At 64.0% G+C, this 54,883-nt stretch carries 58 protein-coding genes (2 of these 58 running past the window's edge); 26 read left to right on the forward strand and 32 right to left on the reverse strand.

What is annotated here, in order from left to right; translation table 11 throughout:
• Together XI06_RS24385 and XI06_RS24390 are read left to right on the forward strand one after the other, a co-directional pair.
• A protein-coding gene (locus XI06_RS24385) for a protein-L-isoaspartate(D-aspartate) O-methyltransferase (RefSeq protein WP_237862177.1) crosses the window boundary here: on the forward strand, window positions 1–312 show its 3' end. 339 nt of this gene lie to the left of the window's left edge; 312 of the gene's 651 nt are visible here — the last part of the coding sequence; the start codon falls outside the window, past its left edge; the stop codon is at window positions 310–312.
• A 109-nt stretch (window positions 313–421) separates the two neighbouring features.
• On the forward strand, window positions 422–1,819 hold the full coding sequence (locus XI06_RS24390; RefSeq protein WP_237862179.1) for a LysM peptidoglycan-binding domain-containing M23 family metallopeptidase: 1,398 nt from the start codon (window positions 422–424) through the stop codon (window positions 1,817–1,819).
• Window positions 1,820–1,972: 153 nt separating this feature from the next.
• On the opposite strand, the gene XI06_RS24395 is transcribed toward XI06_RS24390, so the two are convergent.
• Window positions 1,973–2,965 (reverse strand): ATP-binding protein, encoded by a 993-nt coding sequence (locus XI06_RS24395; RefSeq protein ID WP_237862181.1) that lies wholly within the window; start codon window positions 2,963–2,965, stop codon window positions 1,973–1,975.
• A 179-nt stretch (window positions 2,966–3,144) separates the two neighbouring features.
• On the opposite strand from XI06_RS24395, the gene yajC reads away from it, so the two are divergent.
• Genes yajC through XI06_RS24425 form a run of 6 tightly spaced genes read left to right on the forward strand, consistent with a single transcriptional unit; the run spans window position 3,145 to window position 8,797 of the window.
• Window positions 3,145–3,513 (forward strand): preprotein translocase subunit YajC, encoded by a 369-nt coding sequence (gene yajC / locus XI06_RS24400; protein WP_057755761.1) that lies wholly within the window; start codon window positions 3,145–3,147, stop codon window positions 3,511–3,513.
• Between the two features lie 49 nt (window positions 3,514–3,562).
• A complete protein-coding gene (gene secD, locus XI06_RS24405; protein WP_237862183.1) occupies window positions 3,563–5,161 on the forward strand; it encodes a protein translocase subunit SecD in 1,599 nt (532 codons plus the stop codon).
• Between the two features lie 16 nt (window positions 5,162–5,177).
• Window positions 5,178–6,203 carry a protein translocase subunit SecF gene (gene secF / locus XI06_RS24410; RefSeq protein WP_237862185.1) on the forward strand — a complete coding sequence of 342 codons (1,026 nt, stop codon included), beginning with the start codon at window positions 5,178–5,180 and terminating at the stop codon, window positions 6,201–6,203.
• Window positions 6,204–6,263: 60 nt separating this feature from the next.
• Window positions 6,264–6,647 carry an Mth938-like domain-containing protein gene (locus tag XI06_RS24415; RefSeq protein ID WP_237862187.1) on the forward strand — a complete coding sequence of 128 codons (384 nt, stop codon included), beginning with the start codon at window positions 6,264–6,266 and terminating at the stop codon, window positions 6,645–6,647.
• Window positions 6,644–7,507 carry a phytoene/squalene synthase family protein gene (locus tag XI06_RS24420; protein WP_237862189.1) on the forward strand — a complete coding sequence of 288 codons (864 nt, stop codon included), beginning with the start codon at window positions 6,644–6,646 and terminating at the stop codon, window positions 7,505–7,507. The genes XI06_RS24415 and XI06_RS24420 overlap by 4 nt, the downstream gene beginning before the upstream one ends.
• Window positions 7,508–7,552: 45 nt before the next feature.
• Complete coding sequence (locus XI06_RS24425) at window positions 7,553–8,797, forward strand: threonine ammonia-lyase (protein ID WP_237862191.1); 1,245 nt, start codon at window positions 7,553–7,555, stop codon at window positions 8,795–8,797.
• 7 nt (window positions 8,798–8,804) lie between these two features.
• On the opposite strand, the gene XI06_RS24430 is transcribed toward XI06_RS24425, so the two are convergent.
• The 6 genes from XI06_RS24430 to XI06_RS24455 all read right to left on the reverse strand — a co-directional run bounded on the left by XI06_RS24430 (window position 8,805) and on the right by XI06_RS24455 (window position 13,549).
• Window positions 8,805–9,983 carry an aminotransferase class V-fold PLP-dependent enzyme gene (locus XI06_RS24430; RefSeq protein WP_237862193.1) on the reverse strand — a complete coding sequence of 393 codons (1,179 nt, stop codon included), beginning with the start codon at window positions 9,981–9,983 and terminating at the stop codon, window positions 8,805–8,807.
• A 95-nt stretch (window positions 9,984–10,078) separates the two neighbouring features.
• Window positions 10,079–10,663, reverse strand: a complete 585-nt coding sequence (locus tag XI06_RS24435) for a CAP domain-containing protein (RefSeq protein WP_237862195.1) — start codon at window positions 10,661–10,663, stop codon at window positions 10,079–10,081.
• Window positions 10,664–10,740: 77 nt separating this feature from the next.
• A complete protein-coding gene (locus XI06_RS24440) occupies window positions 10,741–11,835 on the reverse strand; it encodes a serine/threonine protein kinase (protein ID WP_237862197.1) in 1,095 nt (364 codons plus the stop codon).
• 7 nt (window positions 11,836–11,842) lie between these two features.
• Entirely contained in the window at window positions 11,843–13,270 is a 1,428-nt protein-coding gene (trmFO, locus tag XI06_RS24445) for a methylenetetrahydrofolate--tRNA-(uracil(54)-C(5))-methyltransferase (FADH(2)-oxidizing) TrmFO (protein ID WP_237868800.1), read from the reverse strand.
• Window positions 13,267–13,422 carry a hypothetical protein gene (locus tag XI06_RS24450; protein WP_237862200.1) on the reverse strand — a complete coding sequence of 52 codons (156 nt, stop codon included), beginning with the start codon at window positions 13,420–13,422 and terminating at the stop codon, window positions 13,267–13,269. The genes trmFO and XI06_RS24450 overlap by 4 nt, the downstream gene beginning before the upstream one ends.
• Window positions 13,397–13,549 carry a DUF1127 domain-containing protein gene (locus XI06_RS24455; RefSeq protein ID WP_007590701.1) on the reverse strand — a complete coding sequence of 51 codons (153 nt, stop codon included), beginning with the start codon at window positions 13,547–13,549 and terminating at the stop codon, window positions 13,397–13,399. The genes XI06_RS24450 and XI06_RS24455 overlap by 26 nt, the downstream gene beginning before the upstream one ends.
• Before the next feature lie 711 nt (window positions 13,550–14,260).
• On the opposite strand from XI06_RS24455, the gene XI06_RS24460 reads away from it, so the two are divergent.
• Window positions 14,261–14,524, forward strand: coding sequence for a hypothetical protein (locus XI06_RS24460; protein ID WP_237862202.1), 264 nt, complete (start codon window positions 14,261–14,263; stop codon window positions 14,522–14,524).
• Window positions 14,525–14,601: 77 nt separating this feature from the next.
• Here the strand turns inward: XI06_RS24460 and XI06_RS24465 are convergent, their stop codons facing one another.
• Window positions 14,602–15,426, reverse strand: coding sequence for a lytic murein transglycosylase (locus tag XI06_RS24465; RefSeq protein WP_237862204.1), 825 nt, complete (start codon window positions 15,424–15,426; stop codon window positions 14,602–14,604).
• Window positions 15,427–15,569: 143 nt separating this feature from the next.
• Window positions 15,570–16,472 (reverse strand): DUF2189 domain-containing protein, encoded by a 903-nt coding sequence (locus tag XI06_RS24470; protein WP_237862206.1) that lies wholly within the window; start codon window positions 16,470–16,472, stop codon window positions 15,570–15,572.
• Window positions 16,473–16,805: 333 nt separating this feature from the next.
• On the opposite strand from XI06_RS24470, the gene XI06_RS24475 reads away from it, so the two are divergent.
• Window positions 16,806–17,225 carry a DUF3597 domain-containing protein gene (locus tag XI06_RS24475; RefSeq protein WP_237862207.1) on the forward strand — a complete coding sequence of 140 codons (420 nt, stop codon included), beginning with the start codon at window positions 16,806–16,808 and terminating at the stop codon, window positions 17,223–17,225.
• Between the two features lie 66 nt (window positions 17,226–17,291).
• On the opposite strand, the gene XI06_RS24480 is transcribed toward XI06_RS24475, so the two are convergent.
• A complete protein-coding gene (locus tag XI06_RS24480; RefSeq protein WP_237862567.1) occupies window positions 17,292–17,567 on the reverse strand; it encodes a GNAT family N-acetyltransferase in 276 nt (91 codons plus the stop codon).
• Between the two features lie 104 nt (window positions 17,568–17,671).
• Between XI06_RS24480 and XI06_RS24485 the strand changes: the two genes are divergently transcribed.
• Window positions 17,672–18,607: a tetratricopeptide repeat protein gene (locus XI06_RS24485; protein WP_271606678.1), complete on the forward strand. Its 936-nt coding sequence runs from the start codon at window positions 17,672–17,674 to the stop codon at window positions 18,605–18,607.
• Window positions 18,608–18,620: 13 nt separating this feature from the next.
• Here XI06_RS24485 and XI06_RS24490 read toward each other — a convergent pair whose 3' ends face one another.
• From XI06_RS24490 to XI06_RS24500, 3 genes are all read right to left on the reverse strand, one after another.
• Window positions 18,621–18,896, reverse strand: coding sequence for a GNAT family N-acetyltransferase (locus XI06_RS24490; protein WP_237862211.1), 276 nt, complete (start codon window positions 18,894–18,896; stop codon window positions 18,621–18,623).
• Between the two features lie 11 nt (window positions 18,897–18,907).
• Entirely contained in the window at window positions 18,908–19,420 is a 513-nt protein-coding gene (locus tag XI06_RS24495) for a DUF3828 domain-containing protein (RefSeq protein ID WP_237862213.1), read from the reverse strand.
• Between the two features lie 91 nt (window positions 19,421–19,511).
• On the reverse strand, window positions 19,512–19,820 hold the full coding sequence (locus XI06_RS24500; RefSeq protein WP_237862215.1) for a hypothetical protein: 309 nt from the start codon (window positions 19,818–19,820) through the stop codon (window positions 19,512–19,514).
• A gap of 93 nt (window positions 19,821–19,913) precedes the next feature.
• Here XI06_RS24500 and XI06_RS24505 point away from each other — a divergent pair, with 93 nt between their 5' ends.
• From XI06_RS24505 to XI06_RS24515, 3 genes are all read left to right on the forward strand, one after another.
• Window positions 19,914–20,411 (forward strand): hypothetical protein, encoded by a 498-nt coding sequence (locus XI06_RS24505; protein ID WP_237862217.1) that lies wholly within the window; start codon window positions 19,914–19,916, stop codon window positions 20,409–20,411.
• A gap of 105 nt (window positions 20,412–20,516) precedes the next feature.
• Window positions 20,517–22,124: an acyl-CoA synthetase gene (locus tag XI06_RS24510; protein WP_237862219.1), complete on the forward strand. Its 1,608-nt coding sequence runs from the start codon at window positions 20,517–20,519 to the stop codon at window positions 22,122–22,124.
• A 9-nt stretch (window positions 22,125–22,133) separates the two neighbouring features.
• Window positions 22,134–22,994, forward strand: coding sequence for a PCC domain-containing protein (locus XI06_RS24515; protein ID WP_237862221.1), 861 nt, complete (start codon window positions 22,134–22,136; stop codon window positions 22,992–22,994).
• 33 nt (window positions 22,995–23,027) lie between these two features.
• On the opposite strand, the gene XI06_RS24520 is transcribed toward XI06_RS24515, so the two are convergent.
• The 3 genes from XI06_RS24520 to XI06_RS24530 form a co-directional block, all read right to left on the reverse strand.
• Entirely contained in the window at window positions 23,028–25,097 is a 2,070-nt protein-coding gene (locus XI06_RS24520) for a DUF1217 domain-containing protein (RefSeq protein WP_237868801.1), read from the reverse strand.
• Window positions 25,098–25,965: 868 nt separating this feature from the next.
• On the reverse strand, window positions 25,966–26,616 hold the full coding sequence (locus tag XI06_RS24525; protein ID WP_237862225.1) for an HAD-IA family hydrolase: 651 nt from the start codon (window positions 26,614–26,616) through the stop codon (window positions 25,966–25,968).
• A gap of 162 nt (window positions 26,617–26,778) precedes the next feature.
• A complete protein-coding gene (locus XI06_RS24530) occupies window positions 26,779–27,111 on the reverse strand; it encodes a hypothetical protein (RefSeq protein ID WP_237862227.1) in 333 nt (110 codons plus the stop codon).
• Between the two features lie 73 nt (window positions 27,112–27,184).
• Between XI06_RS24530 and XI06_RS24535 the strand changes: the two genes are divergently transcribed.
• The gene (locus XI06_RS24535) at window positions 27,185–27,721 is read left to right on the forward strand and encodes an RNA 2'-phosphotransferase (protein ID WP_237862228.1); all 537 of its coding nucleotides are present in this window, start codon (window positions 27,185–27,187) and stop codon (window positions 27,719–27,721) included.
• Window positions 27,722–27,727: 6 nt separating this feature from the next.
• Here XI06_RS24535 and XI06_RS24540 read toward each other — a convergent pair whose 3' ends face one another.
• From XI06_RS24540 to XI06_RS24555, 4 genes are all read right to left on the reverse strand, one after another.
• A complete protein-coding gene (locus XI06_RS24540; RefSeq protein WP_237862230.1) occupies window positions 27,728–28,291 on the reverse strand; it encodes a DinB family protein in 564 nt (187 codons plus the stop codon).
• Window positions 28,292–28,336: 45 nt separating this feature from the next.
• The gene (uvrA, locus tag XI06_RS24545; RefSeq protein WP_237862231.1) at window positions 28,337–31,312 is read right to left on the reverse strand and encodes an excinuclease ABC subunit UvrA; all 2,976 of its coding nucleotides are present in this window, start codon (window positions 31,310–31,312) and stop codon (window positions 28,337–28,339) included.
• Window positions 31,313–31,591: 279 nt separating this feature from the next.
• Window positions 31,592–32,266 (reverse strand): outer membrane protein, encoded by a 675-nt coding sequence (locus tag XI06_RS24550; protein WP_237862233.1) that lies wholly within the window; start codon window positions 32,264–32,266, stop codon window positions 31,592–31,594.
• A 236-nt stretch (window positions 32,267–32,502) separates the two neighbouring features.
• Window positions 32,503–33,267, reverse strand: coding sequence for an outer membrane protein (locus tag XI06_RS24555; protein WP_237862235.1), 765 nt, complete (start codon window positions 33,265–33,267; stop codon window positions 32,503–32,505).
• Window positions 33,268–33,689: 422 nt separating this feature from the next.
• On the opposite strand from XI06_RS24555, the gene XI06_RS24560 reads away from it, so the two are divergent.
• The 3 genes from XI06_RS24560 (at window position 33,690) to gyrA (ending at window position 37,687) form a co-directional block, all read left to right on the forward strand.
• A complete protein-coding gene (locus XI06_RS24560) occupies window positions 33,690–34,187 on the forward strand; it encodes a single-stranded DNA-binding protein (RefSeq protein ID WP_092234768.1) in 498 nt (165 codons plus the stop codon).
• Between the two features lie 188 nt (window positions 34,188–34,375).
• Complete coding sequence (locus XI06_RS24565) at window positions 34,376–34,774, forward strand: DUF2306 domain-containing protein (RefSeq protein ID WP_237862237.1); 399 nt, start codon at window positions 34,376–34,378, stop codon at window positions 34,772–34,774.
• Window positions 34,775–34,942: 168 nt separating this feature from the next.
• Window positions 34,943–37,687: a DNA gyrase subunit A gene (gyrA, locus tag XI06_RS24570; RefSeq protein WP_237862239.1), complete on the forward strand. Its 2,745-nt coding sequence runs from the start codon at window positions 34,943–34,945 to the stop codon at window positions 37,685–37,687.
• A gap of 106 nt (window positions 37,688–37,793) precedes the next feature.
• Here gyrA and XI06_RS24575 read toward each other — a convergent pair whose 3' ends face one another.
• Both XI06_RS24575 and XI06_RS24580 read right to left on the reverse strand, forming a co-directional pair.
• A complete protein-coding gene (locus XI06_RS24575; protein ID WP_237862568.1) occupies window positions 37,794–39,647 on the reverse strand; it encodes a potassium transporter Kup in 1,854 nt (617 codons plus the stop codon).
• A 203-nt stretch (window positions 39,648–39,850) separates the two neighbouring features.
• Complete coding sequence (locus XI06_RS24580; protein WP_237862241.1) at window positions 39,851–40,108, reverse strand: hypothetical protein; 258 nt, start codon at window positions 40,106–40,108, stop codon at window positions 39,851–39,853.
• A 258-nt stretch (window positions 40,109–40,366) separates the two neighbouring features.
• On the opposite strand from XI06_RS24580, the gene coaD reads away from it, so the two are divergent.
• Genes coaD through queA form a run of 5 tightly spaced genes read left to right on the forward strand, consistent with a single transcriptional unit; the run spans window position 40,367 to window position 43,497 of the window.
• On the forward strand, window positions 40,367–40,861 hold the full coding sequence (coaD, locus tag XI06_RS24585) for a pantetheine-phosphate adenylyltransferase (RefSeq protein ID WP_237862243.1): 495 nt from the start codon (window positions 40,367–40,369) through the stop codon (window positions 40,859–40,861).
• Between the two features lie 40 nt (window positions 40,862–40,901).
• Complete coding sequence (locus XI06_RS24590; protein WP_237868804.1) at window positions 40,902–41,477, forward strand: peptidylprolyl isomerase; 576 nt, start codon at window positions 40,902–40,904, stop codon at window positions 41,475–41,477.
• A gap of 8 nt (window positions 41,478–41,485) precedes the next feature.
• Complete coding sequence (locus XI06_RS24595) at window positions 41,486–41,911, forward strand: hypothetical protein (protein WP_237868805.1); 426 nt, start codon at window positions 41,486–41,488, stop codon at window positions 41,909–41,911.
• Window positions 41,908–42,372, forward strand: a complete 465-nt coding sequence (locus XI06_RS24600) for a peptidylprolyl isomerase (RefSeq protein ID WP_128951691.1) — start codon at window positions 41,908–41,910, stop codon at window positions 42,370–42,372. The genes XI06_RS24595 and XI06_RS24600 overlap by 4 nt, the downstream gene beginning before the upstream one ends.
• 51 nt (window positions 42,373–42,423) lie before the next feature.
• Window positions 42,424–43,497: a tRNA preQ1(34) S-adenosylmethionine ribosyltransferase-isomerase QueA gene (gene queA, locus XI06_RS24605; RefSeq protein WP_237868806.1), complete on the forward strand. Its 1,074-nt coding sequence runs from the start codon at window positions 42,424–42,426 to the stop codon at window positions 43,495–43,497.
• 169 nt (window positions 43,498–43,666) lie between these two features.
• Here the strand turns inward: queA and XI06_RS24610 are convergent, their stop codons facing one another.
• The 4 genes from XI06_RS24610 to XI06_RS24625 form a co-directional block, all read right to left on the reverse strand.
• Window positions 43,667–44,704 (reverse strand): aspartate-semialdehyde dehydrogenase, encoded by a 1,038-nt coding sequence (locus XI06_RS24610; protein ID WP_237868807.1) that lies wholly within the window; start codon window positions 44,702–44,704, stop codon window positions 43,667–43,669.
• A gap of 215 nt (window positions 44,705–44,919) precedes the next feature.
• Window positions 44,920–45,525: a PepSY domain-containing protein gene (locus XI06_RS24615; protein ID WP_237862248.1), complete on the reverse strand. Its 606-nt coding sequence runs from the start codon at window positions 45,523–45,525 to the stop codon at window positions 44,920–44,922.
• A gap of 268 nt (window positions 45,526–45,793) precedes the next feature.
• Window positions 45,794–46,540, reverse strand: a complete 747-nt coding sequence (locus XI06_RS24620; protein WP_237869976.1) for a TetR/AcrR family transcriptional regulator — start codon at window positions 46,538–46,540, stop codon at window positions 45,794–45,796.
• 150 nt (window positions 46,541–46,690) lie between these two features.
• On the reverse strand, window positions 46,691–47,833 hold the full coding sequence (locus tag XI06_RS24625; protein ID WP_237868808.1) for a patatin-like phospholipase family protein: 1,143 nt from the start codon (window positions 47,831–47,833) through the stop codon (window positions 46,691–46,693).
• Window positions 47,834–48,057: 224 nt separating this feature from the next.
• Here XI06_RS24625 and tgt point away from each other — a divergent pair, with 224 nt between their 5' ends.
• Window positions 48,058–49,206, forward strand: a complete 1,149-nt coding sequence (gene tgt, locus XI06_RS24630) for a tRNA guanosine(34) transglycosylase Tgt (RefSeq protein WP_237862250.1) — start codon at window positions 48,058–48,060, stop codon at window positions 49,204–49,206.
• A gap of 12 nt (window positions 49,207–49,218) precedes the next feature.
• Here the strand turns inward: tgt and XI06_RS24635 are convergent, their stop codons facing one another.
• From XI06_RS24635 to XI06_RS24655, 5 genes are all read right to left on the reverse strand, one after another.
• Window positions 49,219–49,437 (reverse strand): hypothetical protein, encoded by a 219-nt coding sequence (locus tag XI06_RS24635; RefSeq protein WP_237862251.1) that lies wholly within the window; start codon window positions 49,435–49,437, stop codon window positions 49,219–49,221.
• Window positions 49,438–49,643: 206 nt separating this feature from the next.
• Complete coding sequence (locus XI06_RS24640; RefSeq protein ID WP_237868809.1) at window positions 49,644–51,152, reverse strand: YncE family protein; 1,509 nt, start codon at window positions 51,150–51,152, stop codon at window positions 49,644–49,646.
• Window positions 51,153–51,164: 12 nt separating this feature from the next.
• A complete protein-coding gene (locus XI06_RS24645) occupies window positions 51,165–51,578 on the reverse strand; it encodes a DUF305 domain-containing protein (protein WP_333909361.1) in 414 nt (137 codons plus the stop codon).
• Between the two features lie 15 nt (window positions 51,579–51,593).
• Entirely contained in the window at window positions 51,594–52,133 is a 540-nt protein-coding gene (locus XI06_RS24650; protein ID WP_237862254.1) for an ester cyclase, read from the reverse strand.
• A 44-nt stretch (window positions 52,134–52,177) separates the two neighbouring features.
• Complete coding sequence (locus XI06_RS24655; protein WP_237862255.1) at window positions 52,178–52,387, reverse strand: hypothetical protein; 210 nt, start codon at window positions 52,385–52,387, stop codon at window positions 52,178–52,180.
• Between XI06_RS24655 and cysK the strand changes: the two genes are divergently transcribed.
• Both cysK and XI06_RS24665 read left to right on the forward strand, forming a co-directional pair.
• Window positions 52,386–53,357, forward strand: a complete 972-nt coding sequence (cysK, locus tag XI06_RS24660; RefSeq protein ID WP_237862256.1) for a cysteine synthase A — start codon at window positions 52,386–52,388, stop codon at window positions 53,355–53,357. The genes XI06_RS24655 and cysK overlap by 2 nt on opposite strands.
• Window positions 53,358–53,360: 3 nt before the next feature.
• Window positions 53,361–53,600: a BrnA antitoxin family protein gene (locus tag XI06_RS24665; protein WP_194475792.1), complete on the forward strand. Its 240-nt coding sequence runs from the start codon at window positions 53,361–53,363 to the stop codon at window positions 53,598–53,600.
• Window positions 53,601–53,836: 236 nt separating this feature from the next.
• Here XI06_RS24665 and XI06_RS24670 read toward each other — a convergent pair whose 3' ends face one another.
• Window positions 53,837–54,883, reverse strand: partial view of a caspase family protein gene (locus XI06_RS24670; protein ID WP_237862257.1) — the 3' portion only. It continues 369 nt past the right edge of the window; 1,047 of the gene's 1,416 nt are visible here — the last part of the coding sequence; the start codon falls outside the window, past its right edge; the stop codon is at window positions 53,837–53,839.

Consider the following 54,883-nt stretch of genomic DNA (forward strand, 5'->3'; position numbering starts at 1 on the left):
GCGGACGCGGCACGCGCCAGGCTCGAAAAGCTCGGCTGTCACAATGTTGAGGTGATGCTCGGCGACGGCTTGAACCTACCGCCGAACATCGGTCCGTTCGACCGCATCATCGTCACCGCCGCGGTGGAGCAGATTCCGGAGAACCTGATCGAGCGGCTCGAGGTTGGTGGCATCCTGATCGCGCCGGTCGGCCCGCACCAGGGCGTGCAGACGCTGACGCGGCTCAGCCGCAGCGAGACCGGGATCCAACGCAAGGAACTCGTGGAGGTGCGTTTCGTGCCGGCACTGCCGGGCGTGGCGCGGGAGCTGTAAAACTCCGGATCAGCAGTGCATCCAACATCTTATTGGGAGGGTTAAGCCGTTATTTACTTGGCGCGTGTTTACTTAAAACACCAGTTCTGTTGCGTACGAGTGAGTAACCATGTCTGTTGTCGCCGAGTTGCTTTACTCGCGCCGCGTACCGCAGGTCGCGGTGCTGGCGCTGATTTCCTTCAGTTTCGCAGGGTGCAGTGCCGACATGTCGTCGCGGCTGTCCCAGTCGAACTTCTCCAATCCCTTCTCCTCCGAGCAGACCGGTTCGGTGCAGCAGGCCCCGCCGCCGCAGCGAGACCTGCCGCAATATGCGCGGCCGCAGACCCAGCCGGGCTACTATCAGTCCCAGGCGCTGCCGCCGCCGGCAGTGGCTGCGCCGCAATCCTATCCCGTTGCAGCGGGTGGCGGCGTCTCTGGAGGCGGGCGGGGGCTCGGCTCCTACACGCCGCCGGCCCAGCCGCGTCTCGAAACCACCGGCACCGTGCCGCAGCGCTCCGTCGTGGCTGCGCAGCCGGCTGGCGGTACCAAGATCATCGTGGGTACCAGCGACACGCTCGATGTGCTCGCCAAGCGCTATCATGTGACGCCGCAGGCGATCCTTGCCGCCAACGGCTACAAGGGCCCGCGCGCACTTTCGCCAGGCCAGCAGATCGTCATCCCGCATCCGGGGGCTGCGGTTGCTGCACAAGTGCCGGTCACCGCGCCGGTTGCCGCGGCGCCTGCGATCGCGCCGAAGCCGGTTGCAGCCGTCGCTACTCCGCCCAGCTTCCACTTCGTCAATCACGGCGACACGCTCGCCAGCATCGCGCGCAAGAACCACATCTCCGCGGCCGAGCTTGCTCGCGCCAATGGTCTCGAGCCGTCCGCGAAGCTCAAGCTCGGCACCAAGCTGACTGTACCGGGCGCCAAGACCGCGGCGGTTGCCGCTCCGCTTGCTCCGGCGCCCGTCGGTGCGGCGCCCGTCGCGGCTGCGTTGCAGCCAGTTGCGGCCGCTCCGGCGCCTGCCACCAAGATGGCCGCTGTTGCTCAACCGGCGCAGAGCGCGCGTCTGGCCCAGGCCACCGCCAATATCGAAGAGAAGCCCGCGGCCGAGGCGCCCGCGAAGGCGGCCGAGACCACCAGCTCGTTGCCGACCTTCCGCTGGCCGGTGCGCGGCAAGGTGATCACGAGCTACGGCGCCAAGACCAACGGCAAGTCCAATGACGGCATCAATGTCGCGGTGCCCGAGGGTACGCCGGTCAAGGCGGCTGAAGACGGTGTCGTCGCCTATTCCGGCAACGAGCTGAAAGGTTACGGCAATCTGGTCCTGGTTCGGCACTCCAACGGCTACGTTACCGCATATGCCCATGCGAGTGAGCTGCTGGTGAAGCGCGGCGATACTATCAAGCGCGGTCAGGTCATTGCCAAGTCGGGTCAATCAGGGGAGGTGGCGTCGCCGCAGCTCCACTTCGAGATCCGTAAGGGATCGAGCCCGGTTGACCCGCTTCAATTCCTCAACGGGGCCTGAGGCCGACGTCGCCTCCGCAATAGAGGTGTCGTCGCCCGGCTCGACCGGGCGACCCGGTACGCCGCGGCCTCTCGATCGATCACAATCGCCACTGGAATACTGGATCGCCCGCTTTCGCGGGCGATGACAGTTTCGAGTGTAGGGATAGCCTGGCTATTTTGTCGTCAGCTTAACACCGAGCCGGCCGGCCAGCTCCTGCACGAACTGCCAGGCGACGCGGCCCGAGCGCGAGCCGCGCGTGGTTGACCATTCCAGCGCTTCACGCTCCAGCGCCTCGTCGTCGACCTTGACGCCGAAATGGCTGCAATAGCCGCTTACCATGGCGAGATATTCGTCCTGGCTGCAGCGGTGGAAGCCGAGCCAGAGGCCGAAGCGATCCGACAGCGAAACCTTCTCCTCGACCGCTTCGCCCGGATTGATCGCGGTCGAACGTTCGTTCTCGATCATGTCGCGCGCGAGCAGATGGCGGCGGTTCGAGGTCGCGTAGAGGATGACGTTCTCGGGTCGGCCCTCGATGCCGCCTTCGAGCAGGGCCTTGAGCGATTTGTAGGACGCGTCATTGCCGTCGAAGGAGAGGTCATCGATGAACACGATGAAGTTGAAGTCGGCGTCGCGAAGCTTCCCCATCAGCATCGGCAGCGTTTCGATGTCCTCGCGATGGATCTCGATCAGCTTGAGCTTGTCGGAGGCTTTGCGGTCCGCGTTGATGCTGGCGTGGGCAGCCTTCACGAGCGACGACTTGCCCATGCCGCGCGCGCCCCAGAGCAGCGCATTGTTGGCGGGCAGGCCGTTGGCGAAGCGCTCGGTGTTCTCCATCAGGATGTCGCGCATCCGGTCGACGCCCTTGAGCAGGAACAGCTCGACGCGGCTGACCCGCGGCACCGCGGCCAGGCGGCCGTCGGGGTGCCAGACATAGGCGTCCGCCCGGTCGAACGACTCACGCTCCACGGTCGGCTTGCCCTGGGCGACGAGGTGGGCCGCGATGGTCTCCAGCGCGCGGACAATGCGTTCCTGGGTAAGGTCGGGGGAGGCCTTTGGAGCAGCCTTTGAGACCGCATTGGGGCGTTTTGCCGCGACCTGGGCGCGCTTCGTGGCAGGGATACGGGGGCCTTTGCCGGCCGGGCTTTTGCTGAGGTTTTTGGGCATGTCCGAAGTTCCTGAGAATGCAGCCTTATCGGGCCTGACGGCGCGCCGCAAGGTAGCCAAATCGCCGGTCTGGCAGCGTTGCAATTGGGGCGGTGGTCGCTATAGTCCGCGCGAATTTGACCGAGCCGGTCGCCGTCAAGGCCTGACCGGCTTCCCCCGTTTCCACGAGGATCGTCCGAATGCTGATTACCCCTGCGTATGCCCAGGCCGCGGGCGCCGGTGACACCAACAGCATGTTGATGTCGCTGCTGCCGTTCGCCCTGATCTTCGTGATCATGTACTTCCTGATTCTGCGTCCGCAGCAGAAGAAGGTGAAGGACCACGCCGAGCTGGTGAAGAACATCCGCCGCGGCGACACCGTCGTGACGTCGGGCGGCCTCGTCGGCAAGGTCACCAAGGTGGTCGATGACGACCAGATCGAGTTCGAAATTTCCGACGGTGTGCGCGTGCGCCAGATGCGCTCGATGATCTCGGGGGTGCGCGCCAAGGGCGAGCCGGCCAAGGACAGCGCGAAGGAAAGCGCCAAGGACGACGCCGGGGCGAAGTGAGCGCTTTCCTGCGAGCATCTCAAATCTCCTGATCTGACAGGTCCAGTCGATGTTGTATTTCACGCGGTGGAGGGCGCTCGGGATCATCCTGACGGCGCTGATCGTGTGCCTCTTTGCGGTTCCGAACTTCTTCTCCGAAGCGCAGGTCAAGACCTGGCCCGCCTGGGCGCAGCGGCGCCTTGTGTTGGGTCTCGACTTGCAGGGCGGCTCCTCGCTGCAGCTCGAGGTCGATTCCAGCTATGTGAAGAAGGAAAAGCTCGACCAGATTCGCGACGACGTTCGTCGCGTTCTGCGCGAGGCCAAGATCGTTTACACCGGTCTCGTCACGAAGGGCGATGCGGTCGAGGTGCGCGTCAAGGACGCGGATCTCCAGACGACGCTCGCCAAGTTGCGTGAGCTTGCGCAGCCGATTGGCGGCCTCATGGGGTCCAGCGGCCAGCGCGACATTGAAGTCGCCGACGCCGGTGGTGGATTGATCCGCCTCGGTATTCCGGAGCCCGCGATGATCGAGCGCTTGCGCAAGACCATCGAGCAGTCGATCCAGATCGTCGAGAAGCGCGTCAACGAACTCGGCACCGTCGAACCCATCATCCAGCGTCAGGGGAACGACCGCATCCTGGTGCAGGTGCCGGGTTTGCAGGATCCCACCCATTTGAAGGAGCTGCTGGGCAAGACCGCGAAGATGGAATTCCGCATGGTCGATCCCTCGGTGCCGCTGGACCAGGCCCAGCAGGGCGGGTTGCCGCCGGACACTGAGTTCCTGCCGGCCGCCACGCCGCCGCCGGCCGGCTATGTGGTCAAGAAGCAGGTGCTGGTTGCGGGCGGCGACCTGACCGACGCCCAAGCGACCTTCGACCAGCGCACCAATGAGCCTGTCGTCAGCTTCAAGTTCAATACCTCGGGCGCGCGCAAGTTCGCGCAGGCCACGCAGGAGAATGTCGGGCTGCCCTTCGCGATCATCCTCGATAATAAGGTGATCTCGGCGCCGGTCATTCGCGAGCCGATCACCGGCGGCCAGGGCCAGATCTCCGGCAGTTTCACCGTGCAATCGGCCAACGACCTCGCGATCCTGTTGCGCGCCGGCGCGCTGCCGGCGCCGCTCACGGTGGTGGAGGAACGCACCGTCGGTCCGGGCCTCGGCCAGGACTCGATCGAGAAGGGCGAGCTTGCGGCCTATGTCGGCTCGATCATGGTCGTCGTGTTCATGCTGTTGACGTACCGGCTGTTTGGCGTGTTCGCCAATATCGCCGTCTGTATCAACGTCGCAATGATCTTCGGCCTGTTGTCGCTGCTAAGCGCCACGCTGACCCTGCCAGGCATCGCCGGCATCGTGCTCACCGTCGGCATCGCGGTCGACTCCAACGTGCTGATCTATGAGCGCATCCGCGAGGAGCTGCGCGGCGGGAGAAGCCCGATCTCTGCGATCGATGCAGGCTTCAAGCGGGCGCTTGCGACCATTCTCGATTCCAACATCACGACCTTCATTGCCGCTGCCGTGCTGTTCATGATCGGCACCGGACCGGTGCGCGGCTTCGCTGTAACGCTCGGTATCGGCATCATCACCACTGTGTTCACCGCCTTCACCATGACCCGTCTGATCGTGGCGTGGTGGGTGCAGTGGAAGCGGCCGAAGACTGTGCCGATTTGATCATTCGAGGCCGGCTGTGACCACTACTCAACTCGTACTCATCTCTCTCGGCGTGCTGATTGCCGTGCTGACCGTGGTCAGCGTGCTCGGCCTGCTGCCGTCGCTGCGTATCGTGCCAGACGACACGCATTTCGACTTCACCCAGTTCCGCCGGATCTCGTTCCCGATCTCGGCAACGCTCTCGATCGTCGCCATCGTGCTGTTCTTCACGCATGGCCTGAACTTCGGCATCGATTTCAAGGGCGGCACCTTGATGGAGGTACGGGCCAAGTCGGGCACAGCCGATCTTGCACAGATGCGCACGACGCTTGGCAGCCTCGGTCTCGGCGAAGTCCAGCTGCAGCAATTCGGCGGCCCCGCCGACGTGCTGCTTCGCGTTGCCGAGCAGCCGGGCGGCGACAAGGCGCAGCAGGAAGCGGTGGACAAGGTTCGCGGCGCCCTCGGTGAGTCCGTGGAGTATCGCCGCGTCGAGGTGGTGGGTCCGCGTGTCTCCGGTGAACTGCTGGGTTGGGGCATGGCCGGCCTGATGCTGGCCATCGTTGCGATCCTGATCTATCTCTGGTTCCGGTTTGAATGGCAGTTCGCGCTCGGCGCCATGATTGCCAACGTGCACGATATCGTGCTGACGATCGGCTTCATGTCGATCAGCCAGGTCGATTTCGACCTGACCAGCATCGCGGCGCTTCTGACCATTCTGGGCTATTCGCTCAACGACACCGTCGTCATCTACGACCGCATCCGTGAAATGCTGCGGCGTTACAAGAAGATGCCGATGCCGCAGCTGCTGAACGAGTCCATCAATTCGACGCTGTCGCGCTCGATCATCACCCACTTGACGGTCACGTTGGCATTGCTGGCGCTGCTGCTGTTCGGCGGTCACGCCATTCACAGCTTCACGGCCGTCATGATGTTCGGCGTGGTGCTGGTCGGCACCTACACCTCGATCTTCATCGCAGCGCCGATCCTGATCTATCTCGGCGTCGGCGAGCATCGCGAGGATGCGAAGGAAGAGGCTCCGCCGGCGAAGAAAAACAAGGCATGATCCGAACCGCATGCCCTCGCATGGGTTTGCGAGGGTGATAGCCTCATTCGGACGAAGCTCATGGCCGGCGATCCCAACGCTCCCCATTTCCCGCGCTCGGCGCCGATCGAGGCCTATGGCAAGGGTGGCTTCGCCTTTGGCGGCATGTCGCACCGGGGCTCGCTGCTGTGCCTGCCCGATGCGATCTGGGCCTGGGACGTGACCGATCCCACCAAGATCGACCGCTATTCTCTGGATCGGGTGTTTGCGGCCGCCAACAGCATCGACACGCTGCTGGTCGGCACCGGAACCGGGCTCTGGCTGCCGCCGCCGGAGCTGCGCCAGGCGCTCAAAGCGGTGAGGGTGGTGCTGGACACGATGCAGACCGGGCCGGCCGTACGCACCTACAACATCATGATCGGCGAACGGCGCCGCGTCGCGGCCGCGCTGATTGCGGTGCCATGAGCAGCGCTGCGACGCCGCCCGACACCGTGACATATTGCGCCGACCTCGTGCGCAGCCACGACTTTCCGCACTACGTCGCGACGCTGTTCGCACCGGCCGCGGCGCGCCGGGCGATGCTCGCGCTCTACGCCTTCAATGTCGAGATCGTCCGCGTTCGCGATCAGGTGAGCCAGCCGTTGCCCGGCGAGATCCGCTTCCAATGGTGGACCGATCTATTCTCGGGCCTGGCCCACGGCAGCGCCGAGGGCAATCCGGTGGCGGCGGAACTGTTGCGCGCAATCCGCGATTTTGACCTGCCGGTCGAGCCGCTGTCGCTGCTGGTCGACGAGCATCAGTTCGATCTCTACAATGATCCGATGCCGACCATGACGGCGCTCGAAGGCTATCTGGCTGCAACCTCTTCGGCCCTGTTCGCGCTCGCGGCGCGGATCATGGGCGACACTTCCGATGCGGCCGAGCATGTGGCACGGCACGCCGGGCTGGCGCAGGGTATTGCGCACGTGATCGCGAATCTGCCCCGGGACGCGTCCCATCGGCAATTGTTCCTGCCGCAACAACTCCTGGCCGGCCATGGCTGTGCCATGGAGGATGTATTCTCGGGCAAGGCGACGCCCAATCTCCATGCCGCGCTGAACCAACTGATCGGCGATGCGCGGCAGCATCTGGCGACAGCGTCGTCCCTGCTGGCACAGCTGCCGCCGTCGGCGCGGGCTGCGTTCCTGCCGCTGAGCCAGGCACAGGCCGATCTCGATCGCCTGGCGCGGCCTGGGCGCAACCCCTTCGCCCCGCAGCCGGTGTCGCGGCTGCGTACGCTCTGGACGCTGTGGCGGGCTTCACGCTCCCGGGAATTTACCAAATAGCGGTCGGCTTATCGCGCGTATGGGGCAAATGCACTATGCTGTCCCATGGCCGAATTGTCCCAAACCGCAATCCCCGATCTGAGCGGCTTTCCGGTTACGCCGGCTGACATTCACGCTGCAGCCGAAATCATCCGCGGCGCCGTCGTCGAGACGCCCTGCAGCTACAGCCGAACGCTGAGCAACATATGTGGCTGCGACCTCTGGCTTAAATTCGAGAACCTCCAGTTCACCTCCTCGTTCAAGGAGCGCGGCGCGCTGAACCGGCTCAACGCGCTGACGCCGGAAGAGCGTGCGCGCGGCGTCGTTGCCATGTCGGCGGGCAATCATGCGCAGGGCGTCGCCTATCACGCCAGGCGGCTCGGCGTTCCCGCCACCATCGTCATGCCTGTGGGCACGCCGATGGTGAAGGTCGAGAATACCCGACATCACGGCGCGGAGGTGGTCGTCACCGGGGCGACGCTGGAGGAGGCGGCTGCATTTGCGCGCAGCCATGGCGAAGCCCGCGGCATGATCTTCGTCCACCCCTATGACGACCCGCTGGTGATTGCCGGGCAGGGCACGGTCGGGCTGGAAATACTCAAGGCGGTGCCGGAGCTCGACACGCTGGTCGTGCCGATCGGGGGTGGTGGCCTGATCAGCGGCATCGCCATTGCGGCGAAATCGATCAAGCCTTCGCTGCGCATCCTCGGTGTCGAGGCCTGGCTCTATCCTTCGATGTACAATGCCATCCATGGCAGCAATCTGCCGGCGCGGGGCGATACGCTGGCCGAAGGCATTGCGGTCAAGTCGCCGGGCAAGATCACCACCGAGATCGTCCGCGGCCTCGTCGACGACATCGCGCTTGTCAATGAAGCCGAGCTCGAGCGTGCGGTAGCCACCCTGATCTCGATCGAGAAGACGGTCGTCGAGGGCGCGGGCGCTGCAGGTCTTGCAGCACTCATGTCAGATCCCACGCGCTTTGCCGGCGAGAAGGTTGGTCTGGTCCTGAGCGGCGGCAACATCGACACCAGGCTGATCGCCTCGGTGCTGACGCGCGAGCTTGCGCGCGAGGGACGGCTGACGCAGCTCTCGCTCGATATTCCTGACAGGCCCGGCCAATTGGCCGCGGTCGCGGCGCTGCTGGCGGAGGCTGGTGCCAACATCATCGAGGTCTCGCATCAGCGAACCTTCTCGGACCTGCCGGCCAAGGCGACGCTGCTCCAACTCGTCATCGAGACCCGTGATAGCGCTCATCTCGACGAGGTCATGGCCAAGCTCGGTGCATCCGGATTGAGCGCGCGCTGCACCTGAGGCGACGCTATCGCGACACCAGACCCGCCACGTGGGCAATCAGCCGATCGATCTCGGCTTCCGTGTTGTAATAATGCGGTGATGCCCGCACCACGACCGGGAGGGCGCGGACTTCCGCGTCGATGCGGGTGCTCGACGGATCGGACGCGCCGATAACAATACCGGCCGCAGCGGCGATGGTGACGATCGCGTCCGCTTCGAAGCCTTCCATCGTGAAACTGACGATGGCACCCGGCGTGCGGCCGAGATCGCGAATGGTGATACCGCTGATGGCGGCAAGGCCATTGCGAAGGCGGTCCGCCAAGAGGCGGCAACGCCGCTGGATCGGGCCGAGGCCGATCGCAAGGGTGTAGTCGATGGCCGCGCCCAGCCCGAGCCGCGCCGCGTAATTGTTCTCCCACGTCTCGAACCGGCGCGCATCGTCGCGGAGCTGATAGTGGTCGCGAGAGACCCACGGCGCCGCAAAATGGTCGATCATCGGCGGCTCAAGCTGCTGCAGCAACTCGCGGCGGACATAAAGGAAGCCCGTGCCGCGCGGGCCGCGCAGGAATTTGCGCCCCGTCGCCGACAGCATGTCGCAGCCGATCGCTTCGACGTCGACCTGCATCTGACCGACCGCCTGACAGGCGTCGAGCAGATAGGGAATGCCATGTGTCCGCGCGATCTTGCCGATCGCTGCGGCCGGATTGACCAGCCCGCCATTGGTCGGAACCCAGGTGATGGCGATGAGTTTTACGCGCGCGTCGATCATGCGTTCGAGCGCGCCGACATCGAGTTCGCCGCTGGATTCACTCGGCACGACTTCAATGACCGCGCCCGTGCGCTTGGCAACTTGCAGGAATGCGACATAGTTGGCGGCGTATTCCGCTTCGGCGGTCAGGATCCGGTCGCCGGCGCGAAACGGCAGCGCATAGAACGCCATCTGCCAGGCGACGGTGGCGTTTTCCATCAGCGCGATCTCGTCCGGCGCGGCGTTCAGCAGGCGTGCCACCGAGCCGTAGACAGCGTCGAGCCGGCCAGCCTCGCGGTCGGCGGCAGCATAACCTCCGATCTCGGCCTCGAGGTCGATATGCTGCTTCATCGCTGCGACAACGGGTGACGGCATCAGTGCTGCGCCAGCGTTGTGGAGATAGGTGAGCCGGGAGGTGGCCGGAGTGTCGGCCCGGATTCGGTCGATGTCGATCAAGCGCGTCTCCCTCTCGCAGGCCCCCCATATGGATTAGACGCGCCAAAGCAGGCGGGCAAGACCGCGGGCCGACGAGGGACCGGATCACCTTCGCCTCAGATGCAGAGGCCGAGCAGCTTGACGTGGCAGTTGGCGACTTTGGGCTTGCTGGCGGGTGTGACCTCGCGCTTCACAGCCACAAGGGGCTCGTTGTCCTTCTTGCCTTTGCCCTTGCCGGGCTTCGGCTCGTAATCGCCGGCGATCACCATGGCCCAATAGGTGCGCTTGCCGCTGGCGTTCTTCGCACTCGCGATCCCAACGCGGGAGGCGTTGTGGAGCAGCAGGTTCTTACGATGGCCGGAGGAGTCGATCCACTGTCCCAGCGTCTTTTCGAAGGTGTCATAGCCATAGGCGATGTTCTCGGCGGCGCGGCCTGCGCCCGACGGCGCGACGCGCTTGGTGAACGGACCGAGGGCGTCGTGGCTGAGATCGTCCTTCGCCGCCATCGCGCGCGCCTGGTCCCCGGCAATGCGGTCGAGCGTTGCGTCGCGCACGACGCGGCCCTCACCATGCTTCGCCCGGAAGCCAGAGATCTGTTCGGCAGGGGATTCTGCCGCCGTCACCGGCGTAGCCGCCAGCAGCGCCAGACCTGCAAGCAGCAGGGCCGCGCGGCGCCTTATGGTGGTCCCCCAGCGAGTCATTGGTCCCCAAATCAGTGCAGTCCCCCGGCTTCTCCAACGGCATTGTGGACGCTTCAAGGCACCCCGCATCCCGTAGTCTAACCGGTCGGCAGGTCCGCCTCGAAGTTGAAGCGATCTCGCAGGTTCTTGCGCTGCTCCAGAATGTCCTTGAGGAAGGCGCGATCCTGGTCGTTTCTCATCATCGGCTCGATCAGGTCGAGCTGGTTCATCGCGACCAGTTGCAGGATCTCGGTGCGGGGCCTGCCGCCAGCATCGCGCGGGAGCGCGTGGACGACCTGGATGTGTTCCGGCGGCCTTGGCCCCTTGGCAGCCGCCAATTCGTTACGGAGCTGGCCTTCGAGCGCGGCCTGATCGGCTTCCACGAACGCATAGAGCCCGACGCCGGAGCGGCGATCGGCAAAGGCGACGATGGCGGTGTCGCGCACGGCGGGGTTCTTGCGGATCAGCTCTGCGATAACTGGCGCATCGTTGACGAGTCGGCGGCCGCCACCCTCACGGTCGGTGAAGTTGAACAGGCCGCGGGTGATGGCGCGATAGACCTTCTTGCCGGTGGCAAGCCAGAGGCTCGCGGCGAACGATTTCTTCGCCAGCACCTTTCGCTCGCGTGCCGTCAGCGCCTCCGGCGCGTAGGAGCGCTTGTGCTTGAGCAGATGGCGGAGGTCTTCATAGGCGAGGATGCGGTAGAGCCGACCGCGTCGCTTGAAGCAAGCCGCAAGCTGGAAGTCGGTCACATAGGCGCGGCCATCGCGGCCGACCAGCCAGTTCTGCTCTTTGGCGAGATCGTTGTGGCAGATGCCAGCGCGGCGGAGCCGGCGCAGCGCGTCCTTCGCCGAGCGGAAATAGGCGAGATCGCCATGAGGCTTTGCCAGGTGCAGCGCGACGCCGTCGACAAAGCCGCGCACCAGCGCACGACGTCCGGCCCAAAGCAGCTCAGGGCCGACATCGAGGCCTTTGGCAAGCACCAATGCGTGTTTCTCGCGGGCGAACAAATGGCGCGCCAGCAGGAACGACCACCACGGCACTTCATCCAGCCGGCGCAGCACGGCGTCGACCTCGCCGCTGTTACCGCGGAAACGGCCGCGTTCGACGGTCGAGAACACGTCGCGCTTGAGCAGTACGCCCTCAGTCCAGCGCGCCGAGAGCACCGCAGCGTCGTCTTTCGGGAGACTCATCGAAAACTCACGCGGCTGCGGCAATGCGCAAATGATCGGCGATCCAGCGATCGAGGTCGGCAAGCGCCAAGGCGCTCATGGCCTGCTTCTTGGCTACCGTCTTCTCATTGCCACGAAGACGCGTGCCGTCGGGCTTCTTTGTCGGCGGGCTGGCAAGCGGCGGGAATAGGCCGAAATTGATGTTCATCGGCTGGAACGAGCGCGTGCCCGGCTCGATAGTCTCGATATGGCCACCAGTGATATGGCCGAGCAGCGATCCAAGCGCTGTCGTGGCCGGCGGGCTCGCAAGCCGCTCGCCGCGCGCGTCGGCGGCCGCATAGAGGCCGGCTATCAGGCCGACGCTGGCGGATTCCACATAGCCTTCGCAGCCCGTCATCTGGCCGGCAAAGCGTAGTCTCGGCTGGGCTCGCAGGCGCAGCTGGCTGTCGAGCAGTTTGGGAGAGTTGAGGAAGGTGTTGCGATGGAGGCCGCCAAGGCGGGCGAACTCGGCCTTCTCAAGGCCCGGAATGGTGCGGAAGATGCGCTGCTGCTCGCCGTATTTCAGCTTCGTCTGGAATCCGACAATGTTGTAGAGCGTGCCAAGCTTGTTGTCCTGGCGCAGCTGCACGATCGCGTAGGACTTCGTCGTGGGATCGTGCGGATTGGTGAGGCCGACCGGCTTCATCGGGCCGTGGCGCAACGTCTCGGGGCCGCGCTCCGCCATCACCTCGATCGGCAGGCAGCCGTCGAAATAGGGCGTGTTCGTCTCCCACTCCTTGAACTCGGTCTTCTCGCCGGCGACCAGCGCAGCGACGAAGCCGTCATACTGCTCCTTGGTCATGGGGCAATTGATGTAGTCGGCGCCGTTTCCACCTGGGCCGACCTTGTCGTAGCGCGACTGGAACCAGGCCACCGACATGTCGATGGATTCGCGGTGCACGATCGGCGCGATGGCGTCGAAGAAGGCGAGCGCGCTCTCGTCGGTCAGTTCGCGGATGGCATCGGCCAGCGGCGCTGAGGTGAGGGGGCCCGTCGCAACGATCACGTTGCTCCAATCGGCTGGCGGCAGGCCCTTGATCTCGCCGCGGGCGATCTCGATGAGGGGATGGTCGTTGAGCGCCTTGGTCACGGCCGCGGAGAAGCCATCGCGGTCGACCGCGAGCGCTCCGCCGGCGGGCACCTGGTTGGCGTCGGCCGCACGCATGATCAGCGAGTCGAGGCGCCGCATCTCTGCATGGAGGAGGCCGACCGCGTTGTTGGCGGCATCGTCCGAGCGGAACGAATTGGAGCAGACGAGCTCGGCCAGCCCGTCGGTGCGGTGCGCCTCGGTCATGCGGTCGGGCCGCATCTCGTGCAGCACAACGGGTACGCCAGCTTTCGCGATCTGCCAGGCGGCTTCGGAACCGGCAAGGCCAGCACCGATGACGTGCGCGGGTTTGGATAGGGATCCTGTCATGGGGCGGACAGGTAGCGCTTTTCGGCGGCCAGTGGAATCGCCGAGATCGAGTTTTCTGCCGCTGAAAACGACAGCGCCCGCACGAGGCGGGCGTTATCGGTTCGTCCGGTGAAGGGCTGAACGATATCAGCCCTGATATTGACCGGCGGCAACGCGCGGGATGTCCGAGCGATCGAGGCCGATGTCGGCCAGTTCGCGATCGCTGAGCTGGGACAGCTCGGCAACATTGCGCTGATAGTCCCGGAAAGCCTGGATCATGCGGATGAGCGAGAGCAGCATTGGTAGTCTCCTGTAGTTCGATTCAGCCCTTGCTCGGGCTTCATCGTTGAAATGAATATAGGTGAGGGTAGTGCAGTGCGAAAGTTCCGATGTTGCGATGCAGCTAAGCGAAGAACGCATGGCATTGGTAAGGAGCGATTAACCTCTTGGCACTCCCGCCTAACAGCTAGGCGAAACACGCTAAGACAAGCGATAAATATCCGTGAAATCACGGATTTATCAATCGTTCTGCGGTTCCGATTGTTGCAGAAAATGGGTTACGTTCCCGTGACCTTCAAGGCCGAGGCTTAGCCTCTAGACCCAACTCCGGCATGCATGATTCGCATGAACTAAGATTCTTTGATATGAATATATATTCATATCTTCTAGTCGTGGGTGCCGGTTTGCCGAGGTGGGCGAGCACAACGATTCGCTGGAGGAACGGCCTCATGGTGGGCTCGGGGCGCGTAGCCGCGTCTGCTCCAGCCGATTGCTCTCCCTCCTGCTCAACTGCACCCCAATGCTGCGGTGCACACACGTCAAACGTGCAAACCCTGATTAACAAGTTGTAATGAAAATCAGAAATTTCGCATGAGGCTCTGCGCAGCGCGCAACATCACGCAATTCTCGCGCGGAATTTATTGCGGCAACTTGCCGCGTCGGCAGCAAAGTCATGGTGCGGATTCCGGCAATGTCGTCGGGTCCCAAGAACAAGAGAAGGAAAGTAACATCATGACGAAGTTACTCGGGGTTATCGCAATTGCCGCCGTTGCATTCGCCGTCGCGCCAGCTCAGGCCGCCAAGCACAGCATGGGCGGTTGCAGCGGAGCCAATCTCGAGAAGACCGAGACCGCGATCGAGGCCATGCCCGACGGTGACGGCAAGTTCGTCGCCGAGAAGGAGGTCACGGCGGCTCAGGACGCGCTGCTCAATGGCAAGATGGGTGCGTGCGGCATGCACCTGAACAAGGCGATGCAAGCCACCATGGGCAAGTAAGCGGGCAGGTCAACGCAATCCAAGAGAGGGCCGGTCGCCATGTCGATCGGCCCTACGCGTTTTGATTTCTGCGTGCCTTAAGGGGCGTGGGCGAGCTGGGTCGCAAAATAGGCCACCGTCTTGGAATAGACCTCGCTCTTGTTCCACTGCTGCAGCACCGCGAAGTTCGGGCTGCCCGGCTGCCAGTCCTTGCCCTTCTGCCAGCCGTATCCGGCGAGATAGTTGGCGGTGGAGGCAAGTACGTCGGGAGCGTTGTGCAGCAGGTCACGCTTGCCGTTGCCGTCGAAATCGACAGCGTATTTCATCCAGGACGACGGCATGAACTGGGTTTGGCCGAGTTCGCCGGCCCAAGCGCCCTTCATCTCCGCAGGCGCGAGATCGCCTCGCTGGACGATGCGTAGCGCATCCATCAGTTCGCCGCGAAACTGCTCGGCGCGCCGGCAGTCATACGCCAGCGTCGCCAGTGAACGGATCGTCGCGAACTTACCTGTGTTGACGCCGAAATCGGTCTCGAGACCCCAGATCGCGACCAGGATCTCGCCGGGCACGCCATACGTCTGCTCGATGCGCGACAGCACCGATCCGTATTGCTTCATCATGTTGGAGCCGCGCGTCATCCGCGGCGGCACCATGCGGCCGGAAAACTCCTCAAAGGTCTGGGTGAAGACCTTTTGCGACTTGTCACGGTTGAGCACGCTCTGGTCCAGCGTGACGCCGGCAAGTCCGGCGCTAATAGCCTGCTGCGAGATCCCCTTGGCCGCGGCCTCGGTTTTGAAATCCGCAAGCCAGGTGTCGAAATTGCCCGAGTTGCAGGCGACGGCGGCCAGAGTGGGCTCGACGGACACGATTGAGGCTGAAAGGGCGAGAGCTGCGAGAGCGAGACGAGAAATCGTCAGGGTCATCAGAGGTAATTGATTCCGTGAAGGGTCATGACCGGCGGCGGCAATCTCTGATGTAACCGCGGCCAAAGCAAGGCGTATGACAGCGCCGCTCCCGCCGGGTGACCCCGGCGGGAGCGCTCTGATGAGGTCGCCTGGCTCCTGTCCTATTCCCTGTTCCGCCATGGGAAGAGATTGGCGGGGAAATCGGCCGCCGGCTTGCGTGGGCGCTGTGGCGGGGGCGGCACCGGCCGGGCACCGGGCTCGGAGACGATGACCTTGCGATAGAGATGCCAGGTGGCGTGGCCGAGCAGGGGAATGATGACGGCAAGCCCGAGGAACGCGGGGATCGTTCCGAGCGCGAGTAACACCGCCACGATCAGGCCCCAGGCCGCCATCGGCACCGGGTTCTTGGCGACGACGCGTAGCGAGGTGACCATCGCGTCCAGCGCGCCGGCGTGGCGGTCGAGCATCAGCGGGAATGACACCGCGCTGATGCAAAGCGCTGCGAGCGCGAACAGGAAGCCCGTGCCACAGCCAACGACGATCAGCCACCAGCCCTGCGACGTCGTCAGCACGCGCGTGACGAAATCCGAGATTCCGGTCACGCCCTCATAGCCGAACGCGGCCACATAGATCGCTTGCGCGGTCGCAACCCAAGTCACGAACAGTGCGAGCAGCAAGGTGCCGAGGCCGAGCATGGCGCCGAAGGAGGGCGAGCGCAGCACATCCATGGCATCCCAGGCGCTCGCTTCCTCATAGCGTTCGCGGCGGCTGGAGAGCTCATAAAGGCCGAGTGCTGCGAACGGACCGATCAGGGCGAAGCCAGCGGCGAGCGGAAACAGTAGCGGTATTACTGAATAGCCCATCGCGACGCGCGCAATCACGAGCCCCAGCACCGGATAGATCACGCAGAGGATGATGGCGTGGCTGGGCACCGCCTTGAAATCTTCCCAGCCGCGCTTGAGCGCGTCGTGCAGGTCGGAGAGTTGGATGGTACGGATCACGGGTCCGGCCGCGTCTGCGGACTGGCCCATCGTTGGGACATTGCCCTGATAGAGTGTGGCCATGGTCGGCTTGCTCCCTTGCCATGCAGCCGAATTCGGCGCCGACAACGGCGCAAGCGGCCGCTCTTCTAGGTTTCGCGAGTCCAACCAGACGCGAATTCCTGGTGGCATCGCGAGCTGAGCAGAGAGCGTACGCCTATTTCCGAGTCCTGTCCCTCACGCTTGGGTGAGATTCGTTGCCGCAGTGCAACCTTGCTGACGTCATCCGGTCGTCATTTCGCCGCAGATAAGCTCATGCTGTTTGCGGCTCGCGGAACTTCGCGGGCGCAGCGGCGTAACTTCGTCTATAAGTGCCCACTCAGGGCCTTCCAACGGGATCCTTTTCGGGGAGCAGACATGAGCATTTTCGGGAAAATCATGGGCGCAATCTTCGGCAGCCATGCGGCTTCCGCTGCGCCCGCCGGCGGCGCACCCGCGGGCAGCGCGCCTGCGCCTGCAGGGGCCGCGCCGAGCGGATCCGCGCCAGCGTCTGCGCCCGCAGCAGCGCCTGCCCAAACGGTGGACGTCGCCGCGATCGTCGACAAGGCGGCCGCCGCGCATAAGGGCGAGAAGCTGGAGTGGCGCACCTCGATCGTCGACCTGATGAAGGCGCTCGACGTCGATTCAAGCCTGGCTGCGCGCAAGGATCTTGCCAAGGAGCTCGGCTATACCGGCGACATGAACGACTCCGCCAGCATGAACGTCTGGCTGCACAAACAGGTGATGTCCAAGCTCGCTGCCAATGGCGGCAAGCTGCCGCCGGAAATCAAGCACTGATCGGGCGCGCGTCAGGCGACGCCAAGTAACAGAAAAGGGCCCGCGAGATCGTGGGCCCTTTTGCGTTCAGGCGACCAGATCGGCATCCTCCGGATGCTTGTCGAGATAGTCGACGACGAAGCCGCAACCTGCGATCACCTTGTGGCCGTCGCGGCGGACCAACGCGAGCGCGCCCTTGATCAGCTCGGACGCAATGCCGCGGCCGCGTAGCGCACGCGGCGTCTCGGTGTGGGTGATGATGACAGCCGACGGCGTCAGCCGGTAATTGGCGAAGGCGAGCTCGCTGCCGACATCGAGCTCGAAGCGGCTCCTGTCCTTGTTGTCGCGTACCGATGCCGCCATGCCTGATCCTTCCAAAGCGATGTTCATTCCCTGATCTAGGCCCCTGAACCCTCGCTTGCCAAGGCGCGACCAAGGGAGGTCGCCGCAGGGGAGATATCTGCAAAATGCGTGTTCAGCTCGGTCTGATGGCCTTGCTCGCCGTGCTGGCCTTGGTCGCGCCGGTCCCGGCCGCAGCCGAGGGCGGTCCAGCGTGGGAAGCCTGTGTCAGGCTGACCAGCACGCCGGATGAGCGGGTGCAGGCTTGCTCGACGGTGATCGACAGCAAGAGCGAGGTTGGCCGCAGGCTCGCCGGCGCCTATTGCAACCGCGGACATGGTCTCACCGAAAAGCGCGAGCTCGATGCGGCGCTGTCCGACCTCGATGAAGCGCTGCGCCTCGATCCGAACTACGCCTGCGCCTACAACAATCGAGGCCGCGTCTACAGCTTCAAGCGCGACTATGACCGCGCCATCGCCGAGTACGACCGGGCCATCAAGCTCGATCCGTCGATGGCGGTGGCCTACAGCAACCGTGGCGAGTCCCGCTACAACAAGGGCGACATCGACGGCGCGCTCGCCGATTTCGACGCGGCGATCACGCACGATCCCAGCTATGCCATGGCCTATGCCAATCGCGGCTACGTGTACGCCCGCAAGCACGACACAGCCCATGCGCTCGCCGACTACACGATGCGGATCAAGCTCGCCCCCGATCTGCTGGCCTATATCGACCGCGGCAACGTCTATCGTGACAGCGAGCAGCTCGACCGCGCCGCCGCCGATTATGGCGAGGCGATCCGGCTCGCGCCGACCGATGCGCGCGGCTGGCGCAATCGCGGCATGATCCGGCTCTATCTCGGTGACAACAAAGGCGGCCTCGCCGATTACGACAAGGCGCTGCAATACGATCCTGCCGACGTGTTCTCCTGGAATAATCGCGGCCAGGCCCGGATGCGGCTCGGCGACACCAAGGGTGCGATTGCCGATTTTCGCAAGGCGCTGGAATTGAAGCCCGGCTTGCAGACGGCACAGGACTCGCTGAGGAAGCTCGGGGCGCTGTGATGCCCCGGTTCGGCTAGACCTTCACCAGGTCCTGATAGTCCGGATGCTTCTCGATCCATGCCTTCACGAACGGGCATTGCGGGATCAGCTTCAGGCCGCTCGCGCGGACCTGATCGAGCGCGCCCTGCACCAGCCTCGAGCCGACGCCCTTGCCGGCGAGCTCCTTCGGCACCTCGGTATGTTCGAACGTGATCACGTTGCCGTCGAGCTTGTAGTGCTCGGTCGCGAGATAGCCGTCTACCTCGAGCTCGTAGCGGTGATGGGCCTTGTTGTTGATCACATCGCTCATGATGTCTCCGGTCAGTTCTTCAGCGAGGCCGTCAGCATCTTGCGGATCGCCCAGGCCTCGCCGTCGGAGGAGCCCTTGATGTCGTCGATCTTCCAGCTGCCGGCCTCGCGCACGAAGTCGTAACGCACGATCTGGTCGGCGGGTTTGCGATCGTTGCGGTGGCCGGTGATGGTCACGGCCAGCGTTGCCTTGTCGGCCTCCGTCTTCTCCGCGTCAACCCTGAACGACTTCACGTCGGGTTCCTGCGAGTTGGTGACGGGATCGAAATCGATCGGGCCTACATCGCCCTTCGGCGTATGCGCATCCGCCTTGGCCCACAGCGTGACCAGCGCCTTGGAGAGATATTTTGCTTTCGCCGCCTTGTTCTCGGTGACGAAGCCGGCGCCACCATCGCCCTTGCCCTTGGCGGCGCGGGTGTAGATCGCAGTGAGTATGGATGTGGGGTCGTCGGCGGGCGCCTGCGCGAAGGCGGGCGAGGCGGCGACGACGATAGAAGCGACAATGAAGCTGCGGCGGGTGAGCATGGTTCGTCCCCGAGATGATGGCATGGCGACAGTGGCTGGGTAGCCGATGTCAGCGCGGTATCTCAGTAGACCGGCGCAACAGCCGTTCGGTTCAATCCGCCGCCTTGGCGAGCCGCGAATCTTCCGGCTGAGGTTTGGGGCGTAGGCAGCCCTGGCAGATGACCAGCGAGCGGACCGCGGCGTCCTGGTCGGCGTCGATTCCGTCGTGCTCGGGCTTGGCGGCGATGCGTGTTGCCCGGGCCGGCTCAGCGGCGCGCGGCTGATTGGGATTCTCGCCTGCGCCATCCCAGGCATAACGCGCGGGCTTGAACGCGGGGTCCGAAGCGAGGTGGGCTTGCGGGGCCGCGGCGCATCCGGCAAGCGCCAGCGACAGCAGGAGGAAGGCGGGCGCTTTGACCATGGTGCGGCACTCTGTACGCGAGGACTGAGCGAGGTTGCGCTGATCATGTTTAAAATTCCCTGAACGATGGGGCCGCGCCTGCGACCAACGCCTATGCGATATCTGCTCGTCCTGCTCACGATGCTCACGGCCGCGGCGCGCGCCGATGACGCCAAGCCGTTTGACCCCGCCGACTATCCGCCTGCCGTGCAGAAGGCGCTGCGTTATGCCCATGAGGAATGCGAAAGGCAGGGTGGCGGCGCCGTGACCTTTGGGCCTGATACGGTACGCAGGGTCGACCTCACCGGCGACGGCAGCGACGACTACATCGTCGATTTCCGCGATACCAAATGCGGCGAACGCGAGAGCACCTATTGCGGAACCGGCGGTTGCCTGCTGGACATCCTGGTGACGCTGCCGGACGGCAGCGTGCGCACCGTATTCGACGGCTATGTCCGCAGCTACACCATGGTGGCGCCGCCGATGAAGCGCGGCGCGACGCGCACCATCCGCTTCGACCTGCATGGTAGCTATTGCGGTGGTTTTGGTGCGCAGGCCTGCGTCAAGGAACGGGCGATCACGGCGACGCCGTTCGGGTTCAAAAAGCCGTAAGGCAGGTGCGCGGCCGGCGGCCTTGCTACGCCGCGGGCGATCGCGATAAATGGGCTGTAATGAGCGGGCGGTCAGCGTGCCGTTCGCCGTCGAAGAGGAAGCCCGATGCAGCCGCTCCGCATGTCCCGCCGCGTCATGAATCTCGCTTACATGCTGACGCAGAACGCGCGGCGGCATGGATCGCGGCCCGGGTTTGTCTGGGGAGACAGACCCTGGACCTGGCGCGAGATCGATGCGCAGGTTTCGGCGCTGGCCGCGGCGCTCGCTGCGCGCGGCATCGCCAAGGGCGATCGCATCCTGGTCCATTCCAAGAATGGCAACGAGATGTTTGTCTCGATGTTCGCCGCGTTCCGGCTGGGCGCGGTCTGGGTGCCCACCAATTTTCGCCTGATGCCGGACGAGGTTGCCTATCTCGCACAGGCTTCGGGCGCGAAGGCGTTCCTGTGCCATGTCGATTTCCCTGAACATGCCGCGGCGGTGACGGGCGGCGCGTTGGAGTTCACCTGGAGCGTCGACGGCAAGGCCTCGTTTGGCGAGAGGTCGGTGGCGGACGCCATCGCGTCGCGGGCCGGCGCCGTGGTCGAGAACGTCGCGGTTGAGCATGACGATCCCTGCTGGTTCTTCTTCACATCGGGCACCACCGGCCGCTCCAAGGCCGCGGTGCTGACGCATGGCCAGATGGGTTTTGTCGTCACCAATCATCTCGCAGATCTCACCCCCGGCGTGACGGAAGCCGACGCGTCGCTGGTGGTGGCTCCGCTGTCGCACGGCGCTGGCGTGCACCAACTGGTTCAGACCGCGCGCGGTGTCTGCACCGTACTGCTGCCGACCGAGAAATTCGACATCGACGAGGCGTTCCGCCTGATCGAAAAACATCGGGTCGGCAATCTGTTCACGGTGCCGACGATCCTCAAGATGATGGTCGAGCATCCCGCTGCCGACAAATACGATCATTCCTCGCTGCGTCACGTGATCTATGCCGGTGCACCGATGTATCGCGAGGACCAGAAGGCCGCGCTCAAAAAGCTCGGCAAGGTCATCGTGCAGTATTTTGGCCTCGGCGAGGTCACCGGCAACATCACCGTGCTGCCGGCAGCGTTGCACGATCCCGAAGACGGCCCGCACGCGAAGATCGGCACCTGCGGCTTCGAGCGCACGGGCATGCAGGTCTCGATCCAGGACGACGAGGGCCGTGAACTCGGCGCGAACCAGAGCGGCGAGATCTGCGTCATCGGGCCAGCCGTGCTCGCTGGCTATTACGACAACCCTGAGGCCAACGCGAAGGCGTTCCGCAACGGCTGGTTCCGCACCGGCGATCTCGGCCACATGGACGAGGAGGGCTTCGTCTACATCACCGGGCGCGCGTCGGACATGTACATCTCTGGCGGCTCCAACATCTATCCGCGCGAGATCGAGGAGAAGATCTTGACGCATCCAGCCGTCGGCGAGGTCGCCGTGCTCGGCGTGCCCGATGCGACCTGGGGCGAGGTCGGCGTCGCGGTCTGCGTTGCGCGCGAGGGCGCGAAGCCGGTCAGCGAAGCCGAGATGGCCGCGTTCCTGTCGCCGAAGGTGCCGCGCTACAAGATGCCCAAGCGCTTCTTCTTCTGGGAGACGCTGCCGAAATCCGGTTACGGCAAGGTGCCGAAACGCATGGTGCGCGACGAGCTCGAGGCGCGCGGGCTGCTCGACCTCGACAAGACCAAGACGGGCTGAACGCGGACCATGCGGAGCATCAAGCAGCCGGGCGCGCCGGTCCCCGAGCGTATCCAATGGGTGGAGGCGAGGGGACGCGCCTTTTCGTTCACGCTTCAAGCCGGCTTGCCGCTGCTCGAAGCGGCCGGCCGCGGATTTGCTGCCGAAGGGTTTGCCGGCGGCGTGCTGAATTTCAGCCAGGGGGCGCTCGGGCCGTTTGGCTATGTCATGCCGGCGCTGTCGAAGACTGGCGAGAATGCAGCGTTCTACAGCGACACCTATCGGCCTGCCGGCGTGACGCGTACCAGGCTCGGCAGCATGACGTTGGGATCGCGCGACGGTGCGCCGTTCTTTCACTGCCACGGGCTCTGGACCGAGGCGAATGGCAAGGCGAGCGGCGGCCACATGCTTCCGGATGAGACAGATATCGCCGAGCCGTTCGAGGTGCAGGCTTTTGGGATCGACGGCGCGATGTTCACTGCCGAGCCTGACCCCGAGACAAATTTCAAGCTGTTTGGGCCGATAGCCTTCGCGAGCAGCGGTGCGCGCACGACGAGCCGCGCCCTCGCGCTGCGGCTTCGCCCCAACCAGGATTTTGCCGGCTCTCTCGAGGCGTTTTGCCGCGAGCGCGGCATTGCGCGCGCCAAAATCCACGGCGGCGTCGGTTCGACGATCGGCGCGCGCTTCACCCATGGCGGCGTGACCGAGCCGTTTGCCACGGAGCTCGCGATCACCGCCGGGACGATTGCGCCTGCTGCGTCCGGCGTGCTGGAGGCGGCGCTCGATGTCGCCCTGATCGACTACACGGGCGGAATCGCCGAGGGCCGCCTGATCCGGGGCGACAATCCCGTGCTGATGACCATGGAGCTGGTGCTGGAGGTCTTGGGTTAGCCTCGGCAGCCTCACGCGGCGGAGTCGATCCGATCACCACGGGCTGGCGCGCATTTTTGCCATCGCCAAGTACGTCGATTCACTGATGCCTGACGTCCCTGAGTTCGATCCCTGGAAGAGATCGAGCACGGGCGAGTAGGTCTGGCTGGCGTTCTTTGCGTCATACATGGCCGAGAAGCGGCTGAGCAGCTTCGCAACTTTCGTGGGATCGCCGAGATCCCTAAGATTGAGGTACTTTTCCACGATCTTGGCCTGCTGATCGATCTGCATCGACGCCATCTGATCGGGCAGGTCGAAGGCGGTTCTGAACACCTCCGAGAGAGCCTTGTCGGCGAGAATGTCGTAGGCAGACGTGACGTGTCCCGCCATGCGCTGGAAATACAACGCCAGGCGCACGCCCGGATTGGCATCGCCCTGCTGCTGCTCCAGGCTTTGCTCGAGATAGTTTTTTTGCGTTGCCAGGAATTGATCTCGCTTTTGCGGTCCCACCATCGGCAGCCGCGCGACGTTGCCATCCTTGTCGAAATTGAACGACGCTGCGATCTCGGCAAAGCGAGGATCGCTTTCCGTGTTTGCGAAGCTCTTGGGGTCATTCAAGTCGGAGGCGAATATCTTCTTGAGATAGGCGGTACTCACCTTCGCCGGGTCCAAACCCTTGCCGACAAGAACGAAGTCGACCAGCTTCCTGTTTGCGAGCAGGTCGGAAACGCTCTTGATGCCGCCGATCGCCTGTTGATAGCTAGATGCGTCTTTCTGGGCCTGAGCCTTGATCTTTGCCTGATCCTGCGGGCTCGCAAATTTCAATTTCGCAATGACGTAGTTCTTGGCGATATCGAGAATTTCGGCTGCATCCTGGGCCGCCAGCGGCGTCGTCAGATTGCCCTTGGCGTCGAAGTTGAACGCACGCGCGAGCTTGACGTAGCGATCGTCCTTGAGCGTATAGACATAGCTTTTGGGGTCGCTGAGGTCGCTTTCGAGAACGGCCTTCACGGTCGATTGCGGGACTTGTGTGGGATCGAGGCCGACGGCCGCCAGCGCAAAACCATACGCGCCTGGCGCGGAGACCAGCGCCTGGAGTGAAGTCACGCTAGGGATAGCTTTTCTGAATTGCCCGATCACCACAGCTTCCTGCAACGGGCTTGCCGCTGCATAGACAGCCGATTTGCTGTCGTTGAATTTCTGGTTCGTGCTGGCAAGGTTTGCGGCGGTCTGCGCTGACATCCCCGGTGGAAGCGAGCCGTCGGGTGAAAAATCGAACGCGCCGGCCAAATCCATGAACCCGCCGGTCGTCGCGATCGCGTCGTTGGTGCTGGATATGCTTGTTACCGCCGATTGCAGGCGATATCGTTCGACCAATATCTGCACCTTCAACTGATTGACGTCAGCGCCGGGCTGCGACAGTTGCGTCGTGTAGTCGGCGATCTTCGCGCTGGCGTCGGTGGCATCCGATTTGGCCTGGGCAAGCTGGGCCTTCAGGCCATCCAGCTTGGACGCGAACGTGACATTGACGTAGCTGTTCGGATCGGATGGGTCGCTGGTCAGGACCTGCTTGATCGTGTCGCGCGGCCATTTGCTCTGATCGATCCCGAATGCCGAGGCGACATAGTTGCGGAGGCGATCGTCACTCAGAAGCCGGTCGACGCTGGTCACGGTGCCGATCTTGGCATTGTAGTATTTCGCGTCGGCGGCAACGGAATCGACGTTGCTCTTCATGGCTGCGGTGTACAGCCCGATCATGTCGTCGGTCTGGCTTTCCGATTGCGCGACCTTGGTTGTGCCGCCGCCGAAGGAAAATGCCGCGGCGAAGTCCCGGTAACGCTTGTCGATCAGCGTGTTGGCGAAGCTCTTGGGGTCCGAGAGATCGCTCTGCAGCACCTTCTTCATGAAGGCCTTGGCGTAGGCCATGTCCTCCAGGCCATAGGCCTTCGTGACGTAGTGATACAGGCGATAATCCTTCATCAGGTCGTCGACGCTATGCACCTTGCCGATGTTCGCCTTGTAGTAGGCGGCTTCGCGCGAGACGTCCGATTGCTGCGCCACCCGCGTCAGGGACTGCGTGAGATTGCGCGCGATATAGCTGTAGCTGAAATAGGTGGACACCATGGGCAATTCCTGACGGCTCGTCGGAGCTTGTTGGCAGGTCCTGGACGTCCGTCATTCATTGCCGGGTCGCAAGGTAGAAGACTGGCCTCATGCCAGCAGGCAGAAACATTGTTACATTTTGTTGCTGCGATTCTGGGTGACAACTTCAGGTGTCGCTTGCGTCCAAGCGCCGCATCGTAAGGGGTGCTTCCAGCAAGCTCCGCGCAAGCAAGCGCGAGTAGGAGTCTTCGTTGTCTTGTATTTGCAATCGCGGACACGTCTTCGCCATCTCGCGGCACGTTGTGCCCGAGCTTTGCGGTGATGCGCCCTCGAAAGTGCCGAGGGCGCAGGGAAGGCCGGGAGCCGGCTGGCACCCGCGGATCCACTGTGCGTTATATGCCAAAAAAGTCTGCACAGCGGCGTACAGGGCTGCCTGGATATCCCGGCCGTTCCCTGCGCAGTGGGTTGACGGCTTATGTCGTGCTCTCCCCGGGGACGATGCACTAATGCCCCGTCGCCATGCAGATGACTGATGCGCGCGCCCGGTTGGACAGCGTGCATCACCACAAGACTTGGCGCGCAGCCTTCGGGCGCCAGGACCACACGATTTTGCCGTATGCAGGCTGCACCGGTCGTTTGCGCGCGGCATTCGCTCACGGTTTCCCGCCCTGCGAAGGACCCTCGCGCCAATGCGGCCTGCATCCACCACGTCCCACCCGCGTGTCGTGACGATCGCGATACGCCCCTCGGACCGGGTAGGGTGGATCCCGTATGCGCTAATTCCGAATTCTAGTAAAGCGAATTATTTGCGGCGGAGGCATTGACCGCGCGGTGGTGTGTTTTGCCTGTCGCGCGACACAACGGATAGTGGGGTGCGAACAGTGGTGGATTATGCTTCGCCAATCCACCCCACGTTTCCGCACAAGGTATTCGCGATCTCATCCATCTGGGCGAACATGTGATCCGGCGCAAGCGCCTGCAACGCGGCGGGAGCAGCATAGCCCCAGCTGACCGCGCCGCAGGCAGCGCCGACCGCCCGGGCCGCCTCGATATCGCGGACCTCGTCTCCGATTGAAATGACGTTTTTTGGGGTGACGCCGGCGCGTCGGATCACGCGGCGGAATTTCGCGGGCTTGCCGAACACCGAGGCCGCGCAGTCGAAATGCTGGAAGAGCGCAGCCGACGCACCGAGCTTCTGCCGCGCATTGGCCTCGCTGTCCGACGTCACCAGCGCAAGCTGCACGCCGTTCCTAGCCAACATCCGCAGCATGGCGTCAGTGCCTGCAAACAGCGAAATCTCGGCTGCTGCCTCGCCCTTCAGCCGCCGCGCATACCGCGCGATCGCCGGCAGCTTCCACACCGGCACTTCGAGGCGACTGAGGATCTCCCGTGTCGAGGCATGCCGCAGCCCCTCGACATCCTCATCCCGCACACGCCGAAAGCCGAAGCGGTCGGCGACGTCGTTGATGGTGCGCAGGAACCAGGGGAAGCTGTCGACCAGCGTGCCGTCGAGGTCGAAGATGGCGAGGGAGTAGGGCATGAGGAGGGCACACTGCGGGCGACACGCTGACAGATGCTATATTGTATTCGAAGAGGTGGCAGATGTCGGAGCTACTGGCAAGAATTACGGTTAACCCGCAACCTATGCCTGGACGCCCGCGCATTCGCGATCTGCGCATAACTAGCCATGCCTGATTGGTGCTCAGCTTCCCGATCGCAGCTTGCGGACGTGGACATTGATGTCGAGATCGATGTCCTTGATGCAGGTCTGTGTCGTCCGATGCGAGCCGCCCTCGTGCCAGCGACCATCGCGCGCCCGGGCGCCACGGACGTTGGCGAGCTTCAGGCATCGCCATTGCGGCAGCGGTCCGCTACTCTGGCCGCCAAATTGCCAGGCCAGCACGGCTTCCTCACCGCCCTTGTCAGTGCCGATGATATGTGGGCAAAGCTCGCGATGTCGGCCCTCATAGACACAGGTCACCTGCTGCTGGGCGAGGATGGCGTTGCGGAAGAGTTGGTAGGTTCGGCTGGGCATCGCTACCTCCAGATCGCCTCATCTGGCATTGTCGCACGCTTGAGTGTAGAGGTGCGCGACTGGAAGGAAAACCATGCCGATCAGTGACACCCAGCTCAGCAAATTTCTGAGCCTAGTCCTGCGCCACCAGCCGGAAGCGATCGGGTTGGTGCTGGATTCGCAGGGATGGGCCGGTACCGACGACCTGATCGCCAAGGCAAATGCCGCTGGCACAGAGTTTGGTCGCGACGATCTGCTGCGTGTCGTCGCAGAGAGCGACAAGAAGCGTTTCTCACTGTCCGCCGATGCACATCGCATTCGCGCTGCACAAGGCCATTCCGTCTCGGTTGAACTTGGCCTGGCGGCGCAGGAGCCGCCGTCGGTCCTGTATCACGGAACGGCAACCCGGTTCGTCGAAGCCATCCTGTCCGAGGGCCTGAAGCCGCAGGCGCGCCAGCAGGTGCATCTGTCCTCCGACGAGGCCACGGCGGAGCGTGTCGGTCAGCGCCACGGCAAGCCGCATATATTCAAGGTTGATGCCGACGGCATGCATGCCAAGGGATTCAAGTTCTTTCGCGCGGACAATGGCGTGTGGCTGACCGACCATGTGCCGCCCGAGTTTCTGGCGTAGCTGACGTCAGGGTTTCCAGATGGTCCCCTCGGTCCAGCCGAGTTCGGCAAACTCGGCGGCCCGAAGCGGAGCTTCTCCCTCGGCAAAGAACTCATCGAGCTGAGGCGGCGCGACTGAGGTTTCGGACAGCATGGCATGGGCCTGCCCGCGGTGATGGATCTGATGCTGGAACAGATGCATCAGCAGCCGGTCGCGGCGCTCGGTCTGGACGTGCGTGTCGCGGTTGATCCGGACAAGGCCGGCCAGAAGCTCTGATGTCAGCGCATCGCAGATGGCAAGCAGGCGCTTGTCCATGGCAGCCTGGGCCGACTTCAGCGCGGCAAGCGAGGGGTACGGCACCTCGTTCGCCCAGGCGCGCGGCCCGAGCCAACCACCTTCGAGCGCATCGATGTAGAAGAGGTCGATGACGTAGATGTGGTTCAGCGTGCGTTGGATGCTCGGGAAGAAGCCGGCCCGCGCGGCTTCAAACTCGGCCTGGCTGAGGCGGGCGCAGGCGGTGAGCAGGCGATGGTTCGCCCACGCATTGTTGTAGGCGAACGACCGATAGGTCTGCACGAGTCCTGAGGACACAACTATTCTCCGTGGACCGATCTGTCGGCGGACTACGGCCGCAATCTACTCCGCCGCCTCGCTCGTGCTCCGCCGCTTCGGTTTCCGCGCCTTCTTCAGCACCGGCTCCAAAAACTTGCCCGTGTAGCTCCGCTGCGCCTTGACGATATCCTCGGGCGGGCCCCAGGCGACGATCTCGCCGCCGCCGTCGCCGCCTTCGGGGCCAAGGTCGATGACCCAGTCTGCGGTCTTGATGACTTCGAGATTGTGCTCGATGACGACAACTGTGTTGCCCTGAGCGACCAGCTCGTGCAGCACTTCCAGCAGTTTCTTGACGTCGTGGAAGTGCAGGCCGGTGGTCGGCTCGTCCAGGATGTAGAGCGTGCGGCCGGTGGCGCGCTTGGACAGCTCCTTCGCCAGCTTGACGCGTTGGGCCTCGCCGCCTGACAGCGTCGTCGCTTGCTGGCCGACATGGATGTAGTCGAGACCGACGCGGTGCAGGGTCTGGAACGTTTCGCGCACGCGCGGGACCGCCTTGAAGAACTCGGCGGCTTCCTCGACGGTCATGTCGAGCACGTCGGCGATGGACTTGCCCTTGAACAGGACCTCGAGCGTCTCGCGGTTGTAGCGCTTGCCCTTGCAGACGTCGCAGGTGACGTAGACGTCGGGCAGGAAGTGCATCTCGATCTTGATGACGCCGTCGCCCTGGCAGGCCTCGCAGCGGCCGCCCTTGACGTTGAAGGAGAAGCGGCCAGGCTCGTAGCCACGCGCCTTGGCTTCGGGGAGCCCAGCAAACCATTCGCGGATCGGCGTGAAGGCGCCGGTGTAGGTCGCGGGGTTCGAGCGCGGGGTGCGCCCGATCGGCGACTGGTCGATGTCGATGATCTTGTCGATATGCTCGAGGCCCTCGATGCGATCGTGAGGCGCTGCGCCTTCGCTGGCGCCGTTGAGCTTGCGCGCGATCGCCTTGTAGAGCGTATCGATCAGCAGCGTCGACTTGCCGCCGCCGGACACGCCTGTCACGGCGGTGAACAGGCCGAGCGGAATTTCGGCGGTGACGTTCTTGAGGTTATTGCCGCGCGCGTTCACCACCTTGATGGTGCGGCGATGGTTCGGCGGGCGCCGCTCCGGCACCTCGACCTCGAGCTCGCCGGTCAGATATTTTCCGGTGAGCGATTTCGGATTGCGCATGATCTCGTCGGGCGTGCCTTCGGCAACGATGTTGCCGCCATGCATGCCGGCGCCGGGACCGATGTCGAGCACGTAGTCGGCGAGGCGGATGGCGTCCTCGTCATGCTCGACCACGACCACGGTGTTGCCGAGGTCGCGCAGCCGCTTGAGCGTATCGAGCAGCCGCGCGTTGTCGCGCTGGTGCAGGCCGATCGAGGGCTCGTCCAGCACGTAGAGCACGCCCGTCAGGCCCGAGCCGATCTGCGAGGCCAGGCGGATGCGCTGGCTCTCGCCGCCGGATAGCGTGCCGGAGGAGCGGGAGAGGGTGAGATAGTTGAGGCCGACGTCGAGCAGGAAGGTCAGGCGCTCACGGATTTCCTTCAAGATTCGGCCGGCGATCTCGTTCTGCTGCGCGTTCAGCGTCTTAGGCACGGTCTCGAACCAGGCACCGGCGCCTTTCACGGACAGCTCGGAGATCTCGCCGATATGCTTGCCGCCGACCTTGACGCAGAGCGCTTCGGGCTTGAGCCGGAAACCGTTGCAGGCGCCGCAGGGTACGTCATGGAAATACTTTGCCAGCTCTTCGCGCGCCCACTCGCTTTCGGTCTCGCGGTAGCGGCGGTTGATGTTGGTGATGACGCCTTCGAACGGCTTCTTGGTGTCGTAGGAGCGGACGCCGTCCTCATAGGAGAACTTGATCTCGTCCTCGCCGGAGCCATGCAGGATCGCGTTCTGGGTCTTCTTCGGCAGATCCTTCCACTTGGTGGTCAGCGTGAACTTGTAGTGCTTGCCGAGCGCGGTCAGCGTCTGCACGTAATAGGGCGACGATGATTTGGCCCAGGGAGCGATCGCGCCCTTGCCGATCGCGAGCTCCTTGTCGGGGATGACGAGGTCCTCGTCGACATGCTGCTCGACGCCGAGGCCGCCGCAGGCCGGGCACGCGCCATAGGGGTTGTTGAACGAAAATAGACGCGGCTCGATCTCGGGGATGGTGAAGCCGGAGACGGGGCAGGCGAATTTTTCCGAGAACAGGATGCGCTCGGGTCCGCTCTTGTCGTGGATCTTTGCGGTCTTCTTTTTCTCTTCGACCGGCGCCGCCGCCGGGCTGTCGGCGAACTCGACGACAGCGAGGCCCTCGGCGAGCTTCAGCGCGGTCTCAAAGCTTTCGGCGAGGCGCTGGCCGATATCGGCACGCACCACGATGCGGTCGACGACGACGTCGATGTCGTGCGGGAATTTCTTGTCCAGCGTCGGCGCTTCCGCGAGCTCGTAGAACGTGCCGTCGATCTTGACGCGCTGGAAGCCCTTCTTGAGCCATTCGGCGAGCTCTTTCCGATACTCGCCCTTGCGCCCGCGCACGACGGGCGCGAGCAGATAGAGGCGGGTGCCCTCGGGCAGCGCCAGCACGCGGTCGACCATCTGCGAGACGGTCTGGCTCTCGATCGGCAGGCCCGTGGCCGGCGAATAGGGCACGCCGACGCGCGCCCAGAGCAGGCGCATGTAGTCGTAGATCTCGGTGACCGTGCCGACGGTCGAGCGAGGATTCTTCGAGGTCGTCTTCTGCTCGATCGAGATCGCCGGCGACAGGCCGTCGATCTGGTCGACGTCAGGCTTCTGCATCATCTCCAGGAACTGGCGCGCATAGGCCGACAGCGATTCGACGTAGCGGCGCTGGCCCTCGGCGTAGATGGTGTCGAAGGCGAGCGAGGATTTGCCGGAGCCTGATAGCCCGGTGAACACCACGAGCTTGTCGCGGGGAATCTCGACGTCGATGTTCTTGAGGTTGTGCTCGCGCGCGCCGCGGATCGTAATTGCGCGCAGGCTGGAGCCCGCGTTCTGCTGTTGGCGCTTCGCCTTGATCACTTCATCCATCCGATTTGCCCTCAAGGAATCCAAAAGCGCGCGATCGCGCCAACGTGCAGGCGCGCTTCGCCCGGAACCGGGATCGGCGCCAATGGGGTTGTGAGCGAACGTAGGAAGAACGAAGGCGGATTTCCAGTGGGACTTGCGAATCGTCAACGGATTGTTGGGTCGCTGGCGGGACTTGGCAGCAGCGCCGGGCAATCGAGGCCGACGGGACAAACAAAAAGGCCGGCGCGAGGCCGGCCTTTCGTGACGATCTGACGTCGGTCGCGAAGATCAGTACTGAACTCAGTACTTGGCAACGACCGGGCCATTGAAGTGGTAGTTCACGCCGAGCTGCACGGTGTGCAGGTTGAGCGTGCCGGTCGGCAGGGCGCCCGAGAAATAGGTCTCGCCGCCGAGGCTGCGATACAGGTACTCACCCTTGACCGACCACTGCGGAGCGATGAAGGCCTCGACGCCGGCGCCGACGGTCCAGCCCGAGTGGAACTGGCTGTCGGAGATGCTCACACCGAGCGCGGAGAGGGTGATCTTGTTGTCGATCCAGGCGTAACCACCGGTGCCGTAGAACAGCACGTTGTTGACGGCGTAGCCGATGCGGCCGCGCACGGTGCCGAGCGCGTCGGTCTTCGAGTTCGCGGTCACGACACCGAAACCGGGAACGGTGGCCGCAGCGGAGGCGCTGACGTCAGCCCAGGAGCCATCGGCCTCGATACCGAACACGACGTTACCGGTCTGCCAGTTGTAGCCGGCGGTGCCGCCGACGAAGCCGCCCTGCATCCGCGGGCTGTTCGCATCTTCCCAGGCGCCGCCGCCGACGAGACCGAGGTAGAAGCCGGTCCAGTTGTAGACCGAGGCCATCGCCACGGGAGCCTTGGTGTAGGGGCGCGCCGCCAGGTCGGCAGCCGAAGCGGCGCCAGTGAGGGCGATCAGAGCGGCCGAAGCCAACAAAACCTTCTTCATTTTCAACTTATCCCAGTCCCAGTTTCTGTTGTTGCCTTCCGCAAGATCGGAAGGGCATCGGACGTTCCGGTCCAACTGATGACGTGCTTACACCACCAAAGCTGCAAGTTGTGTCTCTCAAAAGCCACAACAAATACAAAATGTAACGATCGCTGACCTATGGTTCCCGCTCGGGAACAGAAAAACAAAAGGCCGGCGCGAGGCCGGCCTTTTATTCTCGAACGATTCCAGGTGGATCAGTACTTCGCGATGACAGGGCCGCCCCAACGATAATTGACCCGGACGAGACCCATGTCGACATTCTGGCCGATTCGGTCGGTCTGGAATGCAGTGCCACCGGGCGCATTGAGCGTCAGAGTTCTGCTCCCCAGGAAGATGTGGTCGTACTCGAAGCCCACCGACCAGTTCGGCGCAAAGCCGAACTCGACGCCGGCGCCGACCGTGCCGCCCCAGCGGTTGTCGCTGGTCGAGGCGAGCAGGGTGCCGGCTCCGGCGAGTCCGGGCGCGGTGTAGATATTGAACTTGTCGGCGATCACGGCACCGCCGCCCTTCACGTAAAACAGCACGTTGTTCCAGGCGTAGCCGACTTGGCCCGTGATCAAGCCAAAGGCGTCGATCTTCGAGCGGTTGCGCTGGGTCAGGATGAGCGTGCTGACATTGTCACCGGCGAAGTCGGCCCAGTTGCCCTGACCTTCGAGGCCGAACACCCAGTTGGCGGACTGCCAGCGGTAGCCGACCTGGCCACCGACCGTGCCGCCGGTCGCATTGTGGCAACCCTCGCCAAGCAGCGCGCCGGTGGTCGGCGCGACGAAGTCCCAGCACTTGTGGCTCGATCCGCCACCGCCGTTGATGCCGATGTAGAAGCCGCTCCAGTCATAGATGGTGGCGATCATTGGCGCCGGCGCCTTGGTGTAGGGACGCGCCGCAAGATCGGCTGCACTCGCCGGTGCAGACAGGCCCAAAGCAACAATACCGATTGTACTGAACAGAATTTTCTTCATTGCGGTCTCCCCAGTGTCGTCCGCTCCAGTTGTCCCCTGAAGCGGTCAATCAGGCGCGACGCCCATTCGAACCAATTCCGACTCAACGGTAGTCCAATCGGGCGGCAGAGTCCGTCTCTGGAATGCAACAGTCGTCAGGCAATTGATCTGGCCTAACCTAATGAATGTTAAGCGCTTTCTTGCCTTTCCGGTTCCAATTCATGGCGCCGTGCATAGCGGCATTTGATATCGTTTGCACGCTTGGGTCGCGCCAATTTCACCGGGAACAAATCTGGAACACATGTTCGATCGGTGCTATATGTGGGGATAACCGAGGGCGTGCCGGGCCGATCGGCCCCTGTAAGCGTATAGGGTCGACCCAACAGGCGGCAGCGCGGGCGCGCCTTTTCGAAATTCAGTGGCATTTGGAGTGGAGAGCGGCGATGGCGGGAAGCGTCAACAAGGTCATTTTGGTCGGGAATCTCGGCAAGGATCCGGAAATCCGCCGCACCCAGGACGGGCGGCCGATCGCGAATCTGAGCATCGCGACCTCCGAGACCTGGCGCGACAAGAACAGCGGCGAGCGCAAGGAAAAGACCGAGTGGCACCGCGTCGTGATCTTCAATGAAGGGCTCTGCAAGGTCGCCGAGCAGTATCTGAAGAAGGGCGCCAAGGTTTACATCGAGGGCGCGCTCCAGACCCGCAAATGGACCGACCAGAGTGGCGTCGAGAAGTACTCGACCGAGGTCGTGCTCCAAGGCTTCAATTCGACCCTGACCATGCTCGACGGCCGCGGCGGTGGCGGAGGAGGCGGCAGCTTCGGTGATGAGCCGGGCGGCGATTTCGGCTCGTCCGGTCCGGTCAGCAGCGCACCGCGCCGCCCCGTGGCTGCTGGCGGCGGTGGCCGCAACAACGACATGGACGACGATATCCCGTTCTAAGGCCAAGCGGGCTTCGGCTCGGCTCGCGTAAAGCGACAGAACTTCTTGCCAATTGGCGGGCTCAGCTTGGCTTTTCCTGGCTGGCCTCATGTATTGCCTCAAGCCTTTGACGGGGCGTGATGTGAATGATATTAACTTCATGTTAATCTTGTTCACATGGTCGGCTCCCCGGTCGAAGAACGTGCCACATGAGCCTCGCGCCGCTGCTTGATGCTGCTCCGGCGATCCCGTTGCATGCCTTCGCAGCGATGGCGGCGTTCGTGCTTGGCCTCGTCCAGTTCGCGGCGCCCAAGGGCACGCTGCCGCACCGGACTATCGGCTGGATCTGGGTCGCGCTCATGGCCGTAGTGGCGGCCTCGTCGTTCTGGATCCATGAGATTCGCCTGGTCGGATCGTTCAGCCCGATCCATCTGCTGTCGATCTTCACACTGGTGATGCTGCCGCTTGCGGTTTGGCGGGCGCACACCCACCGCGTAACCGATCACCGGCGCATCATGATCCTGATGTTTGCTGGCGCGCTGGTGGTGGCAGGCCTGTTCACGCTGCTGCCTGGCCGCATCATGCACCACGTGGTTTTCGGGACTTGAGCGGCGGTTCCCGGCGGCTCGCTCAGGCCGCGCCCCGGGCGGTGACGGGTAGGGCGTAAGTCTCTGGAAAAACAGTCGGAAAAAGCGCTTTCCGGAAGCCCCCAAGGGTGGTTATCAGGGCGTCGATGCGCTATATGATTCCCAGATAAAATCTCACCGGATTCCCCTTTGGCTGACGACGACAACAAGCCCGGCGACCAGCCGGCGCAACCCTCGGACATTCGCCCCGTCTCCATTTTCGAGGAGATGAAGAAGTCCTATCTCGACTACGCCATGAGCGTGATCGTGGCGCGCGCGCTGCCCGATGCCCGCGACGGTCTGAAGCCGGTGCATCGCCGCATCCTCTACTCGATGAACGAGCAGGGGCACACGCCCGACAAGAAGTACGTCAAATCCGCCCGCGTGGTCGGCGACGTCATCGGTAAGTATCACCCGCACGGCGACCAGTCGATCTATGACGCGATGGTCCGCATGGCGCAGGACTTCTCGATGCGCGTGCCGCTAATCGACGGCCAGGGCAATTTCGGCTCGGTCGACGGCGATCCCCCCGCCGCCTATCGCTACACCGAAGCGCGCTTGACGAAGGCGGCGCTGGCTCTGCTGGCCGACATCGACAAAGACACCGTCGACTTCCAGCCGAACTACGACAACAACGAAACCGAACCGTCGGTTCTTCCGGCCAAGTTCCCGAACCTGCTCGTCAACGGCGCCGGCGGCATCGCGGTCGGCATGGCGACCAACATCCCGCCGCATAATCTCGGCGAGGTCATCGATGCCTGCGTCGCTTTGATCGACAATCCTGCGCTGACCATCGACGAACTCATCAATATCGTGCCGGGACCGGATTTTCCGACCGGCGGCGTCATCCTCGGACGTCAGGGCATCCGCTCCGCCTATCACCTCGGCCGCGGCTCGATCGTCATGCGCGGCAAGGTCGCGATCGAGAACATCCGCAAGGAGCGTGAGGCGATCATCATCAGCGAGATTCCCTACCAGGTGAACAAGGCGACGATGGTCGAGCGCATCGCCGAACTGGTGAAGGAAAAGAAGATCGAGGGCATCGGCGACCTGCGTGATGAATCCGACCGCGAAGGCTACCGCGTTGTCATCGAATTGAAGCGCGATGCCGTGCCGGATGTGGTGCTGAACCAGCTCTACAGATTCACGCCGCTGCAGACGAGCTTCGGCGTCAACATGGTGGCGCTGGATAGCGGCCGTCCGCGGATTATGCATCTGAAGGACCTGTTGGCGATCTTCGTCGACTTCCGTGAGCGGGTCGTCACGCGGCGGACCAAGTACCTGCTCGCCAAGGCGCGTGATCGCGCGCACATCCTGGTCGGTCTGGCGATTGCGGTCGCCAATATCGACGAGATGATCCGCGTCATTCGGACCTCGCCAGACCCGGCCACTGCGCGCGACACCCTGATGTCGCGCGACTGGCCGGCACGGGACGTCGAGGACATGCTGACGCTGATCGACGATCCACGCCACCGCATCAGCGAAGACGGCACGATCCGGCTGTCGTTGGAGCAGGCCAGGGCCATTCTCGACCTCCGCCTGCAGCGCCTCACGGCCCTCGGCCGTGACGAAATCCGCGACGAACTCGACACGCTCGCCGGCGAGATTGCCGATTATCTCGATATCCTGCGTTCGCGCGCCCGTGTCCTGGACATCGTCAAGACCGAGCTTGCCGAGGTGAAGGCGGAGTTCGCCACGCCGCGCAAGACTGTGATCATTGAGCAGGAAGGCGAGGTCGAGGACGAGGACTTGATCCAGCGCGAGGAGATGGTCGTCACCGTCTCGCACGCCGGCTACGTCAAGCGCGTGCCGCTGTCGGCCTATCGCGCCCAGCGCCGCGGCGGCAAGGGCCGCGCCGGCATGCAGACCCGCGACGAGGATTTCGTCAGCCGCCTGTTCGTGGCCTCCACGCACACGCCGGTGCTGTTCTTCTCGTCCCGAGGCCAGGTCTACAAGGAGAAGGTCTGGCGCTTGCCGATGGCCGCGCCGAACGCGCGCGGCAAGGCGATGATCAACATCCTGCCGCTGGAGCAGGGCGAGCGCATCACCACCATCATGCCGCTGCCCGAGGACGAATCGACCTGGGCCAACCTCGACGTGATGTTCGCCACAACGGGCGGCAACGTCCGCCGGAACAAGCTGTCCGACTTCGTCGACGTCCGCCGCTCCGGCATCATCGCCATGAAGCTCGACGACGGCGAGGCGATCGTCGACGTGCAGATCTGCACCGAGCATGACGACGTGCTGCTGACTGCGGCCGGCGGCCAGTGCATCCGCTTCCCGGTCCCTGACGTGCGCGTCTTCACCGGGCGCACCTCGATGGGCGTGCGCGGCATCGCGCTTGGCGAGGGCGACAAGGTGATCTCGCTGGCGATCCTGCGCCATGTCGAGACCACATCCGATGAGCGTTCAGCCTATTTGAAGATGCGCCGCGCGGTCGCCGGCGAAGCTGCGGCGGAAGAGCCGGCAGCGGATGCCGAGGCGGAGGAGACCTCCGGCAGCTTCCAGCTGGCGCAAGAGCGCTATGCCGAGATGTCGGCGGCCGAGCAGGTCGTCCTCACCGTCTCCGTCAACGGCTATGGCAAGCGGACTTCGTCGTACGAGTACCGCACCACCGGCCGCGGCGGCAAAGGCATCGTCGCCATGAGCGTCAACAACCGCAACGGCAACCTGGTGGCGTCCTTCCCCGTCGAGGATGCGGATCAAATCATGCTGGTCACCGACAAGGGCCAGCTGATCCGCTGCCCGGTCGAAGGCATCCGCATCGCGGGCCGCTCGACGCAAGGCGTGATCGTGTTCGACACCGCCGAGGACGAGCACGTCGTCTCGGTCGAGCACATCACGGAAGAGGCGGAGAGTGGGAATGGCGCGAATGGGGAGACGAGCGGGGATTGATGTGTCATCCCCGTAGCCCTGATGGCGCAAAGCGAAATCCGGGTTGCTTGCCATACGCTGAGAGACCCCGGATTGCGCTTCGCGCCATCCAGGCTACGCACTTGCCCTAGATCTCCAGCTCCGTCCCGAACTCCACGACCTGCTTGGTCGGCACGCCGAAAAACGCCGCTGACCGCTCGGCGTTGCGCTGGAGGAAGGCGAACAGGCCTTCGCGCCAGACCCACATGCCCGGAACGTCCTCGCGCGGGATGATGGTCTCGCGCCCGACATAGTAGGTGATGTCGGAGAGATCGATGCCGGGCAGCTTGCCCTGGCGGCAGACGAGCTTCAATCCGTCATAGATCGTCGGGTTCTGCATGAAGCCGTAATGCAGGATCACGCGGGTGATGCCGGGAATGATCTCGATGATTTCGGCGCGGTCCTCGTCGGCGATGTGCGGGGATTCTTCGATCAGCACCGTCACGAGGAGGATTCGCTCGTGCAGCACGCGGTTGTGTTTGACGAATTGCGTCAGTGCGAGCGGCACACCCTTCGGCGCCGAGGCTAGGTATACGGCTGTCCCGGGCAGCCTCGCCTTACACTGGTTGACGGCGGTTTCGATCAGGTCCTCCTCCGGCTGGCGCAGCCGGGCGCGGGCCGCCTCGACCAGCTTCACGCCGGCGCGCCAGGTCAGCATCAGGAAGGCGACGAGGCCGGCGAGCAGCAGCGGAAACCAGCCGCCCTCGAACAGCTTGATCGAGTTGGCGGAGAAGAAGATCACGTCGATCACGAAGAAGAAGCCGTTCACGGCCACCACGAGCCACGGCGAATAGCCCCACTGGATCGCGACCAGCGCCGCGAGCAGTGTGGTGATCGCCATCAGCAGCGACACCGCGATGCCATAGGCGCCGGCCAGCGCATCCGAGGTGCCGAAGCTCAGCACGGCGCCGAGGGTTGCCGCGGCGAGCAGCCAGTTCACCAGCGGCACGTAGATCTGGCCGATCGCATCGCTCGTCGTGTGACGGATCTGCATGCGCGGCAGGAAGCCGAGCTGGATCGATTGCTGGGTGAGCGAGAACACGCCGGAGATGATGGCCTGCGAGGCGATCACGGTCGCAACGGCCGAGAACGCCACGAGGCCGTAATGCAGGAAATCAGGGCAGAGCTGGAAGAACGGATTCTCGATCATCGATGGATCGGTGATCAGCAGCCCGGCCTGGCCGAAATAGTTCAGCACCAGTGCCGGCAGGCAGATCGTGAACCAGGCGAGTCGGATCGGCAGACGGCCGAAATGCCCCATGTCGGCATACATCGCCTCACCGCCGGTGACCGCGAGGAAGGCCGCGCCCAGGATCGCGAAGGAGACCTGGAAGTCCTGGTGGATCAGGAAGTCCACGGCGTAAAACGGGCTGAGCGCCGCGAGCACCGCCGGCGCCTTGAGGATGCCGTGGATGCCGAGCGCGGCCAGCACGATGAACCAGGCCAGCATGACCGGTCCGAAGATGCGACCGATGAAGCCGGTGCCTTGTTTTTGCATCACGAACAGGCCCACCAGGATGGCGATCGTCAGTGGCACCACGACCGGCGAAAGCGAGGGAGCGTCGACCTTGAGTCCTTCGATGGCCGATAGCACCGAGATGGCCGGCGTGATCGCGCCGTCGCCATAGAGCAGCGCCGCGCCGACCAGGCCGACGACCAGTAGGTGCGCGCGCCAAGTGCCGGGCTGGGCGTGACGGGCATGCAGCAGCGCCAGCAGCGCAACGATGCCGCCTTCGCCGCGGTTGTCCGCGCGCAGGATCAGCAGAGCATATTTCAGCGAGATGATCAGCAGCAGCGCCCACAGGATCAGCGAGGCAACGCCGAGGACAGCGTCTTGTGTCACGGTGCCGCCATGGGCGGCCGCCTTGGCGGCTTCCTTCAGCGCATAGAGGGGGCTGGTGCCGATATCGCCATAGACCACCCCGAGGGCGCCCATGGTCATTGCAAGCGGAAGCGGATTGGGATGATGGCCGGAAGCGACTGCGGGCGTACTGGACAAATGCAAACCCCTCAATGGGACCTCGCCCGTCGGGCCATTCCGAGGGGCGCGCGCGCCAAACACTCTGCGACGAGACGTCGCAAATTGCCATGGGGTTTCTATCGGGGCTTGTGCCGGCGTTTTATGACGCCAGCCTGACAATCCGCCTACGGGGTGCGGTCTGCCGTGACGAGGCGAGCAATGCGGACGTCAGCCTTGGTGCCGGCGCGGCGCAGGCAGGAGGCCTCGAAATTCGGCCACGCCTGCTGCGAGCAATCCCTGCCGATGGCCTTGATGTCGAGCCGGTCGCTCTTGGCCAGCGGTTGCGGCACGCTGGCTTCGACTGTCGGAGCGAAGCCGGGCAGGAGGGTGAGGGCTGCAGCAACACACGCAGCAAGAGCGATCGCTGAAAGAGCCTTGATCATTGACTGTCCCCTGTGATGCGGCCGCTACGCCCAGTATGCGGCCCGTCGTTCGTTGGCTGGATTGATAACCATGGCCAGTTTCCGGACGTCTTCACCGATGCTGGAAATGGTTTCGTGCGCGTGCCGTTGTGTGTCGTGGACGCCCCGAGGACGAAACAAACCGGGGCCTTCCGCCGCGCAATGGCGGAAAAATCGGCGAAAACGGGCAGGGAACCGGTCCGGCTTGCCGGGCAGGGCCGGGCGCGGTAGGACGTGGGCATGCCGCGTATTGCCTTTTACCCAGGTTCCTTCGACCCCATCACCAACGGCCATCTGGACGTGGTCCGGAGCAGCGTGCCGCTGTGCGACCGGCTGGTGGTCGCGGTCGGGATCCATCCCGGCAAGAAGCCGCTGTTTTCGACCGAAGAGCGGCTCAAGATGCTTCATGACGTCTGCGGGCCGGTAGCGGCCCAGGCCGGTTGCACGCTCGAGGCGGTGACCTACGACGATCTCGCTGTGGCTGCGGCGCGCAAATACGGCGCCACCGTCATGATTCGGGGCCTGCGCGACGGCACCGACCTCGACTACGAGATGCGGCTCGCGGGCATGAACGGCACCATGGCGCCCGAGGTGCAAACCGTCTTCCTGCCGGCCTCACCTCTGGTCCGCCCGATTACCGGCACATTGGTGCGTCAGATCGCCGGCATGGGCGGAGACGTCTCGGCCTTCGTACCGCCGCTCGTTGCATCTCAGCTCAAGGCAAAATTCGCCTGAAAACGGCGCGCTTTTTCATCTCACCTGATCCGGAGTTTCCATGATCCGTCGTCTCGCAATTCTTGCCACGATGTTCGTCGCGCTTGTTGGCGCGGTCCCGGCCGTGGCGCAGCAGCTGCCGGCCAATCTCGACAAGGCCAATGCGCTCGTCATCGACACCACCAAGGGCCGTATCATCATCAAGCTCAGGACCGACCTGGCGCCGCAGCACGCCGAACGCCTCAAGCAGCTCGCGCGCGAAGGCTTTTACAACAACGTTCCGTTCCACCGCGTCATGGATGGCTTCATGGCCCAGACCGGCGATGGCCAGAACGGCAACGGTACCGGTGGCTCGAAATATCCGAACCTGAAGCAGGAATTCTCCAAGGTCCACTTCTCCCGCGGCATCGTCGGCATGGCTCGGCGCGGCGACAGCGTCGATACCGCCAACTCGCAGTTCTTCATCATGTTCGCCGACGGCGGCAGCCTCGACGGTCAGTACACCGTGGTCGGCGAGGTCGTGCAGGGCATGGACGTCGTTGACAAGCTGAAGAAGGCACCGGCCGGTTCGCCGAGCGGCACTGTCACCGATCCCGACAAGATGGTGAAGGTGCAGGTCGCCTCCGACATCAAGTAGGAGGGCTCATGGCGCGCCGCGGCGACAGGCTCCTGCTCGCTGCCGCGGCGCTGCTGTTCGGCCTCACCAATGCGGCCGCACAGGACGCACCTGTCAACACCATCCAGGACGTCTTCCAGCACTTGCGGAGTTGCTGGAAGCCGCCGCCGCCGGCCAAGGCCCGCCCACTCGACATCACCGTCGTGGTGAGCTTTAACCGGTCCGGAAACATTCTGGGCCATCCGAGGATTACCTATGAATCCGCGGAGGCCTCCGACAATGACCGGCTGCAATACCGGATCGCGGTGATGGAGGCGTTGCAACGCTGCACGCCGGTGCCATTTACCGATGCAATGGCGGGCGCTGCCGCGGGACGTCCATTCGCGATCCAGTTCCGCAGCCGCAAAACGTCACCTGACAAGACTTCACCCTCAGCACAAGAGAGACGAGCATGAGCGTCACCGAAAACACTTTGATCCTCGAGACCACGCAGGGCCCCGTCACCATCGAGATGCGCCCGGACCTAGCGCCCGGCCATGTCGCCCGCATCAAGGAGCTGGTCCGCGAGGGCTTCTACGACGGCATCGTGTTCCATCGCGTGATCGAAGGCTTCATGGCGCAGACCGGCTGCCCGCATGGCACCGGCACCGGCGGCTCGGGCAAGAAGCTGAAGGCCGAGTTCAACAAGGAGCCGCATGTGCGCGGCACCACCTCGATGGCTCGCGCGGCGAGCCCCGATTCCGGCGACAGCCAGTTCTTCATCTGCTTCGACGATGCCCGCTTCCTCGACAACCAGTACACGGTGTGGGGCAAGGTCACCGAGGGTATGGAGAACGTCGACAAGATCAAGCGCGGCGAGCCGGTACAGAACCCGGACAAGATCGTCAAGGCGCGGATGGCGGCCGACAAGGAGTAAGCTCCTCATTCCAGGGGCGCGCATCGGCGCGCTCCTGGTGGCAAGTCACGAATGCGCACCGACCTCTTCGATTTCGACCTGCCGCCCGAGCGCATCGCGTTGCGCCCGGCTAGTCCGCGCGACTCCGCGAAAATGCTGGTCGTCGAGAACGGCGCGCTGCGCGACCAGACCATCGCGGATTTGCCGCACTGGCTGAAGCCGGGCGACCAGCTCGTCGTCAACGACACCAAGGTAATCGCGGCGCAGTTGAAGGGCCGGCGTATCGGCCGCGAGACCGAGCCGAAGATCGAGGCGACGCTGATCAAGCGCCTCGACGGGTCGCGCTGGCAGGCGCTGGTAAAGCCCGCGAAGAAGCTTGTCGCCGGCGACAGCATCCGCTTCGGCAATGAGGGCAAGGTCTGCCTGCTCGGCCATCTCGATGCCGAGGTCGAAGCCAAGGGTGCTGAAGGCGAGGTGACCCTATCATTCTCGTTCCATGGCCCGGCGCTGGATCAGGCGATCGCCGACCTCGGCAGCCCGCCGCTGCCGCCCTACATCGCCTCCAAGCGCACGCCTGACGATCAGGACATCGCGGACTACCAGACCATGTTCGCAGCCAACGAAGGCGCCGTCGCTGCGCCAACCGCGGGACTGCATTTCACGGCGGCGCTGGAGCAGGCGCTGCGCGACCGCGGCGTCGACATCGTCAGGGTGACGCTGCATGTGGGAGCAGGGACGTTCCTGCCGGTGAAGGTCGACGACACCGACGCTCACAAGATGCATGCCGAGTGGGGCACGATCTCCGCCGAGACAGCAGAGCGGCTCAACACCGCGCGAAAAAACGGTGGCCGCATCATCGCCGTCGGCACCACATCATTGCGATTGCTCGAGAGTGCCGCGAGTGAGGATGGCACCATCCAGCCATTCGCGGCCGAGACCTCGATCTTCATCACGCCCGGCTATCATTTCCGCGCCGTCGATATCCTGATGACGAATTTTCACCTGCCGAAGTCGACATTGTTCATGCTGGTGTCGGCCTTCGCCGGCCTGAACACGATGAAGCAGGCTTATGCGCATGCGATCGCGAGCGGGTACCGGTTTTATTCGTATGGCGATGCGTGCTTGCTGTTTAGGGCGCGGGCATGAGCAACAAGCGCCGCTTCATCACCGTCACCCTGAGGTGCTCGCGCCTCTTCAGCGAGCCTTGAAGGGCGACGGCCCCGCTGCTCCGTCTCGGCCGTTCATCCTTCGAGGCTCTCCCAGCGCTGCAAAGCAGCGCTGGGCTCGCGCCTCAGGATGACGGGTCGAGGGCGCGTTACGCCATCACCCGCTGCGGCAACAGCTCCGCGATTTGTACCGCGTTCAGCGCAGCGCCCTTCAGCAGCTGATCAGCCGCCACGAACATCGAGATCGAATGGCCGGAGGGGTCGCTGAGGTCCTTGCGGATGCGGCCGACCAGGACGTCGTCCTGGCCCGAGGCGTCGATCGGCATCGGGAAGTAGTTCTTGACGCGGTCGTCGACCACCTTCACGCCGGGCGCCTGCGCCATGAGGCTGCGGACCTCGTCCTCGGTGATCGGCTTTTCGCATTCGAAGGTGATAGCCTCGCAATGCGCGCGCAGCACCGGCACGCGGACGCAGGTGACGCCGATCGCGATCTTCTCGTCCTCGAAGATCTTCCGGGTTTCCTTGATGACCTTGGTCTCTTCGTCGTTGTAGCCGGTCTCGGAGTCGATGGCCGTGTTGTGATTGAAGAGATTGAACGCGTAGGGATGCGGCATCACCTTGGGCGTATAGACCTGCCCGTTGAGATTGGCGCGGGTGCTCTCGACGAGCTCGTCCATCGCGGCCGCGCCGGCGCCGGAGGCCGCCTGGTAGGTCGAGATGATCACGCGCTTGATGCGGTTCTTTTGGTGGATCGGCCAGAGCGGCACCAGCGCGGTGATCGCGGCACAGTTCGGGTTGGCAATGATGCCCTTGTGATCCCTGATGCGGCTGCCGTTGACCTCTGGAATCACCAGCGGAACGTTCGGGTCCATGCGGAAGGCGGAGGAATTGTCGACGACGACGGCGCCGGCCTTGACCGCAATGGGTGCGAACTTCTTGGAGATACCGCTGCCGGCGGAGAACAGCGCGATGTCGACGCCCTCGAAGGCGCGCTCGGTCAGTTCCTCGATGACGACATCCCTGCCGCGGAACGACACCGTCTTGCCGGCGGAGCGGGCGCTGGCGAGCGCCTTGAGCTTGCCGACGCGGAAGCCGCGCTTGTCCATGGTGGCGATGAATTCGGCGCCCACCGCACCGGTGACGCCGACAATCGCGACGACGGGATCGTTACTCACTGTGTCCTCCATTGAGATCGATTTAGACAACAAAAAAGCCCCGGACCATCATGGGCGGGGCTGCGGTAGAGCTGATGCGTTTTAGTCGACGACTATGCGCGCACGCGTCCCCAGGCCCCGAAGGCCGTGGTGGTTTTGGTCGTGCGTTTGGTGGTCGCGAACATGGCGGGACTTATGCGGGAGAGTTCTGCGTCCGTCAATGGCTTTCGGGCGGGATTGTGGCCCCGTTATTTGCCGCGGGCGCCCGGCGGCTCGAGCAGGACCTCCTTGAGGTCGTCGCCGCTGATGACGACGATCGCGAAATTGAGCCGGCCGCGCTCGCGCACCAGCCCGCCGCTGATGGCCTTGCCTGATGCCGCCTTCTCGGCGACGCGCACCGCGTCAGCCAGGCGGTGCTTGATGATGCCGAGTACGGCGAGGTTGCTGCGATCCTCATTGTCCAGCTCGGTCAGGGGAAGGGCAGCTTCGCCGCCAATGACCTCGCCGGTCGCCGCGTTGATGGTGTACCGCCAGATCCGGTCATTGTGCAGGGTCTTGACCCGATACACCGGCACGCCCGAGCCGCCATCGAAGCTGATGTCCGCGGTGGTCGCGCCGGCATGACGCGCTTCCGCGATCGCCATCGCCTGGCTGATCGAGACCGACGAAGAGCGGAAGCGTTCGATTTCGCGGCTGACGGCCTGGCGGTCCGCCGCGGCGTCCCCATCTGTGTCGCTGTGGAGGGCGGCGGGCGTAGAGACCGCCGAGATGGTCGCGCGAGCGGGCGCTGCGATGAGCAGGCCCGACAGGGCGATCGCCAGCAAACCGCATACCCCTGGTCTCGTCGCGCTCATGGTCCAAACCTTCGGCCGGCAGGTCTCACGCCGGCAAGTCTGCCGGATGTTCGTAAAGAAATCGCGGCCGACCTTGGGCACCGGCCGGCCGCGGAACGTCACCACGGGCTGTACCCGTCGCGGCGATCCAAGCGGCCCGGTCCTCTTTGGGGCTGGTGAAAAAAGTGGCCCGCACCGCTCTATAAACAAAACCATACCGTATCGTTTTGTTATGGTCAACGAAGCGGCCAGCGTCCGCAGGGGACAAATCGCAGGTCTCACGGAAATGTCAGCGGGAGGGACGGCGCCGGTGCGCGGCTTTTGGCGCGTTTGGGATGCGGTCCGCAGGACCGATCGCGCCGGCCAGGAACAGCTTGATCGCCGCGCGCATCCGCTTCTCGGCGGCCTTCAGCTCCATCGGCGTCCCGAACGTCGCCATGCGGTGCGTGTGGCCGACGACAACGTCGAGGAACACTTCGGCCGCGATCATGGTGTCGTCGACATCCAGCGCGCCTTGCGCCACCAGACGGTCGAAGAAGCGCGCGGTGGTCGCGACGGCCTTCAGCCAGCCCTCTTCCTTGCCGAGCTTGGCGACGTCGGGGAAGTTGATGGCCTGTGACGTCATCATGCGGCTGAAGGCCACGGCGTCGGGACCGCAGGTGAAATTGAGCATCTCGCGCCCGATCTCGACCAGCCGCTGTTCGACCGGGATATCGTTTGCGCTGCTGAGCTGCGTCTCTGCCGCAGCCGACAGCGGCGCGAGCCAGCGCGCGATCTCGCGGCGGAGCACGGCGGCAAACAGGCCGCGCTTGTCGCCGTAACGGGAATAGACGGTGGGCTTGCTGACCCGCGCGGCCTCGGCCACCGCATCGAGCGAGGTCGCGTCAAAGCCGCGATCGAGGAACAGGCGGGTGGCGACCTCGATCAGCCGCTGATCGCGTTCGATTGCGGCGCTCTTGGTCGGCCGGCCGCCGCGCGATTTCGAGACCTCGCGTCGCGACGTTGCCGTTCTTGCCTTGGTCGCAGCCAATCCCATGCCCGATGATGTGCCCAATGATCCGCCCGATGATTCCTGCGCGGTCGTGCCGGTGGTCATTGCTCTATAACGCGCGGCAACCGGGGCGTCATCGCGAATCTGGCCGAATTGGCCGTATCGTCAACGGTCTTCCACCATCGCCGTTCCGCCTCATGGCATCCGCGAGGTCCAGGCTTGACCGCCCGCCGCTTTCTCATAGCCGTACTGGTAGAGCGCACGCATATAGCCGGTATCAAAACCTTCGGACGGCGGCGCCGGATAGTCACGCTCGATGTAGGAAAGATGGAAGCCGAGGTGGTTGCGTTGGGCAAAATCGTAGGTCGACAAGATGACCGAGCGCGTCTGCGATTGAGTGATCGAGGAGAGGCTGCGTGAGGCGACATCGATCGTGCTGTTGGCGACCAGCTCGAAGTTGCGCTCGATCTTCTTGTTGACGAGGATGTAGATGTCCATCTTCGCGTTGCCGGGCAGGCGTCCCTGCAACAGCAAGGCTTCGGGCAGCGTCAGCACCGGGGCGGTCACGCCGCCGTCGACATGCATCTCCTGAAACCTGCGCCCCTGGCCTTCGGCCTCGATCAGGATCGGCGGAAACACCAGGGGAATGCTGGCGGAGGCCGCCATCACATCACGAAACAGCTTTAGCGCTTCGGGCGTGCCGACCGCGGCGATCTTGCCCATGTCCCAGATCGCGGTGCGCTGGGTGTCGAGATCGGTGGTGACGACCAATAGCCGCCGGCCCTTGGCGTTCTCGCGCGCGACCTGCGCCATGATCTCCGGCCCGACATAGCGCGCGACCAGCTCGCGCAGCCGCGTATTGCCGAACAGGCCGGAGCCGAACAGCACGCGGATGATGCTCGGATCGTTCAAGAGGCTCTCGGCGATGCCGCTGGTGTAGAGCTCGCGCAACGTGTCGTCATATTGCGATCCGAGGAACGCAAAGGGCGCGATCAGGCCGCCGGTGCTCACGCCGGAGACGACGGAGAAGGTCGGACGGTTGCGCGCTGCGGTCCAGCCGTTCAGGACGCCGACGCCATAGGCGCCATCGGCGCCGCCGCCTGAGAGTGCCAGATAGGTTCGGCTGCCGGTCGCCTTGTCCTGCTCGAAGCTGAATTTGGTGACAGGCTCGTCGGCGTAGCGCCGCAGACCCTCAATATCGAGCACGCGCGAGCTGCTTGCATCGGCCGCCGTGTAGGGTGTCCGGGGGATCGAGGTGCAGGCGGCGAGCGCCAGGCTGCACGCCACGGCCAGCGACCTGATCAGGCGCTTTGTCCAGTCGTCTGAGACGGCGGACATGTCCGTCGAACATGTGGGGAGGGGCATCGGTCGGTGGCTGACGATCACGCATTTGCGGCCGCCGGCCATTTGCCGCGGCGTCTCGTCCAACCCCCGGCAGCGAAACTATACTGTATCGTTTTGTTTATCAAGCGACTGCGATCATCACGTCCCCGTCAACGCTGTGCCAGTCTGAGGCATCCTGCGGGTTGATCGGGCTCGCCCGACACGCAATAAGCACCGCCATGAATCCTGCTGACACCGCTCTACCCAATCATTTCGAACTGCTCGCCACCGATGGCGCCGCGCGCACCGGCCGCCTGACCACGCCCCATGGCGTGGTGCGGACCCCGGCCTTCATGCCCGTTGGCACCGCCGGCGCCATGAAGGGGATGCACTGGCGCGAGGTGCGCGATGCCGGCGCCGATATCGTGCTCGGCAACACCTATCACCTGATGCTGCGCCCCGGCGCGGAGCGTATCCACGCGCTTGGTGGCTTGCAGCGCTTCACGGGCTGGAACGGGCCGATGCTGACGGATTCCGGCGGCTTCCAGGTGATGTCGCTGGCGGACCTGCGCAAGGTCAGCGAGCATGCCGTGACGTTCCGCTCGCATATCGACGGCGCCAAGGTCGAGCTGTCGCCGGAGCGCTCGATCGAGGTGCAGCGCTTCCTCGGCTCCGACATCGCGATGCAGATGGACGAATGCGTGCGGCTGCCGGCCGAGCGCGACGACATCGAGCGTGCGATGCGGCTGTCGCTGCGCTGGGCCGAACGAAGCAAGCGTGCCTTCGAGAGCGCGCCAGACGGCTACATGCTGTTCGGCATCGTGCAAGGCGGCGACGTGCCGGAGCTGCGCCATGCGAGCGCGCAGGGCCTGGTCGAGATCGGCTTCCACGGCTACGCGATCGGGGGCCTCGCCGTCGGCGAGCCGCAGGCCGTGATGCTGGCGATGATCGACGAGACCGCGCCCCGGCTACCGACCGACCGGCCACGCTATCTGATGGGCGTCGGCACGCCCGATGACATTCTCGAAGCGGTGAAGCGCGGCGTCGACATGTTCGATTGCGTGATGCCGACGCGCAATGGCCGTCACGGGGTCGCCTTCACCCGTTTCGGCCAGGTCAACTTGCGCAACGCCCGCCACGCCGACGATCCGCGTCCGCTCGACGAGGAGAGCGCGTGGCCGTCGACGCGCAATTGCGCGCGCGCCTATCTGCACCATCTCGTCAAGGCGGGCGAGACGCTGGGGGCGATGCTGCTGTCCGAAATCAATATCGCCTACTACCAGTTCCTGATGCAGGGCATCAGAGACGCGATCGCACACGGAACATTCGACGAGTTCTATCAGCGTACGCGCGAGGACTGGGCGAGGGGCGATATCGCCCCGCGCTAGGTCGATCAAAGGTCAGTTGCACACGATCCGCTGCTTGACGGCATGCTTGGTCACGAAACCATAGCCGCAATTGTCGCAGGTCCAGAGATACGAGATCACGTGGTCCGAGACGTAGGCGGACGCTTCAGCGGCAACCATTGAATCGGCGCAGACGGGACAGGTGGGCAACTCACTACAACGCGGATCACGCGTTGGCGCGACGGTCGACAACACTTCAGCAACTGCTGACATCGTGGTGACCTCCCTGCTTCGAGACCTAAGTCTAACATAAGCAGAATCAGTTGACGAGGTCGCAACACGAACGTGTTGATTTTTCGTAATTGCTCCCGCTTCGGCGACGTCTTTGCGATTGTTCCGGATCTATCGCAATGCAAACAACAGTGTGCATTGCGATAGGACGGATGAATTTGTGTTGATCAGATGTCGCGCGAAGCTGCTTACGGCGCCTGCACCTGCACCGGCTTTCCAATCTCGGTCATTGAGCCGGGGGCGATCACGAGATAGCGGCGTGAATCAGCTGTGTCGCTCTGCACAATTTGGCGGATCGGACCAAGCGCATTGACGATCGCCGATCCAGCCGGATTGGTCATGAAGCCAGCCAAGGGCTCGAGCTTGCCGCTGCCGTCGGGATGCGTGGCGAGCGCCAACACGTAGTTGTGTTTGGGCTCGAGCCCGGTCGCTGCGGCCTGCAACACCTGGGACAGGCCCTGGTCGAACAGGCTGACGCTGGTCAGGGCCTTCGTGCTCTCCGAGACCGGACCGACCCGAGCCATGGCGAAATGCGCGACCGCGCCGGCAATGCCGAGCTGCTGCAAATTCGTGGCTTCAGGACTCGTTGCCTCGTCCACGACGCTCATGGCGCCGTTTCCGGACTCACGTACCGTCGGCACAGCATCGGGCACATAAGCGACGGCCTGGGGCGCCTGGCCGATCGGGATGTTCGCGATGACACGGTTCGTGAGCGTGTCGACGGCTGTCAGCTGATCGTCATTCTCCAACCCGACATAGACCCGCGAGCCGTCGCCGGATGGCCAGATGCCATGCGGCAGCTTGCCGACCGGAATGGTCGCAACCTTGCTGAAGTCATCAGTGCGGTAGACCTGGATCTCGTTCAGACCGCCGACGGTGATGTAGGCGAACTGCCCATTGGCGTTGCGGACGATGTTGACGTGATTGGTGATCGGCCCTGTATCCAGCGTCTTGAGCAGGTTGAAGGGAGGGCGGGCGTCGAAGACCTGCGCCTTGCCGGTATCCTTCAGGGTGAACCAGACTTGCGCGCCGTCAGGCGTGGCTGCGAGATCGGGACAGAACGGGCTGGCCTGCGCAACCTTTCCGACGACGGAATGATCGGCCACGGAGATGACCGCGATTTCCGGAACGAACGACGAGCAGACATAGCCGTATTTGCCGTCGGGCGAGAAGATCTGCATGCCCGGCCCGTTCGCCAGCACGATCCGCGCCTTCTCTTCAAAGCTGACGGGGTCGAGGACGGCCACGTAGTTCTCGCCGCGCACGGTCACCCAGACCTCCTTGCCGTCGGGCGTGAAGAAGGCTTCATGCGGCGAGCGGCCGACATAGGTCGTGTGCTTGACCATGTTGGTCGCGGTATCGATGAAGGTGACGGAGTTGGATCCGATCGAGACCACGGCCAGCGTGCGGTGGTCAGGCGAAAATCCCATGCCATGCACCAGCAGCTGTCCCCGATAGAGCGGGCTGAAATTGGCCGGCGACGGCGCGCCCAGCCTGATCACGCCGAGCAGCTTGTTGTCGGCGGGATCGGAGACCGAGATCGTGTTGGAGAATTGCTCGGCTGCGTAGACCCGGTCGTGGTGGCTGACGGGAATGTCGGCCGCGGCCGAGGAGCCCGGCGCCTGTCCGCTCCAGGCCGGCAGTGCCGAAAAACCGGACAGACCAAGCGAAATTGTGAGCGCGAGAATTCGCTTCATGGCGGGCTCCTCCTATTTGCGAACCAGGGCCGCCGTGGTCGTTGACGGCGGCGGCGGTTGATTGAGCGCAAGCTGCATGACGGCGATCTCCTGCTGCTGATCGACGATGATCTCCTGGGCGATGCGGCGCAGGGATTCATTTCGGCCGTAACGCAATTCGGCCTGCGCCATCGCGATCGCGCCGCGGTGGTGCGGGATCATCATCGCGGAGAAATCACGATCGACATCGCCTGACGGCGCGATATCCATCTCGCTCATCATCCGATGCATCGCGGTCTGGTTTTCGGCCATGAAAGACCCTTCGTCGCCGCACAGCTCCGACGTCATCGTGTGGGATTCCAGATGGGCGGGTTGGCTGGCGAACCTGGTGCCGCCGGCGAACGCCGCCACGGCGAGGGGCAGGGCGACTGCCAGGGATTTCCACATGGGCGCTCCTGATTTTTACTTCGGCAGTTGGCCGACCTGTTGCAGCAGGGTGAGATTGTCTTCCAGGTGCCAGTTCTCGGCGATGCGCCCGCCCGCGACCCTGTATATGTCGGTCGCGATGAATTCGATGACCTCGCCCTTTCCTTGCGCTTCCTTGAAGCGGCCGGTGAAGTGTCCGCGGAAGTGCAGATGCGCGACCACGCGATCTCCGGCCACGATCATCTGTTCGATCTCGCAGCTCAGATCAGGGATGGCCGTGCGCACGAATTTCGAGGCGGCGAGCGGGCCCTGGATGCCCTGGGCCCGTCCGGGCGGCAATGTGCGGTCCATGAAATCAGGCGCCAGCGCATCGGTCGCGAGCTGCTCTTCTCCATTATTCCAGAACGAGTCGTAGCGGCGGGCCGCAAGGATTTGCGCCTCGCGCTGCGCTTCGGGCAGGCTGGCATCGACGACGAGCTGCCTTGGCTGGACGAGCTCGGCCGCCTGGGCGGGAGGAACGACAAAGGCTGCAACGGCAATCGCCATCGGGAGCAATCGCTTCTTCGTTGCGGTCATTTCAGAGTGGAAATCCATCGCCAATTGTCTCGGGGCATGGGAAGTCAGTACGTGCCGCGCATACTGCCTCCGAGGTCGCCCTGAGACACCCGAAAATGTCCGCAAGCGATTGAGTATCCGTGCGAATGCGAAATCTGCATCGCTTGATGGAAGTCGATCTCGCCTGTTGCTAAGGTGATTGCATCGACGTTGGCGGTCATGCGATCCAGACGCACGGGAAACGCCACGAATCGTCGTAACAGGGAGTTGATCATGGACGCATCGTCCAAGACGGGACGCCAGCCCGGCCGCGGCCGGATCTATGACTCGATCGTCGAGGCGTTCGGCGACACGCCGATCGTTCGCCTGCGCCGGCTGCCGGGCATGCGCGGCGTCAACGCGACGATTCTGGCGAAGCTTGAATATTTCAATCCAGCCGCAAGCGTGAAGGACCGCATCGGCGCCGCCATGATCATCGCCATGGAGAAGGCGGGCATCGTCAAGCCCGACACGGTGCTGATCGAGCCGACATCAGGCAATACCGGCATCGCACTCGCCTTCGTCGCGGCTTCACGTGGTTACCGTCTGAAGCTGGTGATGCCGGAATCCATGTCGATCGAGCGGCGCAAGATGCTGGCGTTCCTCGGCGCCGAGCTGGTGCTGACGCCGGCGGCGCAAGGCATGAAGGGCGCGATCGCGACCGCCGAAGAGCTGTTGAAGACGACGCCGAACTCGGTGATGCCGCAGCAATTCAAGAACCTCGCCAATCCCGAGGTGCATCGCCGTACCACGGCGGAAGAGATCTGGAACGACACCGCTGGCAATATCGATTACTTCGTCGCCGGCGTCGGCACCGGCGGCACCATCACAGGCGTCGGTCAGGTTCTGAAGCCGCGCAAGGCATCCCTGCGCGTGGTTGCAGTCGAGCCCGAGGAGAGCCCGGTGCTATCAGGCGGCACGCACACGCCGCACAAGATCCAGGGCATTGGCGCGGGCTTCGTCCCCGACATTCTCGATCGCTCCGTGATCGACGAGATCGTGAAGGTCAATTCGACGACAGCGATCGAAACCTCGCGGGCGCTGGCGCGGCATGAGGGAATTCCGGGCGGCATCTCCTCGGGGGCTGCGATCGCCGCCGCGCTCGAGATCGGCAAGCGGCCGGAAGCTGCGGGAAAAACCATTTTGGCTATCGTGCCGTCGTTCTCCGAGCGCTATCTTTCGACGGCATTGTTTGAAGGGATCTGAGAGATGGCGGATCAACCGAGGCGGCCGCGGACATTGGGCGATGCGCGCACCGAAGCCGAGGCGGCATTCAAGAAGGTGACGGCCAAGGTGGCCGCACCGCCACCGAAGCAGAACGTGGCGCCTGGCATCAAGGAGCAGGTGACGCTGCGCATCGATCAGGACGTTCTGGAGTTCTTCCAGGAGGGCGGCCCAGGCTGGCAGGACCGCATCAACGAGGCGCTGCGGAAGGCCGCGGGGAAGTAGGCGCTTGGCTTGCTGTGAGCCGAGACGCTCGCGTGAGGCACGCCTCTCTCCTCGTCGTTGCGAGGAGCCCTTGCGACGAAGCAATCCAGACTATTGCCGGGGCGGGATTCTGGATTGCTTCGCTGCGCTCGCAATGACAGAATTTGCGGCAGCACTGTCCTTCTGCCTTCACCAAGAACAGCAAAGAAAAAGCCCGGCGTGAGCCGGGCTTTTTGTTTTGAGACTGGATTTTTGCCTCAGCGGCGGAACATTCCGCCCATCATGCCGCCGACCACGCCGCCCATGAAAGCCGCACCGGCGTCGCCGCCACCGCTGTGGCGGGGGGCGGGCGCGCTCTGCGCCTGTGCCGGGGCTGCGCGCCGGGTCGGCTTCGGGCTGTCTTCGCTCGCGGTCGTCGTGGTGGCGACGATCTCGGACAGCAGGGCCTTGTGCTGGAGCTTGTTGAGGAAGCCCGTCGACGGATAGCCGCGGGCGGCCTGCCAGCGCTTGAGCACCGAGCGGGTCTCGTCGCTGAACGCGCCGGTGACCTTGGTGTCGAAGCCGAGGCCGGTGAGGCGGCGCTGCACGTCACGGCGCTGACCCTTGTCGAGACCGATCTGGTCCTCGGTGAGCTGGGTGGCGTCGTCGGTGAAAGTTGCGGGATCGACGCCGGCATTGAGGTTGCGGGTCGTGGTCGACGGACCGTTCTGGATCGCAGCGAGCCGCGCCATTGCCAGCGGCTTGAACTGGCCGTTGGGATAAGCGGAGAGGTAGGCGTTGAGCTCTTCCGGCTTGTTGGATTCCTTCACCGAGCGCCAAAACTCGACTTCAGCCTCGGAGTTGCCGGCCACCGCGGCTGGCGCGGCGGTAGCCGTCGGCGCCGCATTGGCGACTTGGGTCGTCGGCGCCGGATTGAGGTAGACGGCGCCGATCAAATTGGTGTGGCCCCAGGGAAGCTGGCCCTTGTGGGTCTCTTCATTGACCTGCGCGCGCACCGAGGTCATCGCCTGCTGAATCTCGACGCCGGGCTTGGTAATGTTGTCGATCAGCGCGCGGGTGAACGGGCTGTTGTTGCCCTCCTGGCCGTCGAGCGCAGTCTGGCCCGGGCCGGTGGCGAACGCGATCAGCGTGCCTTCGCCCGACTTCATCTCGGCGAGACCGCTGCCGACATTGACGCTGCGGGTGGCCGAGTTCGACTTGATCTTGGCGGCGAAGGGATTGTCGCGGCAGGCATCGAGGAACACCAGCTTGACCTTGGCATCGCCCATGGTCTGGTCGAGGGTCAGGTCGATGTTAATGGCCGC

The organism is Bradyrhizobium sp. CCBAU 11434, from assembly GCF_028128895.1.
Lineage (GTDB): Bacteria > Pseudomonadota > Alphaproteobacteria > Rhizobiales > Xanthobacteraceae > Bradyrhizobium > Bradyrhizobium zhengyangense.

Excerpts from the sequence above, each read along its gene's own strand:
- cysK (WP_237862256.1), top strand. The coding sequence starts at position 52,386 with ATGGACGCATCGTCCAAGACGGGACGCCAGCCCGGCCGCGGCCGGATC.
- XI06_RS24495 (WP_237862213.1), bottom strand. The coding sequence starts at position 19,420 with ATGCTCACCCGCCGCAGCTTCATTGTCGCTTCTATCGTCGTCGCCGCC.
- XI06_RS24655 (WP_237862255.1), bottom strand. The coding sequence starts at position 52,387 with ATGATCAACTCCCTGTTACGACGATTCGTGGCGTTTCCCGTGCGTCTG.
- XI06_RS24515 (WP_237862221.1), top strand. The coding sequence starts at position 22,134 with ATGCGGAGCATCAAGCAGCCGGGCGCGCCGGTCCCCGAGCGTATCCAA.
- XI06_RS24465 (WP_237862204.1), bottom strand. The coding sequence starts at position 15,426 with ATGACCCTGACGATTTCTCGTCTCGCTCTCGCAGCTCTCGCCCTTTCA.
- XI06_RS24395 (WP_237862181.1), bottom strand. The coding sequence starts at position 2,965 with ATGCCCAAAAACCTCAGCAAAAGCCCGGCCGGCAAAGGCCCCCGTATC.
- tgt (WP_237862250.1), top strand. The coding sequence starts at position 48,058 with ATGAATCCTGCTGACACCGCTCTACCCAATCATTTCGAACTGCTCGCC.
- secD (WP_237862183.1), top strand. The coding sequence starts at position 3,563 with ATGTTGTATTTCACGCGGTGGAGGGCGCTCGGGATCATCCTGACGGCG.
- XI06_RS24590 (WP_237868804.1), top strand. The coding sequence starts at position 40,902 with ATGATCCGTCGTCTCGCAATTCTTGCCACGATGTTCGTCGCGCTTGTT.
- XI06_RS24635 (WP_237862251.1), bottom strand. The coding sequence starts at position 49,437 with ATGTCAGCAGTTGCTGAAGTGTTGTCGACCGTCGCGCCAACGCGTGAT.
- XI06_RS24525 (WP_237862225.1), bottom strand. The coding sequence starts at position 26,616 with ATGCCCTACTCCCTCGCCATCTTCGACCTCGACGGCACGCTGGTCGAC.
- XI06_RS24555 (WP_237862235.1), bottom strand. The coding sequence starts at position 33,267 with ATGAAGAAAATTCTGTTCAGTACAATCGGTATTGTTGCTTTGGGCCTG.
- XI06_RS24535 (WP_237862228.1), top strand. The coding sequence starts at position 27,185 with ATGCCGATCAGTGACACCCAGCTCAGCAAATTTCTGAGCCTAGTCCTG.
- XI06_RS24600 (WP_128951691.1), top strand. The coding sequence starts at position 41,908 with ATGAGCGTCACCGAAAACACTTTGATCCTCGAGACCACGCAGGGCCCC.
- XI06_RS24490 (WP_237862211.1), bottom strand. The coding sequence starts at position 18,896 with ATGAGCGATGTGATCAACAACAAGGCCCATCACCGCTACGAGCTCGAG.
- XI06_RS24485 (WP_271606678.1), top strand. The coding sequence starts at position 17,672 with ATGCGTGTTCAGCTCGGTCTGATGGCCTTGCTCGCCGTGCTGGCCTTG.
- XI06_RS24475 (WP_237862207.1), top strand. The coding sequence starts at position 16,806 with ATGAGCATTTTCGGGAAAATCATGGGCGCAATCTTCGGCAGCCATGCG.
- XI06_RS24425 (WP_237862191.1), top strand. The coding sequence starts at position 7,553 with ATGGCCGAATTGTCCCAAACCGCAATCCCCGATCTGAGCGGCTTTCCG.
- XI06_RS24625 (WP_237868808.1), bottom strand. The coding sequence starts at position 47,833 with ATGTCCGCCGTCTCAGACGACTGGACAAAGCGCCTGATCAGGTCGCTG.
- XI06_RS24645 (WP_333909361.1), bottom strand. The coding sequence starts at position 51,578 with ATGTGGAAATCCCTGGCAGTCGCCCTGCCCCTCGCCGTGGCGGCGTTC.
- coaD (WP_237862243.1), top strand. The coding sequence starts at position 40,367 with ATGCCGCGTATTGCCTTTTACCCAGGTTCCTTCGACCCCATCACCAAC.
- XI06_RS24650 (WP_237862254.1), bottom strand. The coding sequence starts at position 52,133 with ATGACCGCAACGAAGAAGCGATTGCTCCCGATGGCGATTGCCGTTGCA.
- XI06_RS24470 (WP_237862206.1), bottom strand. The coding sequence starts at position 16,472 with ATGGCCACACTCTATCAGGGCAATGTCCCAACGATGGGCCAGTCCGCA.
- XI06_RS24560 (WP_092234768.1), top strand. The coding sequence starts at position 33,690 with ATGGCGGGAAGCGTCAACAAGGTCATTTTGGTCGGGAATCTCGGCAAG.
- XI06_RS24580 (WP_237862241.1), bottom strand. The coding sequence starts at position 40,108 with ATGATCAAGGCTCTTTCAGCGATCGCTCTTGCTGCGTGTGTTGCTGCA.
- XI06_RS24415 (WP_237862187.1), top strand. The coding sequence starts at position 6,264 with ATGGCCGGCGATCCCAACGCTCCCCATTTCCCGCGCTCGGCGCCGATC.
- XI06_RS24390 (WP_237862179.1), top strand. The coding sequence starts at position 422 with ATGTCTGTTGTCGCCGAGTTGCTTTACTCGCGCCGCGTACCGCAGGTC.
- trmFO (WP_237868800.1), bottom strand. The coding sequence starts at position 13,270 with ATGACAGGATCCCTATCCAAACCCGCGCACGTCATCGGTGCTGGCCTT.
- XI06_RS24435 (WP_237862195.1), bottom strand. The coding sequence starts at position 10,663 with ATGACTCGCTGGGGGACCACCATAAGGCGCCGCGCGGCCCTGCTGCTT.
- XI06_RS24565 (WP_237862237.1), top strand. The coding sequence starts at position 34,376 with ATGAGCCTCGCGCCGCTGCTTGATGCTGCTCCGGCGATCCCGTTGCAT.
- XI06_RS24455 (WP_007590701.1), bottom strand. The coding sequence starts at position 13,549 with ATGCTGCTCTCGCTCATCCGCATGATCCAGGCTTTCCGGGACTATCAG.
- XI06_RS24595 (WP_237868805.1), top strand. The coding sequence starts at position 41,486 with ATGGCGCGCCGCGGCGACAGGCTCCTGCTCGCTGCCGCGGCGCTGCTG.
- XI06_RS24530 (WP_237862227.1), bottom strand. The coding sequence starts at position 27,111 with ATGCCCAGCCGAACCTACCAACTCTTCCGCAACGCCATCCTCGCCCAG.
- XI06_RS24500 (WP_237862215.1), bottom strand. The coding sequence starts at position 19,820 with ATGGTCAAAGCGCCCGCCTTCCTCCTGCTGTCGCTGGCGCTTGCCGGA.
- XI06_RS24665 (WP_194475792.1), top strand. The coding sequence starts at position 53,361 with ATGGCGGATCAACCGAGGCGGCCGCGGACATTGGGCGATGCGCGCACC.
- XI06_RS24420 (WP_237862189.1), top strand. The coding sequence starts at position 6,644 with ATGAGCAGCGCTGCGACGCCGCCCGACACCGTGACATATTGCGCCGAC.
- XI06_RS24575 (WP_237862568.1), bottom strand. The coding sequence starts at position 39,647 with ATGACCATGGGCGCCCTCGGGGTGGTCTATGGCGATATCGGCACCAGC.
- XI06_RS24550 (WP_237862233.1), bottom strand. The coding sequence starts at position 32,266 with ATGAAGAAGGTTTTGTTGGCTTCGGCCGCTCTGATCGCCCTCACTGGC.
- XI06_RS24510 (WP_237862219.1), top strand. The coding sequence starts at position 20,517 with ATGCAGCCGCTCCGCATGTCCCGCCGCGTCATGAATCTCGCTTACATG.
- queA (WP_237868806.1), top strand. The coding sequence starts at position 42,424 with ATGCGCACCGACCTCTTCGATTTCGACCTGCCGCCCGAGCGCATCGCG.
- XI06_RS24460 (WP_237862202.1), top strand. The coding sequence starts at position 14,261 with ATGACGAAGTTACTCGGGGTTATCGCAATTGCCGCCGTTGCATTCGCC.
- XI06_RS24505 (WP_237862217.1), top strand. The coding sequence starts at position 19,914 with ATGCGATATCTGCTCGTCCTGCTCACGATGCTCACGGCCGCGGCGCGC.
- XI06_RS24615 (WP_237862248.1), bottom strand. The coding sequence starts at position 45,525 with ATGAGCGCGACGAGACCAGGGGTATGCGGTTTGCTGGCGATCGCCCTG.
- XI06_RS24480 (WP_237862567.1), bottom strand. The coding sequence starts at position 17,567 with ATGGCGGCATCGGTACGCGACAACAAGGACAGGAGCCGCTTCGAGCTC.
- XI06_RS24610 (WP_237868807.1), bottom strand. The coding sequence starts at position 44,704 with ATGGAGGACACAGTGAGTAACGATCCCGTCGTCGCGATTGTCGGCGTC.
- uvrA (WP_237862231.1), bottom strand. The coding sequence starts at position 31,312 with ATGGATGAAGTGATCAAGGCGAAGCGCCAACAGCAGAACGCGGGCTCC.
- XI06_RS24640 (WP_237868809.1), bottom strand. The coding sequence starts at position 51,152 with ATGAAGCGAATTCTCGCGCTCACAATTTCGCTTGGTCTGTCCGGTTTT.
- XI06_RS24440 (WP_237862197.1), bottom strand. The coding sequence starts at position 11,835 with ATGAGTCTCCCGAAAGACGACGCTGCGGTGCTCTCGGCGCGCTGGACT.
- XI06_RS24620 (WP_237869976.1), bottom strand. The coding sequence starts at position 46,540 with ATGGGATTGGCTGCGACCAAGGCAAGAACGGCAACGTCGCGACGCGAG.
- XI06_RS24520 (WP_237868801.1), bottom strand. The coding sequence starts at position 25,097 with ATGGTGTCCACCTATTTCAGCTACAGCTATATCGCGCGCAATCTCACG.
- yajC (WP_057755761.1), top strand. The coding sequence starts at position 3,145 with ATGCTGATTACCCCTGCGTATGCCCAGGCCGCGGGCGCCGGTGACACC.